Origin of the sequence: Klebsiella sp. KP20-425-1 (assembly GCF_025813515.1) — a bacterium.
GTDB classification, from domain to species: domain Bacteria; phylum Pseudomonadota; class Gammaproteobacteria; order Enterobacterales; family Enterobacteriaceae; genus Klebsiella; species Klebsiella pneumoniae.
Map to the genome: position 1 here is coordinate 3,491,407 of NZ_CP109614.1, position 56,493 is coordinate 3,547,899.

At 59.6% G+C, this 56,493-nt stretch carries 53 protein-coding genes and 1 riboswitch (2 of these 54 cut by a window edge); of the genes, 24 read left to right on the forward strand and 29 right to left on the reverse strand.

All coding sequences use genetic code 11. The annotated features are described in order from the left end of the window. Positions 1 to 180: the 3' portion of a glutamine ABC transporter ATP-binding protein GlnQ gene (gene glnQ / locus OHJ17_RS17205; protein WP_004142040.1), read on the forward strand. It extends 543 nt beyond the left edge of the window; 180 of the gene's 723 nt are visible here — the last part of the coding sequence; its start codon lies off the left edge, out of view; it ends in the stop codon at positions 178 to 180. Between the two features lie 111 nt (positions 181 to 291). After that, a complete protein-coding gene (ybiO, locus tag OHJ17_RS17210) occupies positions 292 to 2,487 on the forward strand; it encodes a mechanosensitive channel protein (protein WP_004142041.1) in 2,196 nt (731 codons plus the stop codon). Positions 2,488 to 2,489: 2 nt separating this feature from the next. On the opposite strand, the gene rlmF is transcribed toward ybiO, so the two are convergent. Further along, complete coding sequence (rlmF, locus tag OHJ17_RS17215) at positions 2,490 to 3,404, reverse strand: 23S rRNA (adenine(1618)-N(6))-methyltransferase RlmF (RefSeq protein WP_002895831.1); 915 nt, start codon at positions 3,402 to 3,404, stop codon at positions 2,490 to 2,492. Between the two features lie 96 nt (positions 3,405 to 3,500). On the opposite strand from rlmF, the gene OHJ17_RS17220 reads away from it, so the two are divergent. From OHJ17_RS17220 to ybiJ, 4 genes are all read left to right on the forward strand, one after another. After that, the gene (locus tag OHJ17_RS17220; protein ID WP_002895828.1) at positions 3,501 to 4,115 is read left to right on the forward strand and encodes a flavin reductase family protein; all 615 of its coding nucleotides are present in this window, start codon (positions 3,501 to 3,503) and stop codon (positions 4,113 to 4,115) included. A gap of 139 nt (positions 4,116 to 4,254) precedes the next feature. Continuing rightward, positions 4,255 to 4,515, forward strand: a complete 261-nt coding sequence (locus tag OHJ17_RS17225; protein WP_004176771.1) for a YdgH/BhsA/McbA family protein — start codon at positions 4,255 to 4,257, stop codon at positions 4,513 to 4,515. Between the two features lie 20 nt (positions 4,516 to 4,535). After that, on the forward strand, positions 4,536 to 4,802 hold the full coding sequence (locus tag OHJ17_RS17230) for a DksA/TraR family C4-type zinc finger protein (RefSeq protein WP_002895824.1): 267 nt from the start codon (positions 4,536 to 4,538) through the stop codon (positions 4,800 to 4,802). A gap of 285 nt (positions 4,803 to 5,087) precedes the next feature. After that, a complete protein-coding gene (gene ybiJ, locus OHJ17_RS17235; protein WP_004176772.1) occupies positions 5,088 to 5,348 on the forward strand; it encodes a DUF1471 family protein YbiJ in 261 nt (86 codons plus the stop codon). 109 nt (positions 5,349 to 5,457) lie between these two features. On the opposite strand, the gene ybiB is transcribed toward ybiJ, so the two are convergent. The 8 genes from ybiB to OHJ17_RS17275 all read right to left on the reverse strand — a co-directional run bounded on the left by ybiB (position 5,458) and on the right by OHJ17_RS17275 (position 14,756). Further along, positions 5,458 to 6,426: a DNA-binding protein YbiB gene (gene ybiB / locus OHJ17_RS17240; protein ID WP_267302440.1), complete on the reverse strand. Its 969-nt coding sequence runs from the start codon at positions 6,424 to 6,426 to the stop codon at positions 5,458 to 5,460. A 29-nt stretch (positions 6,427 to 6,455) separates the two neighbouring features. Continuing rightward, positions 6,456 to 8,612, reverse strand: a complete 2,157-nt coding sequence (gene dinG / locus OHJ17_RS17245) for an ATP-dependent DNA helicase DinG (protein WP_004147693.1) — start codon at positions 8,610 to 8,612, stop codon at positions 6,456 to 6,458. A 187-nt stretch (positions 8,613 to 8,799) separates the two neighbouring features. Further along, positions 8,800 to 10,134, reverse strand: coding sequence for an ATP-dependent RNA helicase RhlE (rhlE, locus tag OHJ17_RS17250; RefSeq protein WP_016947488.1), 1,335 nt, complete (start codon positions 10,132 to 10,134; stop codon positions 8,800 to 8,802). Between the two features lie 214 nt (positions 10,135 to 10,348). After that, complete coding sequence (locus OHJ17_RS17255) at positions 10,349 to 11,341, reverse strand: transketolase family protein (RefSeq protein ID WP_002895757.1); 993 nt, start codon at positions 11,339 to 11,341, stop codon at positions 10,349 to 10,351. After that, entirely contained in the window at positions 11,341 to 12,186 is an 846-nt protein-coding gene (locus OHJ17_RS17260; protein WP_002895753.1) for a transketolase, read from the reverse strand. The genes OHJ17_RS17255 and OHJ17_RS17260 overlap by 1 nt, the downstream gene beginning before the upstream one ends. Positions 12,187 to 12,199: 13 nt before the next feature. Further along, positions 12,200 to 12,949: an SDR family NAD(P)-dependent oxidoreductase gene (locus tag OHJ17_RS17265; RefSeq protein WP_002895750.1), complete on the reverse strand. Its 750-nt coding sequence runs from the start codon at positions 12,947 to 12,949 to the stop codon at positions 12,200 to 12,202. A 50-nt stretch (positions 12,950 to 12,999) separates the two neighbouring features. After that, a complete protein-coding gene (locus OHJ17_RS17270; protein WP_004212200.1) occupies positions 13,000 to 14,331 on the reverse strand; it encodes an MFS transporter in 1,332 nt (443 codons plus the stop codon). 287 nt (positions 14,332 to 14,618) lie between these two features. Further along, a complete protein-coding gene (locus OHJ17_RS17275) occupies positions 14,619 to 14,756 on the reverse strand; it encodes a hypothetical protein (protein ID WP_032424177.1) in 138 nt (45 codons plus the stop codon). Here OHJ17_RS17275 and OHJ17_RS17280 point away from each other — a divergent pair. The 6 genes from OHJ17_RS17280 (at position 14,748) to OHJ17_RS17305 (ending at position 21,490) form a co-directional block, all read left to right on the forward strand. Further along, positions 14,748 to 15,671 (forward strand): LysR substrate-binding domain-containing protein, encoded by a 924-nt coding sequence (locus OHJ17_RS17280; RefSeq protein WP_004179102.1) that lies wholly within the window; start codon positions 14,748 to 14,750, stop codon positions 15,669 to 15,671. The genes OHJ17_RS17275 and OHJ17_RS17280 overlap by 9 nt on opposite strands. Positions 15,672 to 15,744: 73 nt before the next feature. Beyond that, positions 15,745 to 16,404: a transcriptional regulator CecR gene (gene cecR, locus OHJ17_RS17285; RefSeq protein ID WP_032424165.1), complete on the forward strand. Its 660-nt coding sequence runs from the start codon at positions 15,745 to 15,747 to the stop codon at positions 16,402 to 16,404. Next, positions 16,404 to 17,399, forward strand: coding sequence for a secretion protein HlyD (hlyD, locus tag OHJ17_RS17290; RefSeq protein WP_002895745.1), 996 nt, complete (start codon positions 16,404 to 16,406; stop codon positions 17,397 to 17,399). The genes cecR and hlyD overlap by 1 nt, the downstream gene beginning before the upstream one ends. Next, a complete protein-coding gene (locus OHJ17_RS17295) occupies positions 17,392 to 19,131 on the forward strand; it encodes an ATP-binding cassette domain-containing protein (protein WP_032432829.1) in 1,740 nt (579 codons plus the stop codon). Before hlyD ends, OHJ17_RS17295 begins: the two co-directional genes overlap by 8 nt. Beyond that, positions 19,121 to 20,254, forward strand: a complete 1,134-nt coding sequence (locus OHJ17_RS17300; protein WP_002895739.1) for an ABC transporter permease — start codon at positions 19,121 to 19,123, stop codon at positions 20,252 to 20,254. Before OHJ17_RS17295 ends, OHJ17_RS17300 begins: the two co-directional genes overlap by 11 nt. 129 nt (positions 20,255 to 20,383) lie before the next feature. Then, positions 20,384 to 21,490: an ABC transporter permease gene (locus tag OHJ17_RS17305; protein WP_004142068.1), complete on the forward strand. Its 1,107-nt coding sequence runs from the start codon at positions 20,384 to 20,386 to the stop codon at positions 21,488 to 21,490. 60 nt (positions 21,491 to 21,550) lie between these two features. On the opposite strand, the gene OHJ17_RS17310 is transcribed toward OHJ17_RS17305, so the two are convergent. Next, positions 21,551 to 21,988, reverse strand: coding sequence for a YbhQ family protein (locus tag OHJ17_RS17310; protein WP_004176793.1), 438 nt, complete (start codon positions 21,986 to 21,988; stop codon positions 21,551 to 21,553). 131 nt (positions 21,989 to 22,119) lie between these two features. Between OHJ17_RS17310 and OHJ17_RS17315 the strand changes: the two genes are divergently transcribed. Genes OHJ17_RS17315 through OHJ17_RS17325 form a run of 3 tightly spaced genes read left to right on the forward strand, consistent with a single transcriptional unit; the run spans position 22,120 to position 25,084 of the window. Further along, complete coding sequence (locus tag OHJ17_RS17315; protein WP_016947492.1) at positions 22,120 to 22,881, forward strand: endonuclease/exonuclease/phosphatase family protein; 762 nt, start codon at positions 22,120 to 22,122, stop codon at positions 22,879 to 22,881. After that, complete coding sequence (clsB, locus tag OHJ17_RS17320) at positions 22,878 to 24,122, forward strand: cardiolipin synthase ClsB (RefSeq protein WP_250950017.1); 1,245 nt, start codon at positions 22,878 to 22,880, stop codon at positions 24,120 to 24,122. The genes OHJ17_RS17315 and clsB overlap by 4 nt, the downstream gene beginning before the upstream one ends. Continuing rightward, positions 24,119 to 25,084 carry a lysylphosphatidylglycerol synthase domain-containing protein gene (locus tag OHJ17_RS17325; protein ID WP_002895728.1) on the forward strand — a complete coding sequence of 322 codons (966 nt, stop codon included), beginning with the start codon at positions 24,119 to 24,121 and terminating at the stop codon, positions 25,082 to 25,084. The genes clsB and OHJ17_RS17325 overlap by 4 nt, the downstream gene beginning before the upstream one ends. A gap of 418 nt (positions 25,085 to 25,502) precedes the next feature. Here OHJ17_RS17325 and OHJ17_RS17330 read toward each other — a convergent pair whose 3' ends face one another. The 6 genes from OHJ17_RS17330 to moaA form a co-directional block, all read right to left on the reverse strand. After that, positions 25,503 to 26,207, reverse strand: a complete 705-nt coding sequence (locus tag OHJ17_RS17330; protein ID WP_004142079.1) for a Bax inhibitor-1/YccA family protein — start codon at positions 26,205 to 26,207, stop codon at positions 25,503 to 25,505. Positions 26,208 to 26,252: 45 nt separating this feature from the next. Then, a complete protein-coding gene (moaE, locus tag OHJ17_RS17335; protein WP_002895674.1) occupies positions 26,253 to 26,705 on the reverse strand; it encodes a molybdopterin synthase catalytic subunit MoaE in 453 nt (150 codons plus the stop codon). Between the two features lies 1 nt (position 26,706). Further along, a complete protein-coding gene (gene moaD, locus OHJ17_RS17340; RefSeq protein WP_002895672.1) occupies positions 26,707 to 26,955 on the reverse strand; it encodes a molybdopterin synthase sulfur carrier subunit in 249 nt (82 codons plus the stop codon). Further along, positions 26,948 to 27,436 (reverse strand): cyclic pyranopterin monophosphate synthase MoaC, encoded by a 489-nt coding sequence (gene moaC / locus OHJ17_RS17345; RefSeq protein ID WP_002895670.1) that lies wholly within the window; start codon positions 27,434 to 27,436, stop codon positions 26,948 to 26,950. Before moaC ends, moaD begins: the two co-directional genes overlap by 8 nt. Before the next feature lie 3 nt (positions 27,437 to 27,439). Beyond that, positions 27,440 to 27,952, reverse strand: a complete 513-nt coding sequence (gene moaB / locus OHJ17_RS17350) for a molybdenum cofactor biosynthesis protein B (RefSeq protein ID WP_032432827.1) — start codon at positions 27,950 to 27,952, stop codon at positions 27,440 to 27,442. Positions 27,953 to 27,975: 23 nt separating this feature from the next. Continuing rightward, positions 27,976 to 28,965: a GTP 3',8-cyclase MoaA gene (gene moaA / locus OHJ17_RS17355; protein ID WP_002895665.1), complete on the reverse strand. Its 990-nt coding sequence runs from the start codon at positions 28,963 to 28,965 to the stop codon at positions 27,976 to 27,978. Next, positions 28,953 to 29,091, reverse strand: a riboswitch (molybdenum cofactor riboswitch). Its footprint overlaps the gene before it by 13 nt. 208 nt (positions 29,092 to 29,299) lie before the next feature. On the opposite strand from moaA, the gene yvcK reads away from it, so the two are divergent. The 4 genes from yvcK to pmrB all read left to right on the forward strand — a co-directional run bounded on the left by yvcK (position 29,300) and on the right by pmrB (position 33,722). Then, positions 29,300 to 30,205, forward strand: a complete 906-nt coding sequence (gene yvcK, locus OHJ17_RS17360; protein WP_004142092.1) for a uridine diphosphate-N-acetylglucosamine-binding protein YvcK — start codon at positions 29,300 to 29,302, stop codon at positions 30,203 to 30,205. 104 nt (positions 30,206 to 30,309) lie between these two features. Beyond that, positions 30,310 to 31,950, forward strand: coding sequence for a phosphoethanolamine transferase EptA (eptA, locus tag OHJ17_RS17365; RefSeq protein WP_032432825.1), 1,641 nt, complete (start codon positions 30,310 to 30,312; stop codon positions 31,948 to 31,950). Then, on the forward strand, positions 31,950 to 32,621 hold the full coding sequence (pmrA, locus tag OHJ17_RS17370) for a two-component system response regulator PmrA (RefSeq protein WP_002895659.1): 672 nt from the start codon (positions 31,950 to 31,952) through the stop codon (positions 32,619 to 32,621). Before eptA ends, pmrA begins: the two co-directional genes overlap by 1 nt. 3 nt (positions 32,622 to 32,624) lie before the next feature. After that, entirely contained in the window at positions 32,625 to 33,722 is a 1,098-nt protein-coding gene (gene pmrB / locus OHJ17_RS17375; protein WP_002895658.1) for a two-component system sensor histidine kinase PmrB, read from the forward strand. 248 nt (positions 33,723 to 33,970) lie between these two features. On the opposite strand, the gene uvrB is transcribed toward pmrB, so the two are convergent. Next, a complete protein-coding gene (gene uvrB, locus OHJ17_RS17380) occupies positions 33,971 to 35,992 on the reverse strand; it encodes an excinuclease ABC subunit UvrB (RefSeq protein ID WP_002895655.1) in 2,022 nt (673 codons plus the stop codon). 411 nt (positions 35,993 to 36,403) lie between these two features. On the opposite strand from uvrB, the gene OHJ17_RS17385 reads away from it, so the two are divergent. After that, on the forward strand, positions 36,404 to 36,616 hold the full coding sequence (locus OHJ17_RS17385) for a hypothetical protein (protein ID WP_032432824.1): 213 nt from the start codon (positions 36,404 to 36,406) through the stop codon (positions 36,614 to 36,616). 86 nt (positions 36,617 to 36,702) lie between these two features. Then, complete coding sequence (locus tag OHJ17_RS17390; protein ID WP_004152853.1) at positions 36,703 to 37,425, forward strand: ABC transporter ATP-binding protein; 723 nt, start codon at positions 36,703 to 36,705, stop codon at positions 37,423 to 37,425. Here the strand turns inward: OHJ17_RS17390 and bioD are convergent. From bioD to bioB, 4 genes are read right to left on the reverse strand one after another with little or no spacing between them, the layout of a single operon-like run. Continuing rightward, complete coding sequence (bioD, locus tag OHJ17_RS17395) at positions 37,367 to 38,089, reverse strand: dethiobiotin synthase (protein ID WP_002895648.1); 723 nt, start codon at positions 38,087 to 38,089, stop codon at positions 37,367 to 37,369. The two genes, OHJ17_RS17390 and bioD, sit on opposite strands and share 59 nt — an antisense overlap. Next, entirely contained in the window at positions 38,082 to 38,837 is a 756-nt protein-coding gene (bioC, locus tag OHJ17_RS17400) for a malonyl-ACP O-methyltransferase BioC (RefSeq protein WP_004142100.1), read from the reverse strand. The genes bioD and bioC overlap by 8 nt, the downstream gene beginning before the upstream one ends. Then, entirely contained in the window at positions 38,821 to 39,978 is a 1,158-nt protein-coding gene (gene bioF / locus OHJ17_RS17405) for an 8-amino-7-oxononanoate synthase (protein ID WP_004191244.1), read from the reverse strand. Before bioF ends, bioC begins: the two co-directional genes overlap by 17 nt. Then, on the reverse strand, positions 39,975 to 41,015 hold the full coding sequence (bioB, locus tag OHJ17_RS17410) for a biotin synthase BioB (RefSeq protein WP_002895580.1): 1,041 nt from the start codon (positions 41,013 to 41,015) through the stop codon (positions 39,975 to 39,977). The genes bioF and bioB overlap by 4 nt, the downstream gene beginning before the upstream one ends. A gap of 213 nt (positions 41,016 to 41,228) precedes the next feature. On the opposite strand from bioB, the gene bioA reads away from it, so the two are divergent. Beyond that, a complete protein-coding gene (bioA, locus tag OHJ17_RS17415; RefSeq protein WP_004223758.1) occupies positions 41,229 to 42,518 on the forward strand; it encodes an adenosylmethionine--8-amino-7-oxononanoate transaminase in 1,290 nt (429 codons plus the stop codon). A 70-nt stretch (positions 42,519 to 42,588) separates the two neighbouring features. Then, positions 42,589 to 43,065, forward strand: a complete 477-nt coding sequence (locus OHJ17_RS17420; protein ID WP_002895575.1) for a kinase inhibitor — start codon at positions 42,589 to 42,591, stop codon at positions 43,063 to 43,065. A gap of 718 nt (positions 43,066 to 43,783) precedes the next feature. Here the strand turns inward: OHJ17_RS17420 and OHJ17_RS17425 are convergent. The 6 genes from OHJ17_RS17425 to hutI all read right to left on the reverse strand — a co-directional run bounded on the left by OHJ17_RS17425 (position 43,784) and on the right by hutI (position 51,678). Next, positions 43,784 to 45,166 carry an amino acid permease gene (locus OHJ17_RS17425; protein ID WP_004147672.1) on the reverse strand — a complete coding sequence of 461 codons (1,383 nt, stop codon included), beginning with the start codon at positions 45,164 to 45,166 and terminating at the stop codon, positions 43,784 to 43,786. A gap of 98 nt (positions 45,167 to 45,264) precedes the next feature. Continuing rightward, a complete protein-coding gene (gene hutH, locus OHJ17_RS17430) occupies positions 45,265 to 46,791 on the reverse strand; it encodes a histidine ammonia-lyase (RefSeq protein ID WP_004147671.1) in 1,527 nt (508 codons plus the stop codon). Beyond that, positions 46,788 to 48,476, reverse strand: a complete 1,689-nt coding sequence (hutU, locus tag OHJ17_RS17435; protein WP_004191250.1) for a urocanate hydratase — start codon at positions 48,474 to 48,476, stop codon at positions 46,788 to 46,790. Before hutU ends, hutH begins: the two co-directional genes overlap by 4 nt. A gap of 142 nt (positions 48,477 to 48,618) precedes the next feature. Next, positions 48,619 to 49,344 carry a histidine utilization repressor gene (locus tag OHJ17_RS17440; protein WP_002895358.1) on the reverse strand — a complete coding sequence of 242 codons (726 nt, stop codon included), beginning with the start codon at positions 49,342 to 49,344 and terminating at the stop codon, positions 48,619 to 48,621. Positions 49,345 to 49,405: 61 nt separating this feature from the next. After that, positions 49,406 to 50,362, reverse strand: coding sequence for a formimidoylglutamase (hutG, locus tag OHJ17_RS17445; RefSeq protein WP_023316591.1), 957 nt, complete (start codon positions 50,360 to 50,362; stop codon positions 49,406 to 49,408). Further along, positions 50,359 to 51,678 carry an imidazolonepropionase gene (gene hutI, locus OHJ17_RS17450; protein WP_004153329.1) on the reverse strand — a complete coding sequence of 440 codons (1,320 nt, stop codon included), beginning with the start codon at positions 51,676 to 51,678 and terminating at the stop codon, positions 50,359 to 50,361. Before hutI ends, hutG begins: the two co-directional genes overlap by 4 nt. A 154-nt stretch (positions 51,679 to 51,832) precedes the next feature. Between hutI and OHJ17_RS17455 the strand changes: the two genes are divergently transcribed. Next, the gene (locus tag OHJ17_RS17455; protein WP_032432823.1) at positions 51,833 to 53,116 is read left to right on the forward strand and encodes a putative acyl-CoA thioester hydrolase; all 1,284 of its coding nucleotides are present in this window, start codon (positions 51,833 to 51,835) and stop codon (positions 53,114 to 53,116) included. A 272-nt stretch (positions 53,117 to 53,388) separates the two neighbouring features. On the opposite strand, the gene OHJ17_RS17460 is transcribed toward OHJ17_RS17455, so the two are convergent. Both OHJ17_RS17460 and OHJ17_RS17465 read right to left on the reverse strand, forming a co-directional pair. Continuing rightward, positions 53,389 to 56,076, reverse strand: a complete 2,688-nt coding sequence (locus tag OHJ17_RS17460) for a cation-transporting P-type ATPase (protein ID WP_004179084.1) — start codon at positions 56,074 to 56,076, stop codon at positions 53,389 to 53,391. Positions 56,077 to 56,127: 51 nt separating this feature from the next. Further along, positions 56,128 to 56,493, reverse strand: the 3' portion of a protein-coding gene (locus tag OHJ17_RS17465; protein ID WP_004183465.1) for a universal stress protein. It continues 66 nt past the right edge of the window; the window shows 366 of its 432 coding nt (coding positions 67–432); its start codon lies off the right edge, out of view — the gene reads right to left on this strand; the stop codon is at positions 56,128 to 56,130.

The following is a 56,493-nucleotide window of genomic DNA, read 5'->3' on the forward strand; positions in this document are numbered from 1 at the left end:
CTGGCGGAAGAGGGCATGACGATGGTGATTGTGACCCACGAAATCGGCTTTGCCGAAAAAGTGGCCTCGCGACTAATCTTTATCGACAAAGGACGAATTGCTGAAGACGGCAATCCCCAGGAGCTGGTAAAGAACCCGCCCAGCCCGCGCCTGCGTGAATTCCTGCAACACGTCGCCTGACCCACAACGGCTCTCTCCCCCACGATGAGAGCCGCTTTTCCAGAATCCTCTTCCCTCCCCTTCCGCCAGCGGCTTCTATACTTACCCGTTTACGTTGCAACGGAGGTGCCCATGCCGTGGATCCTGCTTTTGCTCGCTGCACTGTTTACTGCCCCGCTTTCCGCCGCCACCCTCCCCGGCGTGCCGACGGCTAACACTGATAAAAACAGCGCCAGCGAACCCGATGTGGAACAGAAAAGAGCGGCTTATGCCGCACTGGCCGATGTGCTGGCCAACGACTCCGCCCGTCAGGAGCTCATTGACCAGCTGCGTAAAGCAGCCGCCACGCCGCCGCCCGACAGCACCCCGACGCTGACGCCACCGGCGGTGAAAGAAGAGACCACGGTACTGGAGAACGTCACCCAGATAAGCCGGGAATATGGCGAACAGCTCTCATCACGCTTTTCCCAGCTGTGGCGCAATATCACCGGCTCACCGCATAAGCCCTTTAATCCGCAAACCTTTACCAGCGCGGCCTGGCATTTTTTACTGCTGGCCGGGCTGGTGTTTGCCTTCTGGTGGCTGGTACGCCTCGCGGCGCTGCCGCTGTATCGCAAAATGGGCGAATGGGGACGGCATAAAAACCGCGATCGCGGTAACTGGCTCCAGCTGCCCCTGACCATCGCCGGGGCGTTTATCATCGACCTGCTGCTGCTGGCGCTAACCCTGTTTGTCGGTCAGCTGCTAAGCGATCGCCTGAATGGGAATAACCCTACCATCGCCTTCCAGCAGAGCCTTTTCCTCAACGCCTTCGCGCTGATCGAGTTTTTTAAAGCTATTCTGCGGCTCATTTTCTGCCCGCGCATTCCTGCCCTGCGGCCCTTTAACCTCAGCGACGAGGCCGCGTCATACTGGAGCCTGCGCCTGAGCGCGCTCAGCAGCCTGATTGGTTACGGTCTGATCGTCGCGGTGCCGATTATTTCCAATCAGGTGAATGTTCAGGTTGGCGCGCTGGCTAACGTCGTCATCATGCTGTGCATTACGCTGTGGGCGCTGTACCTGATTTTTCATAACAAAGCGGTGATTACTCAAGGGTTGATCCACCTGGCCGACCACTCACTCGCTTTCTTTAGCCTGTTTATCCGCGCCTTCGCGCTGGTCTGGCACTGGCTGGCCTGCGCCTACTTTGTGGTGCTTTTTTTCTTTTCGCTGTTCGACCCGGGCAACAGCCTGAAATTCATGATGGGCGCCACCCTGCAAAGCCTGGCGATTATCGGCGGCGCGGCGCTGGTGTCTGGCATCCTGTCGCGCTGGATAGCCAAAACCATCACCCTGTCGCCCGCCACTCAGCGCAACTACCCTGAACTGCAAAAGCGGCTAAATGGCTGGATCTCCGCCTCGCTGAAGGCGGCGCGCATTCTCACCGTCTGTGTCGCCATCATGCTGCTGTTGAGCGCCTGGGGCCTGTTTGACTTCCGGGAATGGCTGCACAACGATGCCGGGCAAAAAACGGTGGATGTGCTGATCCGCATCGCCCTGATCCTCTTCTTCTCCGCCATTGGCTGGACAGTTCTGGCCAGCCTGATTGAAAACCGGCTGGCATCGGATATTCATGGCCGTCCGCTGCCCAGCGCGCGGGCCCGGACGCTGCTGACGCTGTTTCGCAACGCGCTGGCGGTGGTGATCAGCACCATCACGGTGATGATCCTGCTCTCGGAAATTGGGGTAAACATTGCGCCGCTGCTGGCGGGCGCCGGGGCGTTAGGGCTGGCCATTTCGTTTGGTGCGCAAACCCTGGTCAAAGACATTATCACTGGCATATTTATCCAGTTTGAGAACGGGATGAACACCGGCGACCTGGTCACCATCGGCCCTTTGACCGGCACCGTGGAACGAATGTCGATTCGCTCCGTGGGGGTACGTCAGGATACCGGCGCCTATCACATTATTCCCTGGTCCTCGATCACCACCTTTGCCAACTTCGTGCGCGGCATTGGCTCGGTTGTGGCTAACTATGACGTTGACCGCCATGAGGATCTGGATAAAGCCAGCCAGGCGCTGAAGGCGGCGGTGGACGATCTGCTGGCCCAGGAGGAGATCCGCGGTCTGATCATTGGCGAACCGTCGTTCGCCGGGCTGGTGGGGCTGAGCAATACCGCCTTTACGCTACGCGTCAGCTTCACCACCCTGCCGCTGAAGCAGTGGACGGTGCGTTTTGCCCTCGACACCCAGGTGAAAAAGCACTTCGACCGCGCCGGGGTTCGCGCGCCGGTACAGACCTGGCAGCAGCTGCCGATGCCGGGCGCCGACAGCCCGGCCGCCGAGTAGCGTTAGAATGGACGACGGCGTTTGGCGTCGTCCATAAAGCTCCAGGCGATAAAGCGACTTTGCTTTTGCCCCTGGGCCATCTCCTTTTTCACCACTTTCACTGCGCCGACCTCGGTCAGCAGGCGGTAGAGCGGCGGCAGATTATCGCCGCGCGACACCAGCGAGGTAAACCATTTCACCTGGCGGGCGAAGGCCTGGCTTTCGCGGATCATCTGCGAAATAAAGGCTACTTCGCCCCCTTCGCACCACAGCTCCTGCTGTTGACCGCCAAAATTGAGGCCACTTTCGGCGCCGAGTCCGAGGTTGCGGCGCTTGCGCTCGCCCCCCGCCCGGGCGCTCTCTGCGGAGTCATGGAACGGCGGATTACACAGCGTGGCGTCGTAGGTCTCGTTTTTATGGATCACGCCGTGAAAGATAGCCTGGCTCTCTTTTTGCCGGCGCAGGCGGATCTGCCGGGTCAAGCCCGGGTTGCCATTGATAATCGCCTGCGCGCTGGCGAACGCCTGCGGGTTGATTTCACTGCCGGTAAAGCGCCAGCCATACTCGTGAGCGCCGATCAGGGGATAGATGAGGTTAGCGCCGGTGCCAATATCAAGGATCGTGGCATCCTTCGGCACCTCGCCGCTATCCCCGGCCAGCAGATCCGCCAGATGATGAATATAGTCGGCCCGCCCAGGCACCGGCGGACAGAGAAAGCCGTCAGGAATGTCCCAGTGTTTGACCGCGTAGAAATGCGCCAGCAGCGCTTTATTCAACGCTTTCACCGCCTGCGGATTGGCAAAATCAATGGTCTGCTCACCCAGCGGATTGAGCGTAATGTAGCCCTGCAGGTCAGGATGGGCCTGGCAGAGCGCGGGCAGGTCGTAGCGTTGATGGTGGCGGTTACGCGGGTGTAACCCCGGTTTCTGGGCTTTCATGACAATCTCCTTTGAACAGCCGCGTAAGATACCCGTTGACGGCGGCGCGGTAAATAAGGGAGTCTGGATATCTCCATTATCCGTGACAGGTGCAGCATGTACTTTTATCAACCTTCGCAGGGCCACGGCCTGCCGCATGACCCGCTGAACGCGATAATCGGGCCTCGCCCGATAGGCTGGATCGCCTCGCAGGACGCCGAGGGCCAGCGTAATCTGGCGCCATACAGCTTTTTTAACTGCTTTAACTATCGGCCGCCGATCATTGGTTTCGCCAGCAGCGGCTGGAAAGACAGCGTGCGAAATATCGTCGAAACAAAGGAGTTTGTCTGGAACCTGGCGACGCGACCGCTGGCCATGGCGATGAATGAAACGTCAGCCTCGATTCCGCACCATGAGGACGAATTCGTGCGCGCCGGCCTCACCGCCGCCGCCAGCCGCCTGGTCAGCGCTCCCCGGGTCGCGGAGAGTCCGGTGAACTTTGAGTGCCGTCTGTCGCAGTGTATTCAACTCACCACCGCCGACGGCAACCCTGTCGATACGTGGCTGGTGCTCGGTGAAGTGGTTGCCGTGCATATCGATGAATCACTGCTGGACAACGGCATCTATCAAACCGCCCGCGCCCAACCGATCCTGCGCGCCGGTGGCCCGAGCGCCTATTACGGTATTGATGACAGCCTGCGCTTTGACATGATCCGCCCTGACGCCCGTTAAATAATCTACCGGCCAGAGTAGCGCTCCCCTGCGCCGGTAGCATGCAAAACGCACTGTTTTGCATTAAACATTCCCTGTCGCGCGGTCTGGAAAGACCTACACTTAAGCTATGTCCCATGCGGTTTATGAGGATATGCTGATGAAATTCGTCTCGCTGCTGTTCGCCGCGGCGCTCACCGCTCATGCCACCGCGGCCTCTCCCCTGCCACCGCCACCCGTACTGCCCTATAACGGGCCGCTCCGCCCTGTCGGCACCGTCTCCGCCTTCGGCGCCAGCACCCTGGACGACCTGGCGGCCGCCCTCGCGGATAAGGCCCACCGTCAGGGGGCGATAGCCTGGCGGATCAATGCCGCCAGCAGCGGTAACCGGCTGTACGGTTCAGCTATAATTTATCAATAACCTTTTACAGGAGGCAGACGATGGCATCAGGTTGGGCAGGCGACGGCGCCGTACAGGATCAGATCGACAGCACTATTGACGATGCGGTGGCTCGCGCCCGCCGCGAGCTTCCGCGCGGCGAAAGCAACAAATTTTGTGATGAATGCGGAGAGCCGATTCCGGAGGCCCGTCGACAGGCCATCCCAGGGGTCAGATACTGCGTGAAGTGCCAGCAGGAGAAAGATTTACATAACAATACATTTTCAGGATATAATCGTCGCGGTTCCAAGGATAGCCAGCTACGCTGACTTTCCTTTACCGTTTATGACAGCCTTTCGCATTATCTTTTCGCGCACATTTTTTGGCGGAAAAAGTCGCAATATGTGCCCTTAAACGCGTCGGTCTTCCTCGCTACGCTTCGTGACGAAAAGAATAAGAAATAATTTATTAATAATCAGTAAATTATTAATCATTCAAAAAATTCGATGAAGACTGTGAATTTCCTTCGATTTTATCTCCCGCAAAAAAGCGTGATACTTATCACATCGACGGAACATCGTCCCCTGAACAGAACAACCTGCGAGAGATTAACTATGAAAAACATCAAATATGCTGCCGCTGCCATCGCTCTGACCGCTCTTTCCTTCGGCGCCTTTGCCGCCGAACCGGTTACCCCCGCTCAGGCTGAAAGCATGAATAAGATCGGCGTGGTGTCTGCGCAAGGCGCAACCACTTTAGATGGTCTGGAAGCAAAACTGGCTGCTAAAGCCGAAGCCGCTGGCGCGACCGGCTACAGCATTACTTCCGCTAACACCAACAACAAACTGAGCGGTACTGCGGTTATCTATAAATAATCGCTGCACCCATCTGTAAGCCACTGAATTAACCCTGAAAAGACCTTTAATACCCTTGCCTTGCCCGTCCGAGCCACCGGACGGGCTTTTTTTTATCCTGCAGATCCGATCACCAGCAGTCGTTGACGCGGCTGAGGCCCTGCTCCAGCGAGGTCACTTCCCCGCAGGCCAGCATACAGCAGGCAAGCTGGATCTTCAACGAGTTGGGCACCGGTTCGACGCCAGCGACGCAGCGTTCAATCCAGCGCGCGGTGACCTCAGGGTCTTTCGAGGTCGGCAGGACCACCGCCTCCGCTGCCATCTCAGTCTGGCGTTCGTACAGCACCCGCACGCCCTGCTCATCAATCAGGCTGATCTGCGGACAGCGCTGCGGGTTGGCGTACACTTCGCCCTCGGTACCATGCATCAGCAGCGCGCGGCCACCGGTCTCGCGAAAGAAGTTCGCCACCCGGGGAACATATTCTGGATGCGACACGCTGGAGAGACGCAATGCCTCCCCTTCGCCAAACGGCGTGGCCAGCTTGGCCAGGGTATGGGCGCTGTTGCGTACGCCCATCCGCCAGCGCATCGCCAGCTGTTTCTCCAGCGGCGGACAGAAGGCCCCCACCGGGATATACACCGGTTCATGGCCCTCCAGCTGCGCCTGAGCCTGTCCGGCGTGCAGGGTGGCCGGAATGTCCAGCAGGGTAAAAATGGTTTCGGTCAGCACCCGGGTGGGATCGTGACTGACGCCGTGAACCACCACCGGAAATCCCAGCTTGTGCAGGAGCATCGCCAGCAGCGGCGTGAGGTTCGCCTGCTTGCGCGCGCCGTTGTAGCTGGGGATAACGATCGGCATCGGCTTGCCGGCCGGCGGGGTCAGGCGCAGCGTATGCTGCTGCATCGCGGCGTAAAAACCTTTCATCTCCGCTTCGCCTTCGCCTTTAATGCGCAAGGCGATTAATATTCCCCCCAGCTCCAGCTCCGGCACCTCGCCGTTCAGCATCCGCGCGTAGAGCGCACGGGCGGTCTCTTCATCGAGATCGCGGGCATGATTCTTACCGCGACCCACCTCTTTTATAATTTTGCTGTACTCCATGGCTCCCCCTGGTGCATCACGCGCCGGCGTCAGCGACGTTTGCGGCCCGTCTGTTTTGCTGTCTGTTTTGCTTTCCGTTTTACTATAACCTCCGGAACGCCCGGCTGCTCTATGGGAAAAACAGGTAACGCGTTCAGTAGACGCGCGCCGTAGTTTTTGGTCAACAGACGCTTATCGTAAATCACCACCTCTCCCCAGCAGTTATGGCTACGGATCAAACGCCCCACCTGCTGAATAAGATTAAAGGAGGCGCTAGGCAAACTCTGTACCTCGAAGGGATAACGATTGAGGCTTTTCAGCCATTCGCCTTCGGTGATCACTACCGGGCTGTCGATGGGCGGAAAAGCGATTTTATGGATATGCACCTGGCTTAGCAGATCGCCTTTTAAATCGAGACCTTCGGCAAAGGACTGCAGACCCACCAGCACGCTGCGCTCGCCGCTTTCCACCCGTTTGCGATGCAGCTCCACCAGCCGGTAGCGCGGCTGGTCGCCCTGCACCAACAGCATCAGGCGCAGATCGGTCACATGCTCGAGGAAGCGGTTCATCGCCCGCCCGCTGGCAAACAGCACCAGCATCCCGAGATGTTTTTTGCTCTCCACCTGCTGGCGAAAATAGGCCGCCATCTCGGCAATGTGCTGCTCTTCGTTATCCATCAGCGGTTCATAACGCATTTGAGGAATAATAATTTTCCCCTGCTCCACGTGGTTGAACGGCGAATCCAGCGCCACGAAGCGGTCCCCCGCTTTCTCCTTCAGACCGCTCATCTCCTGCAGGCGCGAGAAGCTGTTTAGCGAGCGCAGCGTCGCTGACGTCACCACGATATGCGGCACGCTGCGCCACAGCAGCCGTTCAAGCTGATCGCTGACGCGGATCCCGACGCAGTGGAACCAGACGTGGATCTGGCCATCGCGCACCACCCGCGTCGCCCATTTGGTTACCGGCGCGCCTGAGGACTGCGCCAGCGAAGCCAGGCGCCACAGCTTGCTTTGGCTTTCAAACATGCCAAGGGCGCGGTTCATCTGCAGCAGCACCCGATGCAGGCGCACCACGTCATGGCTGCCGGTCTTTTCGCTGAGATCGTTCAGGAACAGCTCCGCCAGGCCGCGCAGCAACTCGGTGAGCTTCGCCAGCCGCTGGCAGATCTCCATCACCTCCTGCGGCAGTTCGCCCATCGGGAAGCGATGCTCCGCTTCCTGACCGGCGGGCATATAGAGATTGAGAATATTATTCAACGAGGCAATCAGCTCGAAAAGCTCTTCGCAATGAGCGGTGAGCCGCTCCGGATTGGCCAGCGGCGGCGTGGTTTTCGGACGAAACTGCTCCATGCAGGTGGCCACCAGCTTGCAGAATAGATCCAGCTGCAGGCGAAACCAGGGGGCGGTGATCTCGGCGCTCATCTCCAGCGCGTCGCGGGCGACGTCCGGCAGATGATGGCCTTCATCGAGGACCAGCAGCAGGTTTTTCGGCTCCGGCAGCACCGCTTCGCTCTCCATCGCCGCCATCACCAGCGCATGGTTGGCCACCACCACTTCCGCCTCCTGAATTTCCCGCCGCGCCACAAAGAACGGGCACTCGCGATAGTAGTGGCAGTTGCGGTTCAGGCAGCTGGCCTTATCGGTGCTCAGCCGGCTCCATAGCCCATCGTCGATGGCTTTGTCGGTATGGTCGCGCAGGCCGTCCCAGCGGTAGCTGTCGAGATCCTGCTTCAGGGTCGCGCACAGCTTCTGCTCCGCCTGATTATTCGGGGTGAGATCGTCATCGAGAAAGGCCAGCAGATCCTGCTGCGACGGCTCGGTGCTGGCCAGCGCCGTCAGGTTGCGCGGACAGACGTAGCGTCCGCGGCCAAAGGCGGCGGTAAAGCGCAGGTCGGGAATGATTTTACGCAGCAGCGGCAGGTCCTTACTGTAGATTTGATCCTGCAGGGCGACGTTGGCGGTGCTGACCACCAGCGTTTTTTGTTCCTCGCGGGCGATGGCGATGCCCGGGATCAGATATGACAGCGTTTTGCCGACACCGGTCGGCGCTTCGATAGCCAGATGCCTGCCCTCTTCCCCGGCAAGGGTTTTCGCCACATCGGCGATCATCTGCCGCTGCGGGGGACGCGGAATAAAGTCCGGGATCTGTTCCTGAAGCGCCTTATACCAGGCGGCGATTTGCGCTTTCAGCGCAGCGGTCAAAGCCATGAGAAAACCTGAATACTGTATAAACAGCCACTATTGTGCCATTTTTGCCCGCCCGGAGGTATTGCTTTCTGCGGAGTGTGGAAGCCTGCTCGACAAATAGTGTAATGGAAAGAAAAAGGCCCGCCGCCGCGTAGCGGACAGACGGGCCTGAGCCGGGGCGCGTTATCGCGGCCCGGACATCAGCGTGTTATTCGCCAGCCGGTTTACGCGGGCGACGGCGGCGCGGCGGTTTGCCGTCCTGAGTGCGCGCTTTCGGCGCCTCGCCGTCCTGACGGCGCGGGGCATTATTCTGGCTGCGCGGCTGTCCGCTGCGTCCCTGACCTTGCCCACGACCGCCGCCGCGCTGCTGGCGACCGTTCTGGATAGGTTCGGCTTTAATGGACGGATCCGGCTCATAGCCGGCAATCGCGATGCGCGGGATCTCTTTTTTCAGCAGGCGCTCGATATCGCGCAGCAGCTTATGCTCATCCACGCACACCAGCGATAAGGCTTCGCCGGTGGCCGCCGCGCGACCGGTACGGCCGATACGGTGGACGTAATCTTCCGGTACGTTCGGCAGCTCGTAGTTCACCACGTGCGGCAGCTCTTCGATATCCAGACCGCGGGCGGCGATATCGGTCGCCACCAGCACGCGAATGCCGCCGGATTTAAAGTCGGCCAGCGCGCGGGTACGCGCTCCCTGGCTCTTGTTGCCATGGATCGCCGCGCTGCGGATGCCGTCTTTGTTGAGCTGTTCCGCGAGGTGGTTGGCGCCATGCTTGGTACGGGTAAACACCAGCACCTGCTGCCAGTTGCCTTCGCCGATAAGCTGCGACAGCAGTTCACGCTTGCGGTTCTTGTCAACGAAATGGACGTGCTGGGTGATCTGCTCGGACGCGGTGTTACGACGCGCCACTTCCACTTCCAGCGGGTTGTGCAGCAGTTTCTCGGCCAGGCCCTTGATCTCGTCGGAGAAGGTCGCCGAGAACAGCAAATTCTGTCGACGCGCCGGCAGTTTGGCCAGTACGCGACGGATGTCATGGATAAAGCCCATATCCAGCATGCGGTCCGCTTCGTCAAGCACGAGGATTTCTACTTTATCAAGACTGACGGCGTTCTGATGTTCAAGATCCAGCAGACGGCCCGGGGTGGCGACGAGGATGTCGACGCCGCCGCGCAGCTTCATCATCTGCGGGTTGATACTCACGCCGCCGAAGACCACCAGCGAGCGAATATTCAGGTATTTACTGTAATCGCGGACGTTCTCGCCCACCTGCGCCGCCAGCTCACGGGTCGGGGTCAGGATCAGCGCGCGCACCGGACGACGGCCCTTTGCGTGCGGCTCATTCTGGATCAGGCGCTGCAGCAGCGGCAGGGTAAAGCCCGCCGTTTTACCGGTGCCGGTCTGGGCGCTGGCCATCAGGTCACGGCCCTGCAGTACCGCCGGGATCGCCTGCTGCTGGATAGGGGTCGGCTCAACGTAGCCCTGCTCAGCGACAGCGCGCAGGATATCGGGATTCAGGCCAAGGGAATCAAAAGACATAACAACTCCGAACCGCCCCGGCCCGGTGAAGGGCGTAGTTTTCAGGGAGATTATTGCGATAAGAGATGGCAAAAACCACAATGCCATGAAGGGGCGCAGTCTAGCAGATTTTGTGACAGGCCGCATAAAATCTGCAAAAGAATGCCGCGCCTGGCTGGCGGGCATGAGAAGGCCGCTGAGCGCGCTCAGCGGCCAGTGGGTCATAGCAGCGCGGTTAACGCAGACGATACTTAATTTTTTCGACAATCTTCGCGGTGGAGATGCCGTAGCGATCGTGGAGGGTCGGCAGGGCGCCGGCTAACAGGAACGCGTCGGGCAGCCCCACGCTATCCAGCTCACAGCGTACGCCCTTACGCATCAGCAGCGCGGCCACCGCTTCCCCCAGGCCGCCGACCGCGGTGTGGTTCTCCGCAGTTACAACCAGGCGGCCCGGCTTCGACGCCTGTTCAATAATCGCTTTCTCATCCAGCGGTTTGATGGTCGGCACGTGCAGAACCGCCACGCCGATATTATCGGCCCGCAGCTTTTCAGCCGCCTCCAGCGCGCGCATGGTCATCAGCCCGGAGGAGATAATCAGCACATCGTTGCCGTCCTCCAGCAGTTTCGCCTTACCCAGTTCGAACTGATAGTCATATTTATCCAGCACCAGCGGCACCTTACCGCGCAGCAGACGCATATACACCGGCCCCTGGTGATCGGCAATGGCCGGTACCGCCTGCTCTATCTCCAGCGCATCGCAAGGATCGACGATAACCATCCCGGGGATACCGCGCATGATCGCCAGATCTTCGGTGGCCTGATGGCTGGGGCCATAGCCGGTCGTCAGGCCCGGCAGCGCCGCGCAGATCTTCACGTTCAGATGCTCTTCGGCGATGACCTGGTGAATAAAATCATAGGCGCGACGGGTTGCAAAGGCGGCATAGGTGGTGGCGAAAGGAATAAATCCCTCCTTCGCCATCCCCCCTGCCGCCGCCATCAGCAGCTGTTCGGCCATGCCCATCTGGAAAAAGCGATCCGGGAAGGCCTGGGCGAAAATATGCAGGTCGGTATATTTTGACAGGTCCGCGGTCATGCCGACGATTTCCGGGCGCTGCGCCGCCAGTTTTGACAGCGCGACGCCGAAGGGCGCAGGGACGGTCGCCTGGCCTTCATCGGCAATCGAGGCGATCATCGCCGACGTTTTTAAACGGGGTTGACTCTGGCTCATTACAGCACTCCTTCCGGTTTGTTAGCGTCCAGCACCGCGATCGCTTTTTGCCATTCGTCGGCATCGACGCGAATAAAATGGTTTTTATCGCGGGTTTCGAGGAACGGCACCCCTTTGCCCATCAGCGTGTCGCATAAAATGACCCGCGGCTGATTGCCGGAATAACTTTTCGCGTTGTCAAAGGCGGCCATCACCGCCGGCAGATCGTTACCGTCCACGCGCTGTACGTACCAGCCGAAGGCGGCCCATTTATCCTGCAGCGGCTCAAAGCCGAGGATTTTGCGTGAATCGCCGTCAGCCTGCTGTTTGTTGACATCGACAAGGTTAATCAGGTTGCTCAGGCCATAGTGAGCCGCCGACATCGCTGCCTCCCAGGTCGACCCTTCGTCCAGCTCCCCATCGGACATGGAGTTGTAGACCCAGGCCTTGCTCTGTTTCTGCCGCAGCCCAAGCGCCATGCCGACGGCAATGGACAGCCCCTGCCCCAGCGAGCCGCCGGACATCTCCATCCCCGGGGTGTAGGTCGCCATGCCGGACATCGGCAGGCGGCTGTCGTCGGAGCCGTAGGTTTCCAGTTCGGCTTCCGGGATAATGCCCGCCTCCAGCAGCGCGGCATAATAAGCGATAGCGTAATGGCCATGAGAGAGCAGGAAGCGATCGCGCCCCTCCCACTCGGGATCTTCCGGGCGATAGGTCATGGCATGGCTGAAGGCGGTGGCGAGCACATCGGCATAGCCCAGCGCCTGGCCGATATAGCCCTGCCCCTGCACTTCCCCCATTTGCAGGGCGTAACGGCGAATACGCCACGCCGCCGCGGCGACTTTTTGTGATTCGGTCATCTTCATCTGTTTGCCTCGCTTAGTGAATTAACATGCCGCCGTTAACGTCCAGGGTGATGCCGGTGGAGTAGGAGGAAAGATCGCTGCCGAGGAACAGCGCGGCGCGCGCGATGTCTATCGCGTCGCCAAGGCGGTTCATCGGAATGCCGGCAAGAATGTTGGCCGTCATGTCATCAGTCAGCTTGCCGGCGGTAATATCGGTCTGAATCAGCCCCGGGGTGATGCAGTTAACGCGGACGTTATCCGGGCCAAGCTCGCGCGCCATCGCCCGCGCCAGACCCAGCACCCCGGCTTTTGCCGCGCTGTAGTGCGGTCCGCCGAAAATACCGCCGCCGCGCTGGGCGGAGACGGACGAGATGCAGACGATGCTGCCGGATTTTTGCGCCCGCATGGTGGGGATAACCGCCTGCGACATCAGCAGCGTGCCGCGCAGGCTAACATCAAGCACCGCGTCATAGTTGGCGCGCTTGATATCCATCAGCTTCAGCGGCTGGGTAATCCCGGCGTTATTGACCAGTACATCAACCCGACCGTATTTCGCCAGGATCTGTTCGATGGCCGCCTGCACCTGCACTTCATCAGCGACGTTGGCCGCCAGGCCGAGATGGCCTTCGCCTAATGCCGCCGCGGCGGTTTTACTGGCTTCGCCATTGAGGTCGATAATGACCACTTTCGCGCCGTTTTCGGCGAATAATTTCGCAGTCGCGAAGCCCAAACCGCGTGCGGAGGCCGCGCCAGTAATAATGGCGACTTTATCTTTTAATAACATAGTTTCACTCCATGACATTACGTCATATTAATTAACAGGATATATTTCCGTTATTGTGGTTCATCGAGGAAAAGAATCACCACCAAACCAATGGCGGCGCAGATACCAAAATAGGTAAATACAGAATTAAAACTCCCGGTTTTATCAAGCAAGAAACCAGCCGCCATCGGCGCGACAAATCCACCGAGGTTGCCGCCGCTATTAATTATGGAAGAGGCGATTGGATAGGTTTTGCTATCCGAAACGGCCATACCGTACGCGGTAAAGGCTGGCCAGCCGATATTTAAACAAAAGCCGACAAAGAATAATCCAATACAAACTGCCAGGGTGCTGGCCGGGATATTCAGCATAATTAGCATCATGACCACCGTTGACACCGCAGTGAACATCATGGTGGGTTTACGCCGGCGGCCTAATAGCTTATCCGAAATCCATCCGCCACCGATCGCGCCAATAAAGCCGCCGATGCACGGCATACTGGCCACGAAGCCCATACTCATTACATCGAAACCGCGCTCTTTGACTAAATACAGGGGGATCCAGGTTAATAATCCGTACAGCACGCTAACCATCATAAAATACGCCAGGCAGTCACCGAGAATATTTTTTGAGGTGAATAAGCCTTTCGCCGTATCAATTGGCGCCATTTTCTTTACCCGAATGATTTTATCCAGCCAGGTGAATCGATCGGCAATTAATATATTTTCGCGTACGCTATTATTATGACTTTCACGCCCGGCATTAATCTCTGCCAGTTCGCTTTGGGAAACAAATCCGCTCTCAGCAGGCTTGGATTTGACCAGCAGATACCACGCGATGGCCGCCACAATTCCGGGTATAGCAAAAGAGAAAAAGACCCACCGCCACCCCCAGGTCACCGCAATCCACACCGCCAGCGGCGGCACAATAATCGGCGCAAACATGGTCGCCGCGATGTAAACGCCGGTTGCCGTGGCTTTCTCCTTTGGTGGAAACCAGTTATTTATGGTGGAAGCCAGCCCCACCGGGCAAGGCCCTTCGCTCAGCCCCAGTCCCAGCCGCACCAGCTTCAGGCCAAACACGGAGCTCACCGTGCCCATCAGCCAGGTAAAGGCGGAGAAGCCGAAAATGGAGAGCGATACCAGCCCCCGGGTACCGCGTTTGGCGATGAAAAAGCCGGCCGGGATCTGGCTTACCGCATAGCCGAGGAAAAACATACTGGCGATGGCCCCGGCTTCAAAATTATTGATATGAAACTCATCAATGATGAAAGGCAGTACCGCGCCAATATTCGTTCGGTCGGCGTAATTGATGGCATACACCAGAAAAATCATCGTCAAAACCACGAAACGATATTTCGTTTTCCTGGCGTCAGTACAGACCAGCGTATCTATACGTGACATAGGGTTTCCTCGTTTTATACCTCATCCACTTCGCTGTAAGCTGCCGCTTCGGATCACTGCGTTTTACTATCCATACAGGAGCAAGAGATAAATGCTTTTCGCCAGCGAAACAGGTGGTTAGGTGTTTTATAATTGCGATGCAAGCACATCGCAGTTTGTTATCAGGCCTGTGAGAGGAATATAACAACCCCAAAATGAAACGGTATTCAAAAAACCTCAATTATGATTGAGAAAAATTGAGCTAGTGACTTCCCGCAAATTTTTAGCGTTTTCTGACCTGCGCGCTTTTAACAAGATAAATTGTTAAGCCCATCACAAATTAACGTTGTTTTTTCGCTTTTCCCTATGCTGTACATCCCGGCTGCGCCACGCTGTTGGCTATTTTCTTTTATTCGCGCCCCGCGCAGGATGCCGCCATGAGCCAACCGCTACCCAATAAAAATCTGCCGATGCCCTCTTTACGCAATATCCAGGCTTTTATTGAAGTCGCCGCTACCGGCAGCCTTAATCTGGCCGCAGAGAATCTCAATATTACCGCCTCGGCGGTCAGCCATCAGATAGCCAGCCTGGAGCACTTTCTGGGGAAAAAACTGTTCTCCCGCAGCAGCAAAGGCGTCACGTTAACGGCGGTGGGAGAAAAATATCTCAAAGAGGTCTCCGGGGCGCTGAATATGATTGGCCAGGCCACCAGCCAGGTGATCAACGATATCCATCAGGATTATTTACGCATTCATTCGGCGCCGAGCTTCGGCCTGCTATGGCTGATGCCCCGTCTGGATAAATTCCGCCAGGCGTGGCCGGCGTTAAAAATCAGCCTGACCTGTTCATACGAAAGCATCCAGTTCTCCCGGGATAATATTGATATCGATATTCGTCACGGGCTGTCACAGTGGCCGACGCTGCTGGTCAGAACCATTAAAAATGAGCGCGTCCTGCCCTACAGCGCAGCGTCTTATTTAGCCAGCCATCCTGTGCAGGCTGTGGAAGATCTGCTGGCCTGCGATCTGATCCACTCCGACAGCACCTTGATTAACTGGAGCAACTGGCTGTCGTGGCACAAGGTCCGCGGCTGGCATAAAAACTTCATTTTTAATTTCGACCGGTCATATATGAGCATCGAGGCGGCCAGAATGGGAATGGGCGTGATCCTCGAGAGCAATCTGCTGGCCGGCGGACACGTGCGCCAGGGGCAGCTGACGCCGGTATTTGCCGACGAGCGGAGCATGCCGGTCGGCGCGCACCACTTCGTCCTCCCCCACGCTAATGAACAGAAGGAGAAGGTCCAGCGCTTCTTCGCCTGGGTCGCCGGAGAGCTGAAAGAGGAAGGGTTCCATATTTGATCCCGGCTGGTGGACAAACCGCCAGTCGGCGCCTAAAGTTAATCAATCGATTGATTAATTTTTACCGAGCGCGATGACCAGTAAAGGCGAACAGGCAAAAAATCAGCTTATCGCGGCCGCTATCGCCCAGTTTGGCGAGTACGGCCAGCACGCCACCACCCGCGATATTGCCGCCCAGGCCGGGCAGAATATCGCCGCTATCACCTATTATTTTGGCTCGAAAGACGATCTGTATCTTGCCTGCGCCCAGTGGATCGCCGATTTTATCGGCGACAATTTTCGCCCGCAGGCCGAAGCGGCGGAGCACCTGCTTGCCGGGGAAGCGCCGGATCGCCAGGCGATCCGCGACCTCATCCTTAGCGCCTGCCACAACATGATCCTGCTGCTCACCCAGGACGATACGGTTAACTTAAGCAAATTCATTTCCCGTGAGCAGCTGGCGCCGACCGCCGCCTACCATCTGATCCACCAGCAGGTGATTGCCCCCCTGCACCATTATCTCACCCGGCTGATTGCCGCCTGGACCGGCGGCGAAGCCAGTGATACGCAAATGATCCTCCATACCCACGCCCTGCTGGGCGAGGTGCTCGCTTTCCGTCTCGGGCGTGAAACTATCCTGCTGCGCACCGGCTGGACGCAGTTTGACGCGCAAAAAACGGAACAGATTTTCGAAGTCATTACCTGTCATATCGATTTCATCCTGCATGGGTTATCGCAAAGGAGTTTGGGCTGATGAAAAAACCCGTCGTCGTCATTCTGCTGATCGTGATTCTTCTCGCCGCGCTGGGCGGCGGCTGGTGGTGGTACCAGAGCAGCCGGCAGCAGCCGCTGACCCTGTATGGCAATGTCGATATCCGCACCGTCAACATGAGCTTCCGCGTTGGCGGTAGGCTGGCCTCGCTGACCGTCGACGAAGGCGACAGCATCCGCGCCGGGCAAACTCTCGGCGAGCTTGACCGCGCGCCGTATGAAAACGCCCTGCTGCAGGCGCAGGCCAACGTCTCCACCGCCCAGGCGCAGTATGACCTGATGATGGCCGGCTACCGCGCGGAAGAGATTGCCCAGGCCGCGGCGGCGGTGAAACAGGCGCAGGCCGCTTACGACTATGCGCAAAACTTTTATCAGCGCCAGCTCGGGCTGCGCGCCAGCAGCGCCATTTCCGCCAACGATCTGGAGAATGCCCGCTCCTCGCGCGATCAGGCGCAGGCAACGCTCAAATCGGCGCAGGATAAGCTGCGTCAGTATCGCGCCGGTAACCGCCCGCAGGAGATTGCCCAGGCCAAAGCCAGTCTGGAACAGGCGCAGGCGGCGCTGGCCCAGGCCAAACTGGACCTGCACGATACCGTGCTCACCGCCCCTTCTGACGGTACGCTGATGACCCGCGCCGTCGAGCCCGGCACTATGCTCAACGCCGGCGGTACCGTACTGACGCTGTCGTTAACGCATCCGGTGTGGGTCCGCGCCTATGTTGACGAGAAAAACCTCGGCCAGGCGCAGCCGGGACAAGAAGTGCTGCTCTATACCGACAGCCGGCCGGATAAGCCCTATCACGGCAAAATCGGTTTTGTCTCGCCGAGCGCTGAATTCACGCCGAAGACCGTCGAGACCCCGGATCTGCGCACCGATCTGGTCTACCGTCTGCGCATTGTGGTGACTGATGCCGACGGCGCGCTGCGCCAGGGAATGCCGGTGACCATCTCCTTTAGCCACGGGAACGGACATGAGTGAGACCGTCATCGCCTTAAACGGCCTGAGCCGCCGTTTTCCCGGTATGGACAGGCCAGCGGTAGCGCCGCTCACCTGCACGATCCGCGCCGGCTACGTCACCGGGCTGGTGGGGCCCGACGGCGCGGGGAAAACCACCCTGATGCGAATGCTCGCCGGATTGCTCAAGCCTGATGAGGGCCGCGCCAGCGTGATAGGCTTCGACCCGCTAAAAGACGACAGCGCCCTGCACGCGGTGCTCGGCTATATGCCGCAGAAGTTCGGCCTGTATGAAGATCTGACGGTGATGGAAAACCTGACCCTGTACGCCGACCTGCGCAGCGTCACCGGCGAGGCGCGGAAGAAAATTTTCGACCGCCTGCTGGAGTTCACCTCCCTTGGTCCATTCACCGAACGGCTGGCAGGCAAGCTTTCCGGCGGGATGAAGCAAAAGCTGGGCCTCGCCTGTACCCTGGTGGGCGATCCGAAAGTACTGCTGCTCGATGAGCCCGGCGTCGGCGTCGACCCTATCTCGCGCCGCGAGCTATGGCAGATGGTGCACGAGCTGGCCGGCGACGGCATGCTGATCCTGTGGAGCACCTCCTATCTCGATGAAGCCGAGCAGTGTCGCGACGTGCTGCTGATGAACGAAGGCAAACTGCTCTACCAGGGCGAGCCGACGGCGCTGACGCAAACCATGGTCGGGCGCAGCTTTCTGGTTTCCAGCCCGCAGGAGAACAACCGCCGCCTGCTGCAGCGGGCGCTGAAGCTGCCGCAGGTTAGCGACGGGGTGATCCAGGGCAAATCGGTGCGTCTGATCCTGAAAAAGGACGCGCGCATTGAGGAAGTCCAGCAGCATGGCGACATGCCGCCCCTGCAGGTGGCCGACACCGCCCCGCGCTTTGAAGATGCGTTTATCGACCTGCTCGGCGGCGCCGGGACCGCTGAATCGCCGTTGGGGGCGATTATCCATCGCGTTGACGGCAGCAAAGAGGAAACGGTCATTGAAGCCCAGTCGTTAACGAAAAAGTTTGGTGATTTCGCCGCTACCGACCATGTCGATTTCCAGGTTAAGCGCGGTGAAATTTTCGGCCTGCTCGGCCCCAACGGCGCCGGGAAATCCACCACCTTCAAAATGATGTGCGGCCTGCTGGTGCCCACCTCCGGCAAAGCGCTGGTGCTGGGAATGGATCTCAAGGTCAGCTCTGGCAAGGCGCGCCAGCATCTGGGCTATATGGCGCAAAAATTTTCCCTGTACGGCAACCTCAGCGTCGAGCAAAACCTGCGCTTTTTCTCCGGCGTCTATGGCCTGCGCGGCCGGGCGCAAAATGAAAAAATCGCCCGGATGAGCGATGCCTTTGGCCTGAAAAGTATCGCCCGCCACGCCGCCGACGAGCTGCCGCTCGGCTACAAGCAGCGGCTGGCGCTGGCCTGCTCCCTGATGCATGAACCCGATATTCTGTTTCTCGATGAACCCACCTCCGGCGTCGATCCCCTTACCCGCCGCGAGTTCTGGCTACATATTAATAGCATGGTTGATAAAGGCGTGACGGTAATGGTCACCACCCACTTTATGGATGAGGCGGAATACTGCGACCGCATCGGGCTGGTCTATCACGGCAAGCTTATCGCCAGCGGGACCCCGGATGCGCTGAAGGCCCAGGCGGCGGACGACAGCCAGACGGACCCAACCATGGAGCAGGCGTTTATTACCCTGATTAACCGCTGGGACAAGGAGAATAGCCATGGGCAATAGCATTCTCTCCTGGCGGCGGGTCCGCGCCCTGTGCGTCAAAGAGACCCGGCAGATTGTGCGCGATCCCAGCAGTTGGCTGATCGCGGTGGTGATCCCCCTGCTGCTGCTGTTTATCTTCGGCTACGGCATTAACCTCGACTCCAGCAGGCTGCGGGTCGGCGTATTGCTTGAGCAGCAGAGCGAAGAGGCGCTGGATTTCGTCCATACCATGACCGGTTCGCCCTATATCGACGCCACCGTCAGCGACAGCCGCAGGCAGCTGATTGAGATGATGCAGGCCGGGCGCATCCGCGCCATGGTGGTCATTCCGGTGGATTTCGACCGCCAGATGGCCCGCCCCGGCGCCGACGCACCGCTGCAGCTCATCACCGACGGCAGCGAGCCCAATACCGCCAACTTCGCTCAGGGCTATGTGGAAGGTATTTGGCAAATCTGGCAGCAGCAGCGGGCGGAAGACCGCGGCGAAACCTTTGAACCGCTGATCGACGTGCAGATGCGCTACTGGTTTAACCCGGCGGCTATTAGCCAGCACTTTATTATCCCCGGGGCGATCACCATCATCATGACCGTGGTCGGCGCCATACTGACCTCGCTGGTGGTGGCCCGCGAATGGGAGCGCGGCACCATGGAGGCGCTGCTGTCGACGGAGATCACCCGCGCCGAACTGCTGCTGTGCAAGCTCATTCCCTACTATTTCCTCGGCATGCTGGCGATGCTGCTGTGTATGTTGGTGTCGGTATTTATTCTCGGCGTGCCCTATCGCGGCTCGCTGCCGATCCTGTTTGTCATCACCAGTCTGTTTTTGCTCAGCACCCTGGGGATGGGGCTGCTGATCTCAACCATTACCCGCAACCAGTTTAACGCCGCGCAGGTGGCGCTGAACGCCGCCTTTTTACCGTCGATTATGCTGTCCGGGTTTATTTTCCAGATAGACAGTATGCCGGCGGTGATCCGCGCGGTGACCTATGTGATCCCGGCACGCTATTTCGTTAGTACTCTGCAAAGCCTGTTTCTGGCGGGCAATATTCCGGTGGTGCTGCTGGTCAACGTGCTGTTTTTGATTGCGTCGGCGGTGATGTTTATCGGTCTGACGTGGCTGAAAACCAAACGGCGTCTGGATTAGGTTTTGTCCGGTGGCGCTGCGCCGACCGGGCCTACGGTTTAACCAACATTGATTATACGGTTCGCCGATCCCGTAGGCCGGGCAAACGCAATGCCGCCCGGCGTGGTTGAATGGGCCAAAGGAGCTATTATGTTTCACCGTTTATGGACATTAATCCGCAAAGAGCTGCAGTCGCTGCTGCGCGAGCCGCAGACGCGGGCGATTTTAATCATGCCGGTGCTGATTCAGGTGCTGCTGTTTCCCTTTGCCGCGACGCTGGAGGTGACCAACGCCACCATCGCCATCTACAACGAGGACAGCGGTCGCCACGCGGTGGAACTCACTCAGCGCTTTGCCCGCGCCAAAGCCTTTACCCACGTCCTGCTGCTGCAAAGCCCGCAGGCGATCCAGCCGACCATCGATGAACAAAAAGCTCTGCTGGTGGTGCGCTTCCCGGCCGATTTCTCGCGCAATCTGGATAACTATCAAACCGCCCCGCTGCAGCTTCTGCTCGACGGACGCAACTCCAACAGCGCGCAAATCGCCGCCAACTATCTGCAACAGATTGTGAAAAACTATCAGCAGGAGCTGCTGGAGGGTAAAGCGAAGCCGAACAACAGCGAGCTGGTGGTGCGCAACTGGTACAACCCGAATCTCGACTATAAATGGTTCGTGGTGCCGTCGCTTATCGCCATGATCACTACCATCGGGGTGATGATCGTCACCTCGCTGTCGGTGGCTCGCGAGCGCGAGCAGGGCACCCTTGACCAGCTGCTGGTCTCCCCCCTCGCCACCTGGCAAATTTTCGTCGGCAAGGCGGTGCCGGCGCTGATCGTCGCCACCCTGCAGGCAACTATCGTGCTGGCGATTGGTATCTGGGCCTATCAGATCCCGTTTGCCGGCTCGCTGCTGCTGTTCTATTTCACCATGGTGATTTACGGTCTATCGCTGGTGGGCTTTGGCTTATTGATTTCGTCGCTGTGCGCCACCCAGCAGCAGGCGTTTATCGGCGTGTTCGTCTTTATGATGCCGGCTATTCTCCTGTCGGGGTACGTCTCACCAGTGGAAAACATGCCGCAGTGGCTGCAGGATCTGACCTGGATAAATCCCATCCGCCACTTTACCGATATCACCAAGCAAATTTATCTGAAGGATGCGAGTCTGGAGATTGTGTGGGGAAGTTTGTGGCCGCTACTGGTCATAGCGGCCACCACCGGCTCAGCGGCGTATGCGATGTTCCGAAGGAAGATTGCGTAATACCCGTCATCGTTCAAACTACAACGGCGTTGGCTTTCCTTACTCACCCCAGTCGCATAGTTATCTATGCTTCTGGGGATTCGCTGCGTTGCCGCCTTGTTGTAGCCCGAACGCTTTAGGGTAACGGCTCTTATCTTTCGCCAGCAGCGAGACCACCGCCGGGCCTGCCAGTATCACCAGCCCGGCGAGGGCCAGCAGCAGGTTGTTGTGCAGCACGCGCGACAGCAGCCACAGCGCTATCATGGCCGCGCCGAAGTACCAGGTCGTGGTGAGCTCCTCAAGGAAGTCTCCCACATCGCGCCAGCGCGCCTCATGGTGACGCTGTAAAAACAGCATCGCCAGCAGCGTGACGCTGTAGAGGACGCACAGTCCCAATCCGACGCGCACCAGCGCGCCGCTCATCCAACCCATCACCAGTACTGCCACGACCAGTAGATGCAACATAATCTGCCAGCAACTAAGACCCGTTGCGACGCGTACACGTTGTTGCCACTTCATGGCTTCTCTCCTGAAGGATTTTTCTCTGCTACTCAGAGTACCGCACTTTACGGAAAATTCCGTAACACCGCATCTTTTTGTGACGTCTACTACACTATTTTATTCAGGAAAGTGACATTTACTGGAGAATTATGGCTGAGCCAACGGCGGGATTTTCGTTGAACGTGCTGACAATTAACACCCATAAAGGCTTTACGGCGTTTAATCGGCGTTTTATTTTGCCCGAACTGCGCGACGCCGTGCGCAGCGTTAGCGCGGATATTGTTTGCCTGCAGGAGGTGATGGGCGCTCATGAGGTACATCCGCTGCACATCGAAAACTGGCCGGATACGACCCATTATGAATTTCTCGCCGACACCATGTGGAGCGACTACGCCTACGGGCGCAATGCGGTTTATCCGGAAGGCCACCACGGCAACGCCGTGCTGTCGCGCTTTCCCATTGAATACTACGAAAATCGCGATATCTCGGTCGGCAACGGGGAGAAGCGCGGCCTGCTGTACTGCCGCATCGTGCCGCCGCAGAGCGGGATAACTATTCACGTGATTTGCGTCCATCTCGGTCTACGCGCCGACCAACGGCAGGCGCAGTTGACCATGCTGGCGGAGTGGGTCAATACCCTGCCCGCGGGCGAGCCGGTGGTGGTGGCTGGCGATTTTAACGACTGGCGTCAGCAGGCTAACCAGCCGTTAAAAGCCCAGGCCGGTCTGGAAGAGATCTTTACCCGCGCCCGCGGACGGCCGGCGCGCACCTTTCCGGTCAGTTTTCCGCTGCTGCGCCTCGACCGCATTTACGTAAAGAACGCCCACGCCAGTCGCCCGAAGGCGCTGGCCCTTAAACAATGGCGGCATCTGTCCGATCATGCACCCCTTAGCGTGGAGATACATTTGTGAAATGTCGTTGGCAGGAAGGCAACCGCATTACGCTACTGGAGAATGGCGACCAGTACTATCCGGCGCTGTTTGCGGCCATCGGTCGCGCCAGCCGGCGGGTGATCCTCGAATCCTTTATCTGGTTTGAAGATGAGGTAGGCCGGCGGCTGCACGCGGTCCTGCTCGAGGCTGCCCGCCGTGGCATCCAGGTGGAGGTGCTCCTCGATGGCTATGGTTCCCCGGATCTCAGCGATGAATTTGTCGGTGAGCTCACCGCCGCTGGCGTGATTTTCCGCTACTACGATCCGCGTCCTAAGCTGATGGGGATGCGCACCAATCTGTTCCGTCGCATGCACCGTAAAATCGTGGTAATCGACGACACCACCGCCTTTGTCGGCGGTATTAACTACTCCGCCGAACATATGAGCGACTACGGTCCGGAGGCGAAGCAGGATTATGCGGTGCAGGTCGAAGGACCGGTGGTGCTCGACATCCTGCAGTTAGAGCTGGAAAACCTGCCCAACAGCGAAACCGCCCGCCGCTGGTGGCGACGTCGTCGCCACCAGCCGGAGATTAACCAGACCCCCGGCGAGGCGCAGGCGCTGTTCGTCTGGCGCGACAACCAGGATCACCGCGACGATATTGAACGCCACTATCTGAAGATGCTGACCAGCGCCCGCCGGGAAGTGATTATCGCTAACGCCTATTTTTTCCCCGGCTACCGCCTGCTGCATGCGATGCGCAATGCCGCGCGGCGCGGAGTACGGGTTAAGCTGATCGTGCAGGGCGAACCGGATATTCCCATTGTGAAGTTTGGCGCCCACCTGCTCTATCACTATCTCGTTAAGGGCGGGGTGCAGATTTACGAATATCGCCGTCGCCCGCTGCATGGCAAGGTCGCTCTGGCAGACGACCACTGGGCCACCGTTGGGTCAAGCAACCTGGATCCGCTCAGCCTGTCGCTGAATCTGGAAGCCAATCTGATCATCCACGATCGGGTGTTTAACCAGACGCTGCGCGATAATCTCAACGGGCTTATCGCCCGGGATTGCCAGCGGATCGATAAAACGATGCTGCCGAAACGCAACTGGTGGCGGCTGGGCGTCAGCGTGATGGCTTTCCACTTTCTGCGCCACTTCCCGGCATGGGTCGGCTGGTTACCGGCTCATACCCCGCGGCTGGCCAGAGTCAGCCCGCCGGTCCAGCCGGAAATTGAAACTCAGGACCGCGTCGAGTCTCCAGCCAGGGATAATCCACTATGAGCAAATCACATCCCCGCTGGCGGATGGCGAAAAGAGTGCTGACCGTGCTCTTTTTTATCGCCGTCATCGTCCTGTTGGTGATCTACGCGCAAAAAGTCGACTGGCAGGACGTGTGGAAGGTGATCCGCGGCTACGATCGGCTGGCCTTGTTTAGCGCCATTGCGCTGGTTATCGTCAGCTACCTCATTTACGGCTGCTACGATCTGCTCGGTCGGGCTTATTGCGGGCACAAGCTGGCGAAACGCCAGGTCATGCTGGTGTCGTTTATCTGCTACGCCTTTAACCTGACACTCAGCACCTGGGTCGGCGGGATCGGTATGCGCTACCGGCTGTACTCGCGGCTGGGGCTGAACGGCAGCACCATCACCCGTATTTTTTCCTTAAGCATTACCACCAACTGGTTGGGCTATATTCTGCTGGGCGGGGTGATATTCACGGCAGATCTGGTGAAGCTGCCGCCGCACTGGTACATCAGCCAGACCACTCTCCGTATTATCGGCGGGGTGATGCTGATCCTTACGCTTTGCTATCTGTTCGGCTGCGCGTTCGCCAAACGCCGTCACCTGACGATTAAAGGCCAGCGGCTGGTGCTGCCCTCCTGGCGCTTCGCGCTGCTGCAGATGGGGCTCTCGGCGGCGAACTGGATGGCGATGGGGGCGATAATCTGGCTGCTGTTGGGCAGCGAGATTAACTATTTTCTGGTATTAGGGGTGCTGCTGGTGAGCAGTATCGCCGGGGTGATTATCCATATTCCGGCTGGGATCGGCGTGCTGGAGGCGGTGTTTATCGCCATGCTCTCCGGGGAAGATATTTCGAAGGGCGCGATCATTGCCGCCCTGCTCGCCTGGCGCGCGCTATATTATTTCCTGCCATTGCTGCTGGCGACGGTGGCCTATCTGCTGCTGGAGAGCCGGGCGAAAAAGCTACGGCAAAAGAACCAGCGCAAGCTGGCCCGCGAATGAAACGGCCAGGCCACGCTGCGCTTGCGCGGGCCTGCGGGGTGTGAGCCTGTGAGAGGAGCCTGTAGGCCGGGTAAGGCGTAGCCGCCACCCGGCAAAATCAAGAGTACCGTGCCTGAAATCTCGCCCGGCGGCGCTGCGCTTGCGCGGGCCTGCGGGGTGTGAGCCTGTGAAAGGATCCTGTAGGCCGGGTAAGGCGCCAGCCGCCACCCGGCAAAATCACGGCTATCGTGCCTAATGCCATCGCCCGGCGGCGCTGCGCTTGCGCGGGCCTACGGGGTGTGAGTCTGTGAGAGGATCCTGTAGGCCGGGTAAGGCGTAGCCGCCACCCGGCAAAATCAAGGGTACCGTGCCTGAAATCTCGCCCGGCGGCGCTGCGCTTGCCGGGCGTTCGGAGATGCAACCCCTTGATATAAAGAGGTTAGCGGCGGTTGCCCATAATACGCAGCAGCATCAGGAACAGGTTGATGAAGTCCAGATACAGCGTTAAGGCGCCGAGGATCGAGTATTTACGCAGCGTGGCGCTGTCGCGGGTATCAATCTGCTCGCCGATGTTTTTCAGCTTCTGGGTGTCATACGCCGTCAGACCGACAAACAGCACCACCCCAATATAGGTCACGGCCCACATCAGCGCCTCGCTCTTCAGCCACAGGTTGACCAGCGACGCCAGCACGATGCCAATCAGCCCCATAAACAGCATGCTGCCGAAGCCGCTCAGATCGCGCTTCGTGGTGTAACCATACAGGCTCATCGCCCCAAACATCCCGCCGGTGACCACAAAGGTGCTGGCGATCGATGAATAGGTATAGGCGATAAAAATGCTCGATAGCGTCAGTCCGGTCAGCGCCGAATAGAGCATAAACAGCGTGGTGGCCATCCCGGCGCTCAGCCGCTGCACCATTCCCGACAGCACAAACACCAGCGCCAGCTGGGCAATAATCAGCCCGAAGAAAGTGATTTTGCTCGAAAAGACGAACATCATCACTGCCGGAGTATTCGCTGCAAACCACGCGATAAACGCCGTCAGCAGCAGGCCGACCGTCATCCAGCCGTACACCTGCGCCATGTAAGTCTGCAGGCCGGTACGGCCCTGCACTATTGAATCGGAACGCGGATATCTGTCCATGACTCTCTCCTGATTAACAAAGTTTCACCCTGTAAGCGTATCACACTACCAGCGCTCTGCCGCCTGGCGATCGCTGTCGCGGGCGTCGACCCAGCGTTCGCCATCCGGCGTCGCTTCACGCTTCCAGAACGGCGCGCGGGTTTTCAGGTAATCCATAATAAACTCGCCGGCGGCGAAGGCGCTGCCGCGGTGAGCGCTGGTGACGCCGACAAACACAATCTCTTCCCCCGGCCACATTTCGCCGATGCGATGGATAACCGTCACCCGGCCCAGCGGCCAGCGCTCGCGCGCCAGCTCGACAATTTCCGCCAGCGATTTTTCAGTCATCCCCGGATAGTGCTCGAGGGTCAGCGCCTTCACACTGTCGCCGAGGTTGTGGTTACGCACTTTACCGGTGAAGGTGACCACCGCGCCGTCTTCATCGCGTTCCGCCAGCCAGGGATATTCCTCACTGACGCTAAAGCGCGCCGGGCTGACCACGATACGGGTTTGCGTCATGTCAGCCCCCCGTTACCGGTGGGAAGAACGCCACTTCGTCGCCGCTGGCCACTGGATGTTCGAAAGAGGTTAGCGTCTGGTTAACCGCCGCCAGCAGCTTGCCCTCCTCCAGGGCCAGCGCCCAGCGATCGCCGCGGGCGGCAAGCTGCTGACGAACCGCTTCGACAGTCGCCAGTTCGCTGGCATCAAGGGTCAGCGAATCGGTACCGACCAGCTCGCGCACCTGGGCAAAAAACAGAACCTTAATCATGGCATTCACCCACCTTAAAATCGCCGGACTTGCCGCCGCTTTTCGCCAGCAGGCGCACCGGGCCAATCACCATATCCTTCTGCACCGCTTTGCACATATCGTAAATGGTCAGCGCGGCAACCGAGGCGGCGGTCAATGCTTCCATCTCAACGCCGGTTTTACCGGTGAGTCGGCAGAGCGATTCAATGCGCACCCGGTTATGTTCCGGCTGCGCCTGCAGATTGACTTCCACTTTGCTGAGCATCAGCGGATGACACAGCGGGATCAGCTCCCAGGTGCGTTTGGCCGCCTGGATCCCGGCGATACGCGCGGTGGCAAACACGTCGCCTTTGTGGTGGCTGCCGTCGATAATCATCGCCAGGGTCGTCGCCTGCATTTCGACATAAGCCTCGGCGCGCGCTTCGCGCACCGTTTCCGCTTTGCCGGAGACATCGACCATATGGGCTTCACCCGCGGCGTTAATATGGGTCAGTTGTGACATAGATTATTTCTTCAGGTGTGGAATGAAGTTACACGGACGGGTGCGGGCATCAAGCTGCGGGGCGATGATGTTGTCCCACGCCGTACGGCAGGCTTTGGTTGAGCCCGGCATGGCGAAAATCAGCGTGCGGTTGGCGACGCCGGCCACGGCCCGGGACTGCAGCGTCGAGGTGCCGATCTCTTCGAACGACAGCATGCGGAACACTTCGCCAAAGCCTTCGACCTCACGATCAAACAGCGGCAGCAGCGCTTCCGGCGCCTGATCGCCGTCGGTAAAACCGGTGCCGCCGGTGATCAGCACCACCTGCACGTTATCGCTGGCTATCCACGCCGATACCTGAGCGCGGATGGCGTAGCGATTCTCTTTGACGCTCGCCTTCTCGACGACTTGGTGCCCCGCCTCCTGCGCCGCCTCGCGCAGCCAGTGACCGGAAGTGTCGTCCTCTTCGCCGCGACGGCTGGAAACGGTAAGAATAGCAATACGGGTCGGGATAAACTCAGCGCTAGCCTGGCTCATCTGAATGCTCCTTTCGAAAACGATTAACCGCCAATATAGGACAGGTTCTGCGTAATACCGGTGTTGCCCTGATGCAGGAAATGGGTCTGCTTTTTATGGGTTAAGGCTTCGGCGATCCGCGCCTCCAGCGCGGCCTGCTGCTGGTCTTCGGCCATCAGGTCGCGCAGGTCGACGCCGCCTTCGCCAAACAGGCACAGGTGCAGTTTGCCAACGGACGAGACGCGCAGCCGATTGCAGGTGGCGCAGAAGTCTTTTTCATACGGCATGATGAGGCCGATCTCGCCGGCGTAGTCCGGGTGACAAAAGACCTGCGCCGGGCCATCGCTGCGCTGGCGGATCTGATGGATCCAGCCGCGGCGCAGCAGTTCATCGCGCAGCACCATGCCGGAGAGATGGTGACGGCGGAACAGGTCGCTGCCTTCACCGGTTTCCATCAGCTCAATAAAGCGCAGCTGGATACGGCGGGGTTGGATCCACGCGAGGAAGGTATCGAGCTGGTGATGGTTAACATCACGCATCAGCACGGTATTCACCTTTACCTTGTCAAAGCCGGCGGCGAAGGCGGCGTCAATGCCGTCCATCACCTGGTGGAACTTATCCTGGCCGGTGATGGCATGGAACTGGCGGGCGTCGAGGCTATCAACGCTGACGTTAATCGCCGTCAGGCCGGCATCGCGCCAGCGTTCGACATCGCGCGCCAGGCGGTAACCGTTGGTAGTGACCGCAATCTGACGGATCGCCGGGTTTTCACGCACGGCGGCAATAATCTCGGTGAAGTCGCGGCGCAGGGAGGGTTCCCCACCGGTGAGGCGAACTTTTTCGGTGCCCAGCGCGGAGAAAGCGCGCGTAACCCGGCGTACTTCGTCTACGCTGAGAAAGCCATTGTTATTGACGGCGCCGGGTTTGTAACCGTTCGGCAGGCAGTAGGTGCAACGGAAGTTGCACACATCGGTAATCGACAGACGCAGGTAATAAAACTTACGCGCGAATGCATCGGTAAGCTGTGAGGCCATATACACCTTTCCAAATACGGGAGACGCGGTCATTTCTTTCCACGCCCTGGCGACAACCGGCGGCGTCGCGGCCAAATCGCCATATCTTTTGACACAGGCGAAGAGGCTAGAGTGTTAACAGGTTATGTCGATAGTAGCGCGTTACAGGCAGTTTCGCCATTGGCGATTTCGCTATATAATTTTATACATATCGCTATCTTCGTGCATTTTCGCTACAGAATAGCCATAAATCATTTTTTTGCCTTGATGTCGGTCAGTTTGTCGGGCTCCTCCCATCGTCTTTTAGGGGTAGATCGGGTAGTGTGTGGCCGTTTATGTGAAATAAGGAATTTCTATGCGCAATCGTACATTCGCTGACCTCGATCGGGTGGTAGCGCTCGGCGGCGGGCATGGTTTGGGCCGGGTGATGTCCTCCCTCTCCTCGCTCGGTTCACGGCTGACCGGCATTGTCACCACCACCGATAACGGGGGTTCCACCGGGCGGATCCGTCGTTCGGAAGGTGGCATTGCCTGGGGCGATATGCGCAATTGCATCAACCAGTTAATTGCCGAGCCGAGCGTAGCGTCGGCGATGTTTGAGTATCGTTTTGGCGGTAACGGCGAGCTTTCCGGACATAACCTCGGAAATTTGATGTTAAAGGCGCTGGATCACCTGAGCGTGCGGCCGTTAGAGGCGATCAATTTGATCAGAAACCTGCTGAAAGTGGACGCTTTCCTGATCCCGATGTCAGAACAACCGGTGGATTTGATGGCGCTCGATCATGAAGGCCATGAAGTTTATGGCGAAGTGAATATTGATCAGCTTGATAATGTGCCGCAGGAGCTGATGCTCACCCCGCCGGTACCGGCCACCCGCGAGGCGGTGGAGGCTATCGCCGAAGCCGATTTGATCCTCATTGGGCCGGGCAGTTTTTACACCAGCCTGCTGCCGATCCTGTTGCTCGACGAGATGGCCCAGGCGTTGCGCCGCACCCCGGCGCCGATGGTTTTTATCGATAACCTCGGCAAAGAGCATAGCCCGGCCGCGAGGCTGTCGCTGGCGGAGCGCATCGCGATTATGGAGCGCTATGTAGGCAAGCGGGTGGTGGATGCGGTGATCGCCGGTCCAAAAGCCGATATCAGCGGCATCGACGACCGGTTGGTGATCCAGACGCCGCTGGAGGCCAGCGACGTTCCCTATCGTCATGACCGGGCGCTGCTCCGCGGGGCGCTGGAGAAAGCGATCCAGCTGCCGGGCTGATCCTGCGCGCCGGAAGCGGCCCACTTCGGCGCACCTTAAAATCTTAAGGTTGTCTTAAAATAGGGCTGGCACTATACCCTCATCTTTTTCTGTGGGTGTGCATTATGTCGTTATTGCCTCTGCGTCGGCCGGTGGTCAGCCGCACGACTTATCTGATTCTCTTTGCTTGCTATATCGGTATCTTTCTCAACCTGGCTTTTTATCGCCAGGTTTTCCCGTTACTGCCGGTAAATAGCCTGCATAACTGGCTGTTATTTCTCAGTATGCCGATCGTGGCCATTAGCGTGATGAATATCCTCACCACTCTCGCCTCGTTCCTGAAGCTGGACCGGCTGGTGATTAGCCTGTTCATTCTGCTCAGCGCCTCGGCGCAATATTTCATCTGGAACTTTGGCGTGGTGATCGACCGCAGCATGATCACCAATATCCTCGACACCACTCCGGCGGAAAGCTTTGCTCTACTCTCCGGCGAAATGATTGCCGTCCTCGGCCTTTCCGGGGTTTTGCCGGTATTCGTCGCCTGGTGGGTGAAAATCCGTAAGCCCGCCACGCGGTGGCGCGGCGCGGCGATGCGCCTGCTCAATATCGCCGTTTCGGCGCTGCTGATTATTCTGGTGGCCGCGCTGTTCTACAAAGATTACGCCTCGGTGTTCCGTAACAACAAAGAGCTGGTGAAATCCCTGAGCCCTTCCAACAGCATTGTGGCCGTGAACTCCTGGTATGCTCATCATCGGATGGACAACCTGCCGCTGGTGAAGATTGGCGAAGATGCCACGCAGAAAGCGGTGATGCATAACGCTCCCCGTAAGAACCTGACGATCGTCGTGCTCGGCGAGACTTCGCGAGCGGATAACTTCTCACTGGGCGGCTATTCGCGCGACACCAACCCGCTGATGCGGCAGGACGGCGTGATCTATTTTCCGCATACCACTTCCTGCGGCACGGCAACCGCAGTTTCCGTGCCGTGCATGTTCTCCAATATGCCGCGCGCGCATTATGACGAAGAGCTGGCGCACCATCAGGAAGGCGTCCTGGATATTCTACAGCGCGCAGGGATCCAGGTACTGTGGAACGATAACGACGGCGGCTGCAAAGGCGCCTGCGACCGGGTACCACACCAGAACGTCACCGACTTGAAGCTCACCGGGCAGTGCATCGATGGCGAGTGCTACGATGACGTCCTGTTCCATAATCTCGACAGCTATATCGATAACCTGCAACAGGATGGCATTATTGTGCTGCATACCATCGGCAGCCACGGTCCGACGTACTACAATCGCTATCCAGCGGCGTTTCGCAAATTCACGCCGACCTGCGACACCAATGAGATCCAGGGCTGTACCCGGGAGCAGTTGACCAATACCTATGACAACACCATCCTTTATGTCGACTATGTCGTTGATAAAGCGATAAAACTACTGCAATCTAAACAGGATAAATTTACCACTAGCCTGGTTTATTTGTCCGACCACGGCGAATCGCTGGGAGAAGATGGCGTCTATTTGCATGGTCTACCGTATTCCATCGCGCCGGATACGCAGAAACATGTGCCGATGGCGCTGTGGCTCTCCGCCGACTACCAGCAGCGCTACGGCATTTCCGCGCACTGTCTGCAGCAGCGGGCGCAAAAAGAGAATTACTCGCAGGATAATCTGTTCTCCACCCTGCTCGGCCTGCTCGGCGTCAGCACCCGCGAGTACCAGGCGGCAGATGATATCTTAACGCCATGTAGAGAGGCTGGTTGATGAAAATCTTAGTCATTGAAGACGATGCGCTGCTGTTGCAGGGGTTAATTCTGGCGATGCAAAGTGAAGGATACGTGTGCGACGGCGTCTCCACCGCGCACGAAGCCGCGCTATCGCTGGCCAGCAATCATTACAGCCTGATCGTGCTGGATCTCGGCCTGCCGGATGAAGACGGGCTGCATTTTCTCTCCCGCATGCGGCGGGAGAAAATGACCCAGCCGGTGCTGATCCTCACCGCCCGCGATACGCTTGAGGATCGCATTAGCGGTCTCGATACCGGGGCGGATGACTACCTGGTAAAACCCTTTGCCCTGGAGGAACTCAATGCGCGCATTCGCGCCCTGCTCCGCCGGCATAACAACCAGGGCGATAATGAAATCAGCGTCGGCAATCTGCGCCTTAACGTCACTCGCCGCCTGGTGTGGCTGGGTGAAACGGCGCTGGATCTTACGCCGAAAGAGTATGCCCTGCTGTCGCGGCTGATGATGAAAGCCGGTAGCCCGGTGCATCGCGAGATCCTCTACAACGACATTTACAGCTGGGACAACGAGCCGGCGACCAATACCCTGGAAGTGCATATTCACAACCTACGCGAAAAGATTGGCAAATCGCGGATCCGCACCGTCCGGGGCTTTGGCTATATGCTGGCTAACAACATCGACACGGAATAGACCATGGCTCTGTTTGCAACTGAAACCTGGACCATGCGCCACCGGCTGCTGCTGACCATCGGCGCCATCCTGGTGGTCTGCCAGCTGATAAGCGTCTTCTGGCTATGGCATGAGAGCAAAGAGCAGATCCAGCTGCTGGTGGCCAGCGCCATCGAAGGGCACAACAACCAGAAACATGTGGAGCATGAGGTACGGGAAGCGGTTGCCAGCCTGCTGGTGCCGAGCCTGCTGATCGTTGGCCTGGCGCTGTATATCAGCATGCTGGCGGTGCGCAAGATCACCCGCCCGCTTTCACGACTGCAAAGCGAACTGGAGAACCGCACGCCGGACAACCTCACTCCTATCGTACTCAGCGAATCGGTGCCCGAAGTCACGGCGGTGACCACCGCCCTGAATCAGTTGGTTTCCCGCCTCAATCTGACCCTCGACCGCGAGCGGCTGTTTACCGCCGACGTGGCGCATGAGCTACGCACCCCGCTGGCCGGGCTGCGGCTGCACCTTGAGCTGCTGGCGAAAGTGCATGGCATGGGCGTCGACCCGCTGATCCAGCGTCTCGATCAGATGACCACCAGCATTTCCCAGCTGCTGCAGCTGGCGCGCGTCGGCCAGTCCTTCTCCGCCGGCAGCTACCAGCAGGTGCTGTTGCTGGATGACGTGGTAAAACCGCTGCAGGACGAACTGGAGGCTATGCTGGCGCAGCGTCAGCAGCGGCTGCTGCTGACGGATATCGAAAACGAGGCCGTCGTCTCTGGCGATGCGACGTTAATCGGCGTGATCCTGCGCAATCTGGTGGAGAATGCTCACCGCTACAGCCCTGAAGGGTCGACGATCCGCGTGTCGGTGAAAGCGGGCCTGATGCCGGTGATGGCGGTGGAAGATGAAGGGCCGGGGATCGATGAGGCGAAAAGCGGCGAACTCAGTAAAGCCTTCGTGCGCATGGACAGTCGCTACGGCGGCATTGGCCTCGGACTGAGCATCGTCACGCGCATCGCTCAGCTGCATGACGCCCAGTTTTTTTTGCATAACCGACAGCCAGGGCCAGGGGTCCGCGCGTGGGTGCTATTCCCGCAGCGCGGGGGTCAGAACGTCAGCACCCATTGATGGAAGAAGGCAACAATAATGACCAGGGCGGTGGCGACCGCCAGATATTCACGGAAGTTAATTTTTTGCATGGGCGCTATCCTCATCAGGTTGAAGATAGTGTCGCCTGGCGAGATTAAGCAAACATTAAGAAGGCCGCAACGCGGCCTTTTTTCTTCTCAAATGTTTGTTATCTGGCAAGCAGGACGATAAGAGAAGCGCGCCTTCACTATACCCCGCACGTCCACTCCGCCAGTCTGCGCCCAGAATCAGGAGGCGGCGATAAACAGCTCGCGCAGCTGATGCAGCTGGTCGCGTATTTGCGCCGCCTCCTCAAACTCGAGGTTCTGCGCGTGCTGCATCATCTGCCCTTCCAGCTCGTGGATTTTCTGCTGCAGCGCTTTTGGCGTCATATCCACAGCGCTAAGCCCGGCAGGCTCAACGGCCTTCGCTTTACCGCGCCCTTTGGCTTTGGTTTTCGCCAGGCCCTGGCCCAGCTGCAGGATATCCACCACTTTCTTATTGAGCCCCTGCGGCACGATGCCGTGCTCTTCGTTGTAGCGCTGCTGTTTCTCCCGTCGACGCTCGGTCTCGCCAATGGCTTTGGCCATGGAGGGGGTGATCTTATCGCCGTAGAGGATGGCCTTGCCGTTGACGTTGCGCGCCGCGCGGCCGATGGTCTGGATCAGCGAGCGTTCAGAACGCAGGAAGCCCTCTTTATCCGCATCCAGGATCGCCACCAACGACACCTCAGGCATATCCAGCCCCTCACGCAGCAGGTTGATCCCCACCAGCACGTCAAACTCGCCAAGACGCAGGTCGCGGATGATTTCCATGCGCTCGACGGTGTCGATATCCGAGTGCAGATAGCGCACGCGCTCGCCGTGCTCCTCAAGGTACTCGGTTAAGTCCTCCGCCATCCGCTTGGTGAGAGTGGTGACCAGCACGCGCTCGTTGATGGCCGTGCGCAGGCGGATCTCTGACAGCAGATCGTCGACCTGGGTCGCCACCGGGCGCACTTCGATGATTGGGTCAAGCAGACCGGTCGGCCGCACCACCTGATCCACAACCTCGCCGCCGGATTTATCCAGCTCATAGGCGCCCGGGGTCGCCGACACATAGATGGTTTGCGGCGCCAGCGCTTCGAATTCTTCAAACTTCATCGGCCGGTTATCCAGCGCCGACGGCAGGCGGAAACCGTATTCCACCAGCGTCTCTTTGCGCGCCCGGTCGCCCCGGTACATACCGCCGATCTGCGGCACCGTGACGTGGGATTCGTCAATCACCAGCAGGCCATCCGCCGGCAGATAATCGAACAGGGTCGGCGGCGGCTCGCCGGGCCCGCGCCCGGAGAGAAAGCGCGAGTAGTTTTCAATGCCCGAGCAGTAACCCAGCTCGTTCATCATTTCGAGGTCAAACTGGGTACGCTGGGTTAAGCGCTGCTCTTCCAGCAGCTTGTTGTTGGCCAGCAGCACCTTGCGCCGCTCCGCCAGCTCCAGCTTGATCTCTTCCATCGCCTGGACGATGCGCTCCCGCGGCGTCACGTAGTGGGTCTTGGGATAAATGGTATAGCGCGGCACCGTCCCTTCGACGTGGCCGGTGAGCGGGTCGAACAGCGACAGACGCTCGACCTCTTCGTCAAACAGCTCAATGCGCAGGGCGATATCGTCGGATTCCGCCGGGAAGACGTCGATCACCTCGCCGCGCACGCGAAAAGTGCCGCGCTGGAAGGCCTGATCGTTGCGGGTATACTGCAGTTCGGCCAGACGACGCAGGATCGCCCGCTGGTCAATCAGCATACCGACCGTCAGATGCAACATCATTTTCAGATACAGGTCCGGGTCGCCGAGGCCGTAGATCGCCGAGACTGACGCCACCACCACTACGTCGCGCCGCTCGAGCAGCGCTTTGGTGGCCGACAGACGCATCTGCTCAATATGTTCGTTAACCGAGGCGTCCTTCTCAATGAAGGTATCTGAACTGGGAACGTAGGCTTCCGGCTGATAGTAATCGTAGTAGGAGACGAAATACTCGACGGCATTCTCCGGAAAAAACTCTTTCATCTCGCCGTAGAGCTGAGCCGCCAGGGTTTTGTTTGGCGCCAGCACCATCGTCGGCCGCTGCAGGTCGGCAATCACGTTGGCGATGGTAAAGGTTTTACCGGAGCCGGTAACCCCCAGTAGCGTCTGATGCGCAAGCCCATCCTCCAGCCCCTCTTCCAGGCGGCGGATGGCTTCCGGTTGGTCTCCGGAGGGGCGAAAGGCGGAATGCAGTACAAACGATTTACTCATCAATCAGAACCTGAAAAAAGAATTAGCGGCCGGTGTTTAATTCTACCCCCCGGGCCGTTTTTTGCCAATAAATTATACTGGATATTTAAACAGTGCGTACTTATGATAACGCCACAAAAGGGTCTTATTGGCCGGCAAGCTGGGTGCAAAACGCGCGTCAGACGGAATAATCCTCCGGCCGCCAGGGTTATCCCCAGAAAATTTTACCTTTTAACATTTGTCAAGCGGACGGATTAAACTTTTATGGCAGCAGATGACGCTTTTCTTACACCCATTGATTTTATCTAACAAGCTGATATTTAAGATCTTTAAAGAAAAGACGCCTTTCGCGCCAATTCAGCCGCAAGCCGCGTACGCTCTAGCTTGCCGCAGGTTTTCTAACTCTAATACACAAGGTTATCCACAGGAATAGTGGATAACTGTCCGCAGCCCAAGACCACCGCCGCCCGGCGCCTGTCGCCTTTTGCGGTCAACCGCGGGGCGAAAAATTTTTATCGAACTATTTTTGATAACTATCCGCTTAAAGCCGCTCGATTTTTGCTGCTTTTTGCACCACCCTTTAGCGTCGGGCACCGGAAAAGTGCAGCCCCGGCGCTGACGAGGCCCGATGGTATCGGCGTTTAGCGCTTTTTTCCGAGCGTTCTTTTTCCTGGCAAGAGTTTTGCAGCATCTTTCTGTCGCCCTGACGCCAGGATAAGGAGAAAACGTCCATGTTGAATTTACAGGCAGTAAATCACTTTTACGGCAACCAGCATTCGCTGTGGAATGTCGATCTTGTACTACGCCCGGGAGAGTGCATTGGCGTACTGGGACGCGAGGGCATGGGAAAAACCACCCTGGTTAACTGCATTGCTGGCCACCTGCCGGTGGCTAGCGGCCGGATGACCTGGCATGACATTGGCGCCCCGCCGCAGGATCTCACCCCCCTGTCCGCTCAATCGCGCAGCGCCATTGGTATCGGCTACGTGCCACAAGATAAACGCATTTTTTCCCAACTCAGCGTGGAAGAGAACCTGCACATCGCCCTGGCGGCCGGGAAACCCGGGGCTAACGCCAGCGGCGGCGAGATTTATGAGCATTTTCCCGAGCTCTATGCCCTACGGCAGCGCAAAGGCGCCTCGCTGAGCGACGACGATCAGTACCAGCTGGCGCTGGCCAGGGCGCTGATCGTCCAGCCGCGGCTGCTGATCCTTGATGAACCCTCGCGCGGCAGAGGGCCGCGCTGCCTGCAAAAGCTGGCGGATCTGCTGTTGCGGTTAAATCGCGATATCGGCCTGACGGTGCTGCTCGCCGAGCAGCACCTGCCCTTTATCCGCCGGGTGGCGGATCGCTTCTGTGTCTTGCACCGGGGCCGTAACGTCGCCGAAGGTGATATTATGGCGCTGGATGAGCCGCTGCTGGCGCAGTGGATAACGCCGGATCCAGCGCCCTGAGGTCCAGATACTGGCCGAGATCGTCGCGCTGCGCGATATCGGCAAGCCACGGTATTTCGCCGAGGAACGGCGCGGCCAGTCGGTTTTTCAGCGTCGCCAGATATTCGGCGTGGCGCTTGCCCGGCGGCTGTACGTCATTGGCGATCCACCCCGCCAGCGGTAGTCCCGCCTGGCGTACCGCCTGAGCGGTAAGCATTGCGTGGTTGATACAGCCGAGCTTAACGCCCACCACCAGAATGACCGGCAGCTGTTCCGCCTGCGCCCAGTCGGCGAAGGTCAGGGAATCCGAGAGCGGCGTAAACCAGCCGCCGGCGCCTTCCACCAACACCCAGTCGGCGAGACCTTCCAGCTCACGCAGCCCGCTGGAGAGCCTGGCCGCGGCGATCGGCCGCCCCTCGTCGGCGCTGATGATGTGCGGGGAGGTCGGCTCGGCGAAGGTATAGGGATTCACCTGGTCGTAACGCAACGCGACCCGACTATGACGCTGCAGCGCCAGCGCATCTTCATTACGCAGCCCATCGCCGGTAAGCTCGCTACCGGAGGCCACCGGCTTATAGCCGGCAGTGTGAAAACCCAGCAGATTAGCCGCCTGCAGCAGGGCGCTGCTGGCGATGGTTTTACCGACTTCAGTATCGGTCCCGGTGACAAAAAAACGTTTAGTCACGCTCAATGACTCCTGTAAAAAGAGAATACGTCAGCGGGCAGATGCCCTGCCGCTGCGGCCAGGCCAGCTGCAGCTCGCGCAGTTTGCCGCGGCCAAGCGGGGCGGCGGTCCGCCCCTGGTGCAAATGGGTGGCGCCGATGCCCTTCAGCGAGCGCATAGCGCTCAGCGCATCGGCGAACGGCAGGCTAATCTGATGAACCTCGCCGGTCGCGCGCAGGCCGCTAAGCGCCGCGCGCACCGCCGCTTCGCTAAGGAAACGGTTGGCATGCGGCCGGTCGTCGATGGCCTGCCACGCCTGATTGAGCTCCGGCAGCGAGTCGGCGAGCAGCGTGCTAAACGCCACTCTGCCGCCGGGACGCGCCACCCGGTACAGCTCGCCAATTGCCGCCCGTAGATCGTCGCACCACTGCACCGCCAGATTGCTCCACGCCAGATCGACGCAGGCGTCCGGCAGCGGCAGCGCCTCAATATCCCCCAACAGATAATGCTGCGCGGCGTCGTTACGCTGCGCCTGGGCGAGCATCCCGGCGGAGAGATCCAGCGCGGTCACCACGCTGCCCGCCTCACGCCAATAGCGACTCATACTGCCGGGGCCGCAGCCGGCATCCAGCACCTGCGCAAAATCGCGGCGCGCCAGCTGGCGCAGCAGTAGATCGGCGCAGCGCCGCTGCAGTTCATCATGTTGCGTATAGCCGCTGGCCGCCCGGCCAAACGCCGCGGCCACCGCCTGCTTATTCACTGTGGCCATGCAGCACCTCCAGTAAACGGTTAATGTCTTCAGCATGATGGGCGGCTGTCAGGGTCAGGCGCAAACGCGCACTGCCGACCGGCACCGTCGGTGGACGGATCGCCGTTGCCCAGCAGCCCGCGTCGCGTAGACGGCAGGCCAGGTTCAGCGCCCGGGCGTTGTCGCCGACGATCAGCGGCTGGATCGCGCTGACGGAGTCGGTCAACCCCAGCGACACCTCGCCCATCCCCTCACGGAACTGACGGATGCGGGCGGCCAGGATGTCGCGACGCTGCTGCCCTTCATCGCTGCGAATGATCCCCAGGGCAGCGCTCAGCGCCACCGCCTGGGCGGGCGGCATCGCGGTGCTGTAGATCAGATGACGGGCAAACTGCAGCAGATAATCGGCCATTGCTTCGTCGCACAGCACCGCCGCGCCGCTGACGCCGAAGGCCTTGCCGAAGGTAACCACCAGCAGCTCAGGGCGCACCGCCTGCGCGGCGCAGCTCCCGCGTCCTTCGTCGCCGACCACGCCAACACCGTGGGCGTCATCCACCAGCAACACTGCCCCTGCGGCCTGCGTCGCGGCGTGAATGGCCGCCAGCGGCGCGCTGTCGCCGTCCATGCTGAAAATGCCTTCAGTGACCGCCAACTGTTCGCCCGCCAGCGGCTTAGCCAGCAGTTGCGCGAGCTGCTGCGGATCGTTGTGGGTAAAGCGCCGCAGCTGGGCCGGGCTGAGGCTCGCCGCCTCCAGCAGAGAGGCGTGGCTCAGACGGTCGGCGACAATCCGATCGTCTTTCTCCACCAGGGCGGCGATCAGCGCCTGATTCGCGGCAAAGCCGGAGATAAACAGCAATGCGCGCGGATAGCCCAGCCAGTCGGCGAGCGCCTCTTCCAGCGCGCGGTGGGCTTCGCTATAGCCGCTCACGTGGCCAGAGCCGCCGGCGCCGACGCCATAGCGCGTGGCCCCCTGTTGCCAGGCGGCGATAATCGCCGGATGCTGACTCAGGCCCAGATAGTCATTGCTGGAGAAGTTAAGCCAGCGCTCCCCTTCCCGCTCCAGCCAGCGCCCGGCGCCGTGCGTCACCGGCAGGCGGCGGCGAAAAGCTTCCGCCGCCCGCCGCTCGTCCAGCGCCCGATCGATTCGCTCCTGCCAGCTCATAGCGCCGCCGCGTTGTAATATTCCTCAGTGTCCGGGGTGAGTAAGGCCTGCTCCAGACGCTGCTGCTGCTCATTGTCGCCTTCCAGCACCGCCGTCTGCTGCGGGTTGATCCCCAGCTTGCGGAACAGCTGCAGGTCTTTGTCCTCTTCCGGGTTCGGCGTGGTCAGCAGCTTGCAGCCGTAGAAAATCGAGTTCGCCCCGGCCATAAAGCACATCGCCTGGGTCTGCTCGTTCATCTGCTCGCGGCCGGCGGAGAGACGCACGTAGGAGGTGGGCATCATGATGCGCGCGATGGCGATAGTGCGGATGAAATCGAAAGCGTCGACGTCGTCGTTATCCGCCAGCGGCGTGCCCTTGACCTTCACCAACATGTTGATTGGTACGCTCTCCGGCGGCGTCGGCAGATTAGCCAGTTGCAGCAGCAGTCCGGCGCGATCTTTTACGCTCTCTCCCAGCCCGACGATACCGCCGGAGCAGACTTTGATCCCAGCATCACGCACTTTGTCCAGCGTATCCAGGCGCTCCTGGTAGGTGCGGGTGGTGATGATGTTGCCGTAAAATTCCGGCGAGGTATCAAGGTTGTGGTTGTAGTAATCGAGGCCCGCTTCGGCCAGGCGCTGCGCCTGACTGTCGGTCAGGGTGCCGAGCGTCATACAGGACTCCAGCCCCAGCGCCTTCACCCCTTTCACCATCTGCTCCAGGTAAGGCATATCGCGGTCATTGGGGTTTTTCCACGCCGCGCCCATGCAGAAGCGGGTGGAGCCGGCGTTTTTCGCCTGGCGCGCTGATTCCAGCACCTGCTCAACCTCCATCAGGCGCTCGGCTTCGAGGCCGGTTTTGTAGCGTGCGCTCTGCGGGCAATATTTACAATCTTCCGGGCAGGCGCCGGTTTTGATCGACAGCAGGGTGCTGACCTGCACCTGGCGCGGATCAAAGTGTTGACGATGGATTTGCTGCGCTTCGAATAGCAGATCGATCAGCGGTTTATTAAATAATTCCGTTACTTGCGACATTGTCCAGCGAGGTTGGTGAGCCATTTTCCTCTCCAAAAGGTCGTACACTTCCTATTTCACACAGCCTCTTTGTTGGCGGCACTCGCGCCTCCCAGTCACATAGTGAACTATGCTCCTGGGGATGTTCTCGCTTGCCGCCTCGATGCTGCGCGAAATATTTTGTGTACGTTTCATTGTAAGTAAGTTCAGTGTAGACTTGTAAACCTAAATGTTTTCAAAATGGTTTACAAGTCGCTTATGACACTGGACGATCTCGCTTTCGATCGGCGCCACATCTGGCACCCCTACACCTCTATGACTTCCCCCCTGCCGGTCTACCCGGTGGTGTCCGCCCACGGTTGCGAGCTGTCCCTCGCCGGCGGCGAACAGTTGGTTGACGGTATGTCTTCCTGGTGGGCGGCGATCCACGGCTACAATCACCCACGCCTCAATGCGGCGCTGAAGGGGCAAATTGACCAAATGTCGCACGTGATGTTCGGCGGGATCACCCATCCGCCGGCAGTTGCGCTATGCCGTCAGCTGGTGGCGATGACCCCGGCCTCGCTGGAGTGCGTTTTCCTCGCCGACTCCGGTTCAGTGGCGGTAGAGGTGGCGATGAAAATGGCGCTGCAGTACTGGCAGGCTAAAGGCGAACCACGTCGTCGTTTTCTGACCTTCCGCAACGGCTATCACGGGGATACCTTCGGAGCGATGTCGGTCTGCGATCCGCAGAACTCGATGCACAGCCTGTGGCAGGGCTACCTGCCGGATAACCTGTTCGCCCCCGCGCCGCAAAGCCGCTTTGACGGCGAGTGGGACGAGATGGATATGGTACCGTTTGCCCGCCTGATGGCCGCGCATCGTCACGAAATCGCCGCGGTGATCCTCGAACCTATCGTCCAGGGGGCGGGCGGCATGCGGATGTACCATCCGGAGTGGCTGAAGCGGGTGCGTAAAATGTGCGACCGGGAAGGGATACTGCTGATCGCCGATGAGATTGCCACCGGCTTTGGCCGCACCGGCAAGCTGTTCGCTTGTGAACACGCCGGGATTACCGCCGACATTCTGTGTCTGGGCAAAGCGCTGACCGGCGGCACCATGACCCTTTCCGCCGCCATCACCACCCGAACGGTTGCTGAAACCATTAGCAATGGCGAAGCCGGTTGCTTTATGCACGGCCCCACCTTTATGGGCAATCCGCTGGCCTGCGCGGTGGCCAGCGAAAGCCTGCGCCTGCTGGAGAGCGGCGAATGGCAGCCGCAGGTGGCGGCGATTGAAGCCCAGCTGCAGGCCGAGCTGGCCCCGGCGCGGGGATCTGCGCTGGTCGCGGACGTCCGCGTGCTGGGCGCTATTGGCGTGGTTGAAACCCGTCGCCCGGTCAACATGGCCACCCTGCAGCGCTTTTTCGTCGAGCAGGGAGTCTGGATCCGTCCGTTTGGCCGGCTGATTTATCTGATGCCGCCGTACATCATCACGCCCGAGCAGCTGACCCGCCTGACCCGTGCGGTCAACCAGGCAGTGCAGGACGAAACATTTTTTAGCGAATAAATAGCGGAATTGCGTCGTCGGGAAGGCTACACTTCTTTGTTAATCAGCGCATTATCAATGAGGATGAAGCATGAAACTGATCAGTCACGATCTCCAGGACGGCGGTAAGCTGCCTAATCGTCACGTCTTCAACGGCATGGGCTACGATGGCGACAATATTTCGCCGCATCTGATGTGGGATGATGTGCCCGCAGGAACCAAAAGCTTTGTGGTGACCTGCTACGATCCGGATGCGCCGACCGGCTCCGGCTGGTGGCACTGGGTGGTCGCTAACCTGCCGGCCGATACCCGCGTCCTGCCGCAAGGGGCCGGTTCCGGTCAGGCGGAGCTGCCGGAAGAGGCCGTTCAGACCCGCACCGATTTTGGTAAGGCAGGCTACGGCGGCGCGGCGCCGCCGAAGGGCGAAACCCACCGCTATATCTTCACCGTCCACGCCCTGGACGTCGAGAAAATTGAGGTGGATGCTGAGGCCAGCGGCGCGATGGTCGGCTTTAACGTCCATTTCCATTCCCTCGCCAGCGCCTCCATCACCGCCCTGTTCAGTTAATCTTCCCCGGATAGCGGCTTGCGCCTTATCCGGGGTACCCGCGGCGCCATTTGTTTTTCGGGTGGCGCTGCGCTTACCCGACCTACACTACCCCCAGGCCCATGCTAGCGCAGCGCCGCCGGGCGATTGCCGCGGGCACGGAGCCGCTTTTATGCCGGGCGGCGGCTAACGCCTTGCCCGGCCTACGGTGCGTGCGACCTGCCGTGAAGTTACCCACCAGTCCTGCTGAAACTGCCGGTGTTGCGGCCTCAACATCGCTGAGACGTTCCCGGAAGGCCGGGGCAGCCCGCATGGATGCGGGCTGAGGGCCGTGTTTTGCAAGGACGCTGCCTCGGCCCGACCCGAAGCCTGCAGGGATAAGTCGAAGGCACCACGCAGTGGCGATGTTGCTGGCCGAAGCCCGGGGGTACAGGGGGCGGCGGCGACTGGCCGCCCCCTGTGCGCTCCCTGCGCCATGAAAAACAGAGTGCAGAAAAAATAACCGGGAGCGCAAAGAACGCTGAAGTCACACGTGATACACGCTTTTGCCGGACTGAGAAAGTGGCAATCCGATAACAGAATCTACAATACACGTAGACCTACGCAAGCGCAGCGCCGCCGGGCGATTGCCGCGGGCACGGAGCCGCTTTTATGCCGGGCGGCGGCTGACGCCTTACCCGGCCTACGGTCCGTGCCATTTGTAGCCCCGGTAAGCGCAGCGCCACCGGGGAAATTGATCTTACTGTTCAGTGGCTACCTGCAGCGCCGTTTTACGCACCCGCGCATACCACACCACCGTCAGCAGCCCGAGCCAGACCAGGCCGGCGATCAGCGCCATCCGCGTTTCGGCAAACATCCCTAATACGGCGATGACCAGCCCCATAAACAGCAGCGTCAACAGCGGCGCAACCGGCCAGAACGGAATGGGAAAGGCGATCTGGCTGCGCTCTTCGGCAGACAAACCGCGGCGCATGGCAAAATGGGATAGCAGAATCATCAGCCACACCCATACCGTGGCGAATGCCGCCAGCGAAGCAATTAGCACAAATACCTGCTCGGGGATCAGATAGTTCAATACCACCGCCGCCAGCAGCGCGCCGCCCATGACCACCACCGTCATCCAGGGCACACCGTTGCTGGCGATGCGCTGGAAGCTTTTCGGCGCCAGCCCCTCTTTCGACATGCCGTACATCATGCGTCCGGCGCCAAAAATATCGCTGTTAATCGCCGAGATGCTGGCGCTGATCACAATGATGTTAAGGATGGTCGCCGCCGCCGGGATCCCCAGACCGTCGAAAATAAGCACAAACGGACTCCCCTGTTCGCCAAAGCTGTTCCACGGGAAGATCGCCATCAGCACCGCCAGGGTGCAGACGTAGAACAGGATAATGCGCAGCGGAATGGTATTGATGGCCTGCGGGATCACCTTCTTCGGATCCTTCGCTTCCGCGGCGGTGACGCCGATAATCTCCACCCCGCCGAAGGCGAACATCACGATGCCAAGCGAGGCGATAACGCCCTGCCAGCCGTTAGGGGCAAAGCCGCCGTGGCTCCAGAGGTTTTCCAGCCCGGTGGCTGGGAAGCTGTGGCCAAAGCCAAAGAAGATGATCCCCGCCCCCGCCAGCATCATGGCGATAATCGCCACCACCTTCACCAGAGACAGCCAGAACTCCATCTCGCCAAATACCCGCACGTTGCACAGGTTCATCGCGCCGATAAAGAAGATGATGCTGAGGATCCAGATCCAGCGCGGCACATCGGGGTACCACAACCCCATATAGATACCGAAGGCGGTGACGTCGGCCAGGGCGACGATCACCATTTCAAAGGTGTAGGTCCAGCCGGTAATAAACCCGGCCAGCGGCCCGAGATACTGGCGGGCATAGCTGCCGAAGGAGCCGGAAACCGGGTTGCGCACCGCCATCTCGCCCAGCGCGCGCATGACGATAAACACCGCCGCGCCGCCAATCAGATAGGCCAGCAGCACCGCCGGGCCCGCCGCTTTGATGGCTGAGGCCGAGCCATAGAACAGCCCGGTGCCGATAGCGGAGCCGAGCGCAATAAACCGAATGTGTCGGGCATTGAGCCCGCGCAGCAGATGTGGCTTGTGTTGTTGTTGCATATACAGGTGTCCTGATTTTTTTATATGACGACAAATATGCGATGTAGGGCGGTCGGGGGAATGACTTCCCCCGACGCGGGTACAGAGAACAACGGTGATTAATGCAGTACGGCAGGCAGCAGACGCGTCAGGTGACGGGCCGCCAGAAGCGCAATGGCGTTATCGATATCCGGGGCGAAGTAGCGATCCTGCGTATAGTGCGGCACGCGTTCGCGCAGCAAGTGACGCGCCTCTTCCAGCAGCGGACTGGTGGTCAGTCCTTCGCGCATATCCAGCCCCTGCGCCGCCGCCAGCCACTCAACGGCCAGCACCCCGCGGGTGTTCTCGGCCATCGCCCACAGGCGGCGACCGGCAGCCGGCGCCATGGAAACATGGTCTTCCTGGTTCGCGGAGGTGGGCAGGCTGTCAACGCTATGCGGGTGCGACAGCGCTTTGTTTTCACTGGCTAAGGCCGCCGCCGTGACCTGGGCAATCATAAACCCGGAGTTGACGCCGCCATTTTTGACGAGGAACGGCGGCAGCTGCGACATATGGCTGTCCATCATCAGCGCGATGCGGCGCTCGGAGAGCGAGCCGATTTCGGCGATCGCCAGCGCGATATTATCCGCGGCCATCGCCACCGGTTCGGCATGGAAGTTACCGCCGGAGATGACGTCATTTTCGGCGGCAAAGACCAGCGGGTTATCGGAGACCGCGTTGGCTTCAGCCAGCAGCACCTCAGCCGCCTGGCGGATCTGCGTCAGGCAGGCGCCCATCACCTGCGGCTGGCAGCGCAGGGAGTACGGGTCCTGCACCTTGCTGCAGTTATGGTGCGACTGCGAGATCGCGCTATCTTCGGTCAGCAGGTGGCGATACAGCGCCGCCGCATCAATCTGCCCGCGCTGGCCGCGCACTTCATGGATGCGCGCATCAAACGGACGACGTGAGCCCAGCGCCGCTTCGGTGGTTAACGCCCCGCAGACGACCGCGGAGGCGAACAGATCCTCGGCTTCGAACAGACCGCGCAGGGCAAAAGCGGTCGAGGCCTGGGTGCCGTTGAGTAGCGCCAGCCCCTCTTTCGCCGCCAGGGTAATCGGCTCCAGCCCCACCTGACGCAGCGCTTCGGTGGCCGGCAGCCATTCGCCGCCGCGTACCCGCGCTTTACCTTCTCCGAGCAGGGTCAGCGACATATGCGCCAGCGGCGCGAGGTCGCCGGAAGCGCCGACGGAGCCTTTGGCCGGGATCCACGGCGTCACGCCGGCATTCACCAGGCCAATCAGCGCCTGGATCACGCTCAGGCGGATCCCGGAGAAACCGCGGGACAGGCTGTTAATCTTCAGCACCATAATCAGCCGCGCCAGATCATCGTCCAGCGGCTCGCCAACGCCCGCCGCATGGGACAGCACCAGCGAACGCTGCAGGTTCTCCAGATCTTCCGTCGAGATACGGGTTTGCGCCAGCAGGCCAAAACCGGTGTTGATGCCGTAGGCGGTACGCCCTTCGGCAAGGATGGCGTTGACGCAGGCCACGCTCTCGTCAATGGCGGCAAACGCGCCGCTGTCGAGGGTAATATTTACCGGGTGGCTGTAAACGTCGCGGAGCTGCGACAGGCTGAGTTGACCCGGGATCAAAGTTAAAGATTTCATTTAGCGTTCCCCTGCGTTGCCGCCACCATCGGAAGATTCAGACCCTGTTCTGCTGCGCATTCAATGGCAATCTCATACCCCGCGTCGGCATGACGCATCACGCCGGTGGCCGGGTCGTTGTGCAGGACGCGGGCGATACGCGCCGCCGCTTCATCGGTACCATCGCAGACGATAACCATCCCGGAGTGTTGCGAGAAGCCCATGCCTACCCCGCCGCCGTGGTGCAGCGACACCCAGGTCGCGCCGCTGGCGGTATTGAGCAGGGCGTTGAGCAGCGGCCAGTCGGAGACCGCATCAGAACCATCGCGCATCGCTTCGGTTTCGCGGTTCGGGCTGGCGACGGAGCCGGAGTCAAGGTGATCCCGGCCAATGACGATCGGCGCGGAGACTTCGCCGCTGCGCACCATTTCGTTAAACGCCAGACCGAGCTTTTGCCGCCACTCCAGACCGACCCAGCAGATACGCGCCGGCAGTCCCTGGAAGCTGATGCGCTCGCGCGCCATATCCAGCCAGTGGTGCAGATGCTGATCATCTTTGATGATCTCTTTCACTTTCGCGTCGGTTTTGTAGATATCCTGCGGATCGCCGGACAGCGCTACCCAGCGGAACGGGCCGATACCGCGGCAGAACAGCGGGCGGATATAGGCCGGCACGAAGCCCGGGAAATCGAAGGCGTTGCTGACGCCCACTTCCTGCGCCATCTGGCGGATGTTGTTGCCGTAGTCGAAGGTTGGGACCCCCATCTCATGGAAGGCCAGCATCGCCTGCACGTGAGCGGCCATCGAGCGTTTCGCCGCCAGAATAGTGCCCTGCGGGTCGGATTCGGCTTTCTGCTGATACTCTTCCCAGCTCCAGCCTTTCGGCAGATAGCCATGCAGCGGGTCGTGGGCGCTGGTCTGGTCGGTGACCATATCCGGGCGCACGCCGCGCTTCACCAGCTCCGGTACGATCTCCGCGGCGTTGCCGCACAGCGCGATAGAGATGGCCCGCCCTTCGGCGGTGTATTTTTTGATGCGCGCCAGGGCGTCATCCAGCGAGGTCGCTTGCTCATCCACGTAGCGGGTACGCAGACGGAAATCGATGCGGCTCTGCTGACATTCGATGTTCAGCGAGCAGGCGCCGGCCAGCGTCGCGGCCAGCGGCTGCGCGCCGCCCATGCCGCCCAGACCGGCGGTTAATACCCAGCGGCCTTTCAGGCTGCCCTGGTAGTGCTGGCGACCGGCTTCGACGAAGGTTTCGTAGGTACCCTGCACGATGCCCTGGCTGCCGATGTAGATCCAGCTGCCGGCGGTCATCTGGCCGTACATCGCCAGCCCTTTGGCATCCAGCTCGTTAAAGTGTTCCCAGGTGGCCCAGTGCGGGACCAGGTTGGAGTTGGCGATCAGCACGCGCGGTGAGTTTTCATGGGTTTTGAATACGCCCACCGGCTTCCCGGACTGCACCAGCAGGGTTTCATCGCTCTCCAGGTTCTTCAGCGCCTTCACGATAGCGTCATAGCATTCCCAGTTGCGCGCTGCGCGACCAATACCGCCATAGACCACCAGCTCGTGCGGGTTTTCGGCGACATCGGGATCAAGATTATTCATTAACATACGCAGCGGGGCTTCGGTCAGCCAGCTCTTCGCGGTCAGCGTCGTGCCTCTTGGCGCACGGACGTCCAGCTGGCGATATTTGCTTTGCGACATCGGGGTTTCTCCTGACAATGAACGTTGTTTACGTAGATACATATACTTGTCTATACAAGCATGCGCAAGCCAGGATTTAACAGAAATGATACAATTTTGTTATATTGCGTCAGCAATCACGTTTTGCTGACGCCAGCGTGGATCAGGAGCCAAAGCGCCCCTGCAGACGATATCGGCTACCGGGGAACAGCAGGCGCGCGTGGGAGACGATGTGGGTTGTCGACCAGGTGCGACGACGGATCAGCAGGCACGGATCGTGGGCGTGAATATGCAGCAGCGCGCACTCTTCCGCCGTGGCCTGCACCGCTTCAACAATATGTTCACCTTCGGTTAACGGCGCGATCAGCGACAGGTAATCATGGGGCGTGGTGGCGGTGTAGTCCTGATGCAGATAGTCCGGGACCACTGCGGCATTGACGCAGCGATCTTCGATTTGCACCGGCACCTCGTTTTCGTAATGCACCATCAGCGAGTGAAAGATGCGGGTGCCTTCCGGGACGCTGAGCGCCGTCGCCTGAATATGATCCGCCCGGGTCTCCTCAAGCAGGAGTACCTCACAGCGGTGCTGATGGTGACGGGCGACAATTTCTGCGGCAATACTGCGCACCTCGAACAGCGCCGACTGCCCTTTCGGCTCGGCGACAAAGGTTCCCACCCCTTGCAACCTGACCAGCAGGCCTTCATCCGTCAGCTCGCGCAGCGCGCGATTGATGGTCATTCGGCTGAAGCCGAACTGGGCCACCAGCTCAGCTTCCGACGGGATACGGTCATGCGGTCGCCAGACGCCGCTGTGGATCTTTTCGCTGATCGCCTGCTTCACCTTTTCATAGAAAGGCGCGGGCGCGGAACGAGGTTGTTGTGCAAACATGGCCTGGCTTTCCTTATGCGTAATAAGCGGAGCGGCGAAACGAAAATAATAGCGCGGATCGCTAGCGCCACCAATGGGCGATTTGCCATGCCACACGGGCCGCCGCGCGAGCGCCCTGACCGTCAATGTCAAACAGCGGGTTAAACTCCACCAGATCCACCGCCTGCAGCTTACCGCTGCGGCACAGCGGCTCAACGATGCGCAGCAGCGTGGCCAGCGGCACGCCCAGCGCCGCCGGGGCCGACACCGCCGGCATTTCTCGCGCCGGCAGCACGTCGAGATCGATAGTCAGATACAGACGGTCGAATTGCGCGATATTGCGCTCAAGCTCCGGCAACACGCGAGTTTCGAAGGCTGTCAGCACCTCCAGATCTTCAACGATAGCCACCTGGCGGCGCGCCGCTTCATCCCATAGCGCCTGGGTGTTCGCCGCCCGGCTAACCCCGATGCAGGTATAGTGAAAACCGCGCTGCTGCGCGTCACACTCCAGCGCCAACTGGCGGAACGGCGTCCCGGAGCTGGCGCAGTCGGCAAAGCGCAGATCCAGATGCGCATCGAGATTAATAATGCCCACTTTTTCGCCCGGGAAGGCGTCCAGTACCCCAGCGCCGTGGCCGAAGGCCGTCTCGTGGCCGCCGCCCAGGACCAGCGTGCGTTTACCCGCCCGCTGACAGTCGGCCACCGCCTCGCGCAGCGCCTGATGCGCGGCTTCTAACTGCTCGCCGTCGACGCTGATGGTGCCCATATCCACGCAGCGGTCATGACCCTGATGGCTGGCCATATTGGCCAACGCCCGGCGCAGGGTCGCCGGGCCGTCCGCTGCCCCGGTACGCCCCTTGTTACGCCGAACCCCTTCGTCACAGGCGAAGCCGAGCAGCGCGATATCGCCGGGCATCTCCTGCGGCGCGAAGCGTTCCGCGCGGGCGATGGTCTGGAACAGGCGCAGCGCATTGGGCGCTTCCGCGCTGTCGTCGCGTCCCTGCCAGAGACTGGCGGGCGTAGCTTGCCACAGCATCATTGCAATTCTCCTTGAACAACGCGATGCCAGAGCGGACTGCGCCCCGGCTCATACACCATCTCGACGGGATGCTCAGCATCCCAGATGGCGAAGTTAGCGACAAAGCCCGGCGCCAGCTGGCCGTGGCTGGCCTGGCGCCCCAGCGCCCTCGCGGCATGGCGCGTCACGCCGGCCCACGCCTCCTCCGGCGTCAGGCCAAACTTGACGCAGGCCATGTTCATCGCCAGATGCAGGCTGGCGAAGGGGCTGGTGCCGGGGTTGAAATCGGTCGCCACCGCCATCGGCACCTGGTACTTGCGCAGCAGCTCGACCGGCGGTTTACGGGTTTCATTAAGGAAGTAGAACGCGCCGGGGAGCAGGGCTGCCACGGTGCCGCTTTCGCGCATCGCCGCCACGCCCTCTTCCGTCAGATACTCGATATGGTCGGCGGAAAGCCCATGATAGCGGCTCACCAGCTGCGCGCCGCCCAGCGATGAGAGCTGCTCAACGTGGCCTTTTACCGGAATGCCCAGCGCCTGCGCCGCCTGAAAGACGCGCTCAGTTTGCTGCGGGCTGAAGCCGACGTTTTCGCAGAAGACGTCAACGCTTTCAAACAGTCCCTCCTGCCACAGCGTCGGCAAAATGGTCTCGCAGACCAGCGTAATATAGCCGTCAGCATCGCCTTGATATTCCGGCGGCGTGGCGTGGGCGGAGAGCAGCGTCGCCGACAGTTCCACGCCATTATGATCGGCCAGTTGTCGGGCGACCCGCAGCATTTTGCGTTCGTTTGGCAGGTCGAGGCCGTAGCCGGATTTGATCTCCAGGGTGGTCACCCCTTCACGCAGCAGGCGTTCCAGACGCGGCTGGGCCAGCGCCAGTAGTTCAGCTTCGCTGCTGTCGCGCGTGGCGCGCACGGTGGAGTTAATGCCGCCGCCGCTGGCGCTGATGGTTTGATACGACACGCCGTTCAGCCGCTGCTCCCACTCCTGGGCCCGGCTGCCGCCGAAGACGAGATGGGTGTGGCAGTCGATTAATCCCGGCGTTACCAACCGGCCTTCAAGATCGATACTGCGCCCGCTGGGGACGTCATCTTCGGCGACAATCGCCGCGATGCGGCCGTCGCGCACCAGCAGCGCGTGGCGCTCCAGCAGGCCGTAAGGTTGAGCGTGATCGGGGTTCAGGGTGGCGAGACGCCCGTTTCGCCAGATAACGAGTTCGGAAGTGGCTTCAGTCATAGCGCTTAACTTGTCATGGGTTGTATAGACATTTATTTTCATAACGCCGGTAAAGTCAACAATAGCGCAGGGAAATGTTATTTTTTTGTGACTAAAGACCATCCGGCAGAGCTGCGCGTTGCGTAAAGACGGTAAGTTTTTCCGTCCACGTCTTCCCGTTTCGTTCAAGTTAGTATAAAACAGCAGGTTTTAAAGGACTTATACCCTGGCGTCTCAGCCGGGGTATTTCACTACGCTTAATTTTGCCCGGAGCAACATGAACACATATTCCGTTTCCCGTCTGGCGCTGGCGCTGGCCTTCGGCGTGACGCTGTCCGCCTGTAGCTCGACGCCTGCCGATCAACAGCCCTCAACGCAGACTGCACCGGGCACTACCGCGCGTCCCATACTCAACGCCGAAGAAGCGAAAAACTTCACGCCGGCGGCCTATTTCCAGTCGCTGGCTCCCAACGCCGCCGCCTGGACGCCGTCTGCCATCAGCCTGCCGGCGCAGCCTGACTTTATCGTCGGCCCTGCGGGAACCCAGGGCGTAACCCATACCACCATTCAGGCGGCGGTGGATGCGGCAATTGCCCGTCACTCTAACCGTCGTCTGTATATCGCGATTATGCCGGGCGAGTACCCTGGAACCGTCTACGTTCCGGCGGCGCCGGGCGCCCTGACCCTGTATGGTACTGGCGATAAGCCAATCGACGTGAAAATCAGCGAAGCCATTGATTCCGAGATGGATCGCAACGCCTGGCGTCGTCTGGTCAATCCAGGCGGTAAATATATGCCGGGTAAACCGGCGTGGTATATGTTCGACAGTTGCCAAAGCAAATCCGCGGCGACCGTCGGCGTAATGTGTTCCGCAGTCTTCTGGTCACAGAATAATGGTCTGCAGCTGCAGAACCTGACCATCGCCAACAACCTCGGCGACAGCGTTGACGCCGGTACCCACCAGGCGGTGGCATTGCGCAGCGATGGCGACCAGGTGCAGATCAATAAGGTCAATATTCTTGGCCGTCAGAACACCTTCTTCGTGACCAACAGCGGCGTGCAAAACCGTCTGCAGGACAACCGTCAGACCCGCACCCTGGTGACCAACAGCTACATTGAAGGCGATGTGGATATCGTTTCCGGCCGCGGCGCGGTGGTGTTTGATAACACCGATTTCCGCGTGGTGAATTCCCGTACCCAGAAAGAGGCCTACGTCTTCGCGCCGGCTACTCTGAAGAGCGTGACCTACGGCTTCCTGGCGACCAACAGCCGCTTCACCGCCTCCGGGGATAACGTCGCGCAGCTCGGCCGCGCGCTGGATGTCGATGGCAACAGCAACGGCCAGGTGGTGATCCGCGACAGCGCTATCAATGAAGGCTTTAATATTGCCCAGCCGTGGGCGGCGGCGGTAGGCTCCGGCCGCCCGTTCAGCGGCAACACCGGCAGCGCCGATGACAAAGGCAATCTGCAGCGCAACCTCAACGACAACGGCTTCAACCGCATGTGGGAGTACAATAACCGCGGCGTGGGAAGCACCGTGGTCGCCGAGCCGAAACAGTAAAGCGCAACAAGCGTGAACCATAATAAAAGAGAGGGCGATGCCCTCTCTCAAACTGCTGACAATGTGCAATCTTCAGGAATTGCCCGGCGGCGCTGCGCTTGCGCGGGCCTACAGATAACTGCATAACGGTTTGATATTGAAGTCTTTCGTAGGCCGGGTAAGGCGAAAGCCGCCACCCGGCAGAAATGCGAGCACAATGACGAAACAGGTTTGTCGTCAGCCAGAGAGGGGGCATGCCCCCTCTTTTCTTTTTCGTTCAGCGCTTCACGCCGTCAGGCGGAACGCCATTTGCGGGTCAGCGGTTTTTCCAGTTCCACGATCAGGAACATGGCGAAGCCGATGATAAAGGTGATCACCCAGTAGCGGAACGGCAGCCCGGTGGTGCCGAACAGCATCTGCATAAAAGGCGCGTAGATAATCAGCAGCTGCAGCAGCAGCAGTACGCCGCTGACGATCCAGATCCCTTTGTTGGCCAGCAGACCTTTGGTTAACGAGAATCCATCCGATACGCGGCAGTTCAGCATATAGAACCACTGGGCGGTGACCAGAGTCTGCAACAGCACGGTACGGATAAACTCCGGCGAATAGCCGCGCGGCTGCAGCCAGGCTTCGAGAATAAAGGCGCTGACCGCAATCATTGACCCCACAAACGCTACGCGCCAGATGGCAAAGCCGTCCATCACGTGAATTTTCGGATCGCGCGGCGGCCGCCGCATAATATTTTTCTCACCGGCTTCAAACGCCAGGCCAAACGACAGCGTGGCGGAGGTGGCCATGTTCATCCACAGGATCAACACCGGCGTGAGCGGCAGTACGTTGCCCGCCAGCAGCGCGATCACGATCAGTAACCCCTGGGCAAGGTTGGTCGGCATGACGAAGAGAATGGTTTTCTTCAGGTTGTCATACACCCGGCGCCCCTCGCGGACTGCGCTGGCGATGGTGGCGAAGTTATCATCGGTCAGCACCATATCGGCGGCCTCCTTGGTCACCTCGGTCCCCTTGATCCCCATCGCCACGCCGACGTCAGCCTGCTTCAACGCCGGGGCATCGTTCACCCCATCGCCGGTCATTCCGACAATTTCTTTCTTACTCTGCAGAGCCTGCACCAGGCGGAACTTATCTTCCGGGCTGGTGCGGGCGAAGATATCAAACTGCTGCGCGGCTACGCTCAGCTGCGCGTCGTCCATCACCTCCAGCTCGCGTCCGGTAATGGCATTTCCCGCATTGCCAATCCCCAGCATCTTGCCGATGCTCATCGCCGTTTGCGGGTGGTCGCCGGTGATCATCTTCACGCGGATCCCGGCCTGCAGGCAGTCGGCAATCGCCGTGATGGCCTCCGGACGCGGCGGATCCATCATCCCGGCGACCCCTAGCAAAATCACCCCTTGCTGCAGATCCTGATGGGTCAGTTCGGTCTGGCCTGCGGCAGCCGGCTTCCAGGCTGCGGCCACCATCCGTAGCCCTTCCCGGGCGTACTCTTCAATTTTGCCTTCCCAGTACGGGAGATCCAGCGGCTGCAATCCGCTGTCGCTCTGCTGATACTGGCACAGGCGGAACAGGACATCCGGCGCGCCAGTGACCAGCACGACCTCCTCTTCACCCAGCCGGTAGAGGGTCGACATGTATTTATATTGCGAATCAAAAGGAATTTTACTGCGCAGTTCGCTGGTCAGCGGCGGCAGAGTGACCTTCGCCGCCAGCACCTTCAGCGCCCCCTCGGTCGGGCCGCCGGTGATTTTCCACAGCCCGCTCTCCTCTTTGATAAGCTGGCTGTCGTTACACAGATCGATGGTGCGCAGATAGCGCTCGAACAGCGAGCCGGGCGCGATCGTGACCGGCGTCGGATCGTCAATGGCGTGGATCTTACCGACCGGCTCATAGCTATCCCCTTCCACCCGATAGACGCTGTCGGCAGTGATCACCGCCTTCACCGTCATTTCGTTCATGGTCAGGGTCCCGGTTTTATCCGAGCAGATAACCGTCATCGCGCCGAGGGTTTCCACCGTCGGCAGCTTGCGGATAATCGCTTTCTGACGGGCCATCGCCTGTACGCCGAGCGACAGAATAATCGAGATAATCGCCGGCAACCCTTCCGGGACCGATGCCACCGCGAGGCTAATCAACGACAGCATCAGTTCGGAGACCGGCATATCGCGGAACAGCAGGCTAAAGACGAACAGCGCCGCCATCATCACCAGAATAAGGATAAAGATGGCTTTGCCCAGCTTGTCCATTTGCACCAGCAGCGGCGTGCGGTGTTTCTCAATGCCCGCCATCATTTGGTTGATATGGCCCAGCTCGGTATCGCCGCCGGTGGCCACCACGATCCCTTTTCCCGCCCCTGAGCTAACGGTGGTCCCGGAAAACAACAGGTTGCTGCGATCGCCGAGCGGTAAATCGCCGCTTAGCGGCTCGGTGGTTTTTTCCACCACCGTCGACTCGCCGGTGAGGATCGCCTCTTCCACCCGCAGGTTGTGCGCCTCAATCACCCGTAGATCGGCGGGGATACGGTCGCCGGCGCGGATCACCACGATATCGCCAGGTACCAGCGAGGTGGTGGGGATGGTTTCATGGTTGCCCTGACGGATCGCCACCGCCTCGCTGGACAGCATATTGCGGATACTCTGCAGCGATTTTTCCGCATTACTCTCTTGAATGAAGCCGATCAGCGCATTGACCACCGCCACGGCGAGGATCACCGCCATGTCGATCCAATGGCCCATCACCGCCTTGAGCAACGCTGCCGCCAGCAGGACATAGATCAGCACATCGTTAAAATGCGCAATAAAACGCAGCCAGGCGGGTTTACCCGGCTTCTGCGGCAGGGCGTTTTCGCCATACTGCTGCAGGCGCGTAGCCGCCTCTGTTCCGCTAATCCCTTCCGGCGAACTCTGCACGCTGGCGAGAGTCTCCTCGACGGAGCGCTGATAATAGGGCGCCCCCGGTTTATCTGTATTCATACTCTTTCCCTCGATTTCTGAAGCGGAAGTCAGGGCGACATCCCGCCATCATCAGCGCACAACGAACACTGGTACATGGGCATAGCGCACGATATTGGCCGCTTCCGAGCCCAGCAGATGAGTCTGGATCCCCGGATTGCGCGAACCGACAATCACCACATCCGCTTTCAGCTCATCGGCCAGGGCAATCACTTGATCGCGAACATTGCCACTGCGCACATAAAGATGGCTGGCGTCTTCCGCAAGCCCATTTTTCTTCACCAGCTCGCTCAGCTTTTCCTTAGCGGTATTAAGCAAATGGTCTTCCATCTTTCGGGCATCAGAGATAAATCCGCGGGTTAATACAGGAGAAAAGGCCGGAATAACATGGATAAGATGAATTTGCCCGGCAGAATGTTGGGCGAGGAATTTCGCATG

What these genes read in the sequence shown, in the direction of transcription:
- ybiO (WP_004142041.1), top strand. Translation starts at nt 292, where the DNA reads ATGCCGTGGATCCTGCTTTTGCTCGCTGCACTGTTTACTGCCCCGCTT.
- rlmF (WP_002895831.1), bottom strand. Translation starts at nt 3,404, where the DNA reads ATGAAAGCCCAGAAACCGGGGTTACACCCGCGTAACCGCCACCATCAA.
- OHJ17_RS17220 (WP_002895828.1), top strand. Translation starts at nt 3,501, where the DNA reads ATGTACTTTTATCAACCTTCGCAGGGCCACGGCCTGCCGCATGACCCG.
- OHJ17_RS17225 (WP_004176771.1), top strand. Translation starts at nt 4,255, where the DNA reads ATGAAATTCGTCTCGCTGCTGTTCGCCGCGGCGCTCACCGCTCATGCC.
- OHJ17_RS17230 (WP_002895824.1), top strand. Translation starts at nt 4,536, where the DNA reads ATGGCATCAGGTTGGGCAGGCGACGGCGCCGTACAGGATCAGATCGAC.
- ybiJ (WP_004176772.1), top strand. Translation starts at nt 5,088, where the DNA reads ATGAAAAACATCAAATATGCTGCCGCTGCCATCGCTCTGACCGCTCTT.
- ybiB (WP_267302440.1), bottom strand. Translation starts at nt 6,426, where the DNA reads ATGGAGTACAGCAAAATTATAAAAGAGGTGGGTCGCGGTAAGAATCAT.
- dinG (WP_004147693.1), bottom strand. Translation starts at nt 8,612, where the DNA reads ATGGCTTTGACCGCTGCGCTGAAAGCGCAAATCGCCGCCTGGTATAAG.
- rhlE (WP_016947488.1), bottom strand. Translation starts at nt 10,134, where the DNA reads ATGTCTTTTGATTCCCTTGGCCTGAATCCCGATATCCTGCGCGCTGTC.
- OHJ17_RS17255 (WP_002895757.1), bottom strand. Translation starts at nt 11,341, where the DNA reads ATGAGCCAGAGTCAACCCCGTTTAAAAACGTCGGCGATGATCGCCTCG.
- OHJ17_RS17260 (WP_002895753.1), bottom strand. Translation starts at nt 12,186, where the DNA reads ATGAAGATGACCGAATCACAAAAAGTCGCCGCGGCGGCGTGGCGTATT.
- OHJ17_RS17265 (WP_002895750.1), bottom strand. Translation starts at nt 12,949, where the DNA reads ATGTTATTAAAAGATAAAGTCGCCATTATTACTGGCGCGGCCTCCGCA.
- OHJ17_RS17270 (WP_004212200.1), bottom strand. Translation starts at nt 14,331, where the DNA reads ATGTCACGTATAGATACGCTGGTCTGTACTGACGCCAGGAAAACGAAA.
- OHJ17_RS17280 (WP_004179102.1), top strand. Translation starts at nt 14,748, where the DNA reads ATGAGCCAACCGCTACCCAATAAAAATCTGCCGATGCCCTCTTTACGC.
- cecR (WP_032424165.1), top strand. Translation starts at nt 15,745, where the DNA reads ATGACCAGTAAAGGCGAACAGGCAAAAAATCAGCTTATCGCGGCCGCT.
- hlyD (WP_002895745.1), top strand. Translation starts at nt 16,404, where the DNA reads ATGAAAAAACCCGTCGTCGTCATTCTGCTGATCGTGATTCTTCTCGCC.
- OHJ17_RS17295 (WP_032432829.1), top strand. Translation starts at nt 17,392, where the DNA reads ATGAGTGAGACCGTCATCGCCTTAAACGGCCTGAGCCGCCGTTTTCCC.
- OHJ17_RS17300 (WP_002895739.1), top strand. Translation starts at nt 19,121, where the DNA reads ATGGGCAATAGCATTCTCTCCTGGCGGCGGGTCCGCGCCCTGTGCGTC.
- OHJ17_RS17305 (WP_004142068.1), top strand. Translation starts at nt 20,384, where the DNA reads ATGTTTCACCGTTTATGGACATTAATCCGCAAAGAGCTGCAGTCGCTG.
- OHJ17_RS17310 (WP_004176793.1), bottom strand. Translation starts at nt 21,988, where the DNA reads ATGAAGTGGCAACAACGTGTACGCGTCGCAACGGGTCTTAGTTGCTGG.
- OHJ17_RS17315 (WP_016947492.1), top strand. Translation starts at nt 22,120, where the DNA reads ATGGCTGAGCCAACGGCGGGATTTTCGTTGAACGTGCTGACAATTAAC.
- OHJ17_RS17325 (WP_002895728.1), top strand. Translation starts at nt 24,119, where the DNA reads ATGAGCAAATCACATCCCCGCTGGCGGATGGCGAAAAGAGTGCTGACC.
- OHJ17_RS17330 (WP_004142079.1), bottom strand. Translation starts at nt 26,207, where the DNA reads ATGGACAGATATCCGCGTTCCGATTCAATAGTGCAGGGCCGTACCGGC.
- moaE (WP_002895674.1), bottom strand. Translation starts at nt 26,705, where the DNA reads ATGACGCAAACCCGTATCGTGGTCAGCCCGGCGCGCTTTAGCGTCAGT.
- moaD (WP_002895672.1), bottom strand. Translation starts at nt 26,955, where the DNA reads ATGATTAAGGTTCTGTTTTTTGCCCAGGTGCGCGAGCTGGTCGGTACC.
- moaC (WP_002895670.1), bottom strand. Translation starts at nt 27,436, where the DNA reads ATGTCACAACTGACCCATATTAACGCCGCGGGTGAAGCCCATATGGTC.
- moaB (WP_032432827.1), bottom strand. Translation starts at nt 27,952, where the DNA reads ATGAGCCAGGCTAGCGCTGAGTTTATCCCGACCCGTATTGCTATTCTT.
- moaA (WP_002895665.1), bottom strand. Translation starts at nt 28,965, where the DNA reads ATGGCCTCACAGCTTACCGATGCATTCGCGCGTAAGTTTTATTACCTG.
- yvcK (WP_004142092.1), top strand. Translation starts at nt 29,300, where the DNA reads ATGCGCAATCGTACATTCGCTGACCTCGATCGGGTGGTAGCGCTCGGC.
- eptA (WP_032432825.1), top strand. Translation starts at nt 30,310, where the DNA reads ATGTCGTTATTGCCTCTGCGTCGGCCGGTGGTCAGCCGCACGACTTAT.
- pmrA (WP_002895659.1), top strand. Translation starts at nt 31,950, where the DNA reads ATGAAAATCTTAGTCATTGAAGACGATGCGCTGCTGTTGCAGGGGTTA.
- pmrB (WP_002895658.1), top strand. Translation starts at nt 32,625, where the DNA reads ATGGCTCTGTTTGCAACTGAAACCTGGACCATGCGCCACCGGCTGCTG.
- uvrB (WP_002895655.1), bottom strand. Translation starts at nt 35,992, where the DNA reads ATGAGTAAATCGTTTGTACTGCATTCCGCCTTTCGCCCCTCCGGAGAC.
- OHJ17_RS17390 (WP_004152853.1), top strand. Translation starts at nt 36,703, where the DNA reads ATGTTGAATTTACAGGCAGTAAATCACTTTTACGGCAACCAGCATTCG.
- bioC (WP_004142100.1), bottom strand. Translation starts at nt 38,837, where the DNA reads ATGGCCACAGTGAATAAGCAGGCGGTGGCCGCGGCGTTTGGCCGGGCG.
- bioF (WP_004191244.1), bottom strand. Translation starts at nt 39,978, where the DNA reads ATGAGCTGGCAGGAGCGAATCGATCGGGCGCTGGACGAGCGGCGGGCG.
- bioB (WP_002895580.1), bottom strand. Translation starts at nt 41,015, where the DNA reads ATGGCTCACCAACCTCGCTGGACAATGTCGCAAGTAACGGAATTATTT.
- bioA (WP_004223758.1), top strand. Translation starts at nt 41,229, where the DNA reads ATGACACTGGACGATCTCGCTTTCGATCGGCGCCACATCTGGCACCCC.
- OHJ17_RS17420 (WP_002895575.1), top strand. Translation starts at nt 42,589, where the DNA reads ATGAAACTGATCAGTCACGATCTCCAGGACGGCGGTAAGCTGCCTAAT.
- OHJ17_RS17425 (WP_004147672.1), bottom strand. Translation starts at nt 45,166, where the DNA reads ATGCAACAACAACACAAGCCACATCTGCTGCGCGGGCTCAATGCCCGA.
- hutH (WP_004147671.1), bottom strand. Translation starts at nt 46,791, where the DNA reads ATGAAATCTTTAACTTTGATCCCGGGTCAACTCAGCCTGTCGCAGCTC.
- hutU (WP_004191250.1), bottom strand. Translation starts at nt 48,476, where the DNA reads ATGTCGCAAAGCAAATATCGCCAGCTGGACGTCCGTGCGCCAAGAGGC.
- OHJ17_RS17440 (WP_002895358.1), bottom strand. Translation starts at nt 49,344, where the DNA reads ATGTTTGCACAACAACCTCGTTCCGCGCCCGCGCCTTTCTATGAAAAG.
- hutG (WP_023316591.1), bottom strand. Translation starts at nt 50,362, where the DNA reads ATGATGCTGTGGCAAGCTACGCCCGCCAGTCTCTGGCAGGGACGCGAC.
- hutI (WP_004153329.1), bottom strand. Translation starts at nt 51,678, where the DNA reads ATGGTCTTTAGTCACAAAAAAATAACATTTCCCTGCGCTATTGTTGAC.
- OHJ17_RS17455 (WP_032432823.1), top strand. Translation starts at nt 51,833, where the DNA reads ATGAACACATATTCCGTTTCCCGTCTGGCGCTGGCGCTGGCCTTCGGC.
- OHJ17_RS17460 (WP_004179084.1), bottom strand. Translation starts at nt 56,076, where the DNA reads ATGAATACAGATAAACCGGGGGCGCCCTATTATCAGCGCTCCGTCGAG.